Genomic DNA, 57,047 nt, shown 5'->3' on the forward strand with positions numbered 1-57,047 from the left:
GGTGCCCAAAGGTCTTCCTGTCAGCCATCGCACTCGCAGCGCTCGTCATTTACTGGCTATGAGTCCTGACCCTAGCGTCCAATTTCTTTCAGAATGATCCTTATGCCCTTTCTTGGAACTCTTTTCTGGTTTTGTGTCTTCTGCGTGATCTGGGTGCCGGTTGCCGGGGCGTATCGGCTTTTGCGGGGGCGGCGGTTGATCACATCCCACGATGCGGCGCGCCAAAGCCTGTGGCGGCAGCGAAAGACCCGGGCTTTTCGCAGAATGGACCGGATGCGCTGACGCAAGACACGCCCTTTGTCATTCATCCAGCTTGCAGCAAAATGGAAAAGACAATTGAAGATCCTTGGCCTCTCGGCATTTTATCACGACAGCGCTGCGGCCTTGCTTGTGGATGGCAAGATCATCGCGGCGGCCCAGGAAGAGCGGTTCACGCGGAAAAAGTTCGATCCAGGCTTTCCCAAACAGGCGATCCAGTTCTGTCTTGATCGGGCCGGGTGTGATCTCAGCGAAATCGACCACGTTGTCTTTCACGAAAAGCCGCTGGCGAAGTTTGAGCGGATGATGCGCAGCTTTGCCGATTTTGCACCGCGCGGGTTTTGGGCGTTTCGGCAGGCCATGCCGCTGTGGCTGGGCAGCAAGCTTTGGCAGAAGCGCCAGATCCTGGCTGAACTGGCGGCAATCGACCCGGCTGGCGTGCAGTCGGGGAAGCTGCTTTTTGCCGAGCACCACCAGAGCCATGCCGCATCGGCCTTTTATCCCTCCCCCTTTGAGGACGCGCTGGTGCTGACGCTGGACGGGGTGGGCGAATGGGCGACAGGATCGGTGTGCCTGGGGCGCGGCAGCGATCTTGTGCCCGAACTGGAGCTTGATTTCCCGAATTCTCTGGGCCTGCTCTATACCGCGATCACCCAGTATCTGGGTTTCAAGGTCCTGTCCGGCGAATACAAGGTCATGGGGCTGGCGCCCTATGGGGAGCCGCGGTTCCGTGATCTCTTCTTCGATCACCTGGTGGACCTCAAGGAGGACGGCAGCTTCTCGCTTGATCAGCGCTATTTCGACTATTGTGTCGGTCAATCCATGATCTCGGATGATCTTTCGGATCTGTTCGGTCAACCGGCGCGCCGAGGCGAGGCAGAGCCGCTGACCCAGTTTCACATGGATGTGGCCGCTTCGCTGCAGGTGGTGACGGAAGAGATCGTTCTGCGCATGGTGCGCAGCCTGATGCAGCGGTACGATCAACGCAACCTGTGCCTGGCCGGCGGGGTCGCGCTGAACTGCGTCGCAAATGGCAGGATCCTGAGGGAAACCGGCATCGACGGATTGTGGATCCAGCCCGCGGCCGGCGATGCCGGTTGCGCCCTGGGGGCGGCACTGGCGGCGCATCACCAGCATCTGGGGCAACCACGGGCACCGGCCACGGGCCGGGACGCCATGCAGGGGGCCTATTTGGGGCCGGATTATGCGCAGTCCGAGATCGAAGACCGGCTTACGGCTGTCGGCGCCTCTTTTGAAGCCCTGGACGACGAGGCGACCATCGCCCGCGTGGCCGAGGCGCTGGAGGCAGGCAAGGCGGTGGGCTGGTTCCAGGGGCGGATGGAGTTCGGCCCGCGCGCACTTGGGGCACGCTCGATCCTGGCCGATGCCCGGTCAGAGGCGATGCAGAAGGTCCTGAACCTGAAGGTCAAGAACCGGGAAAGCTTTCGCCCTTTTGCGCCGGTGGTTCTGGAGGAAGACGCCTCGGACTGGTTCGAGCACCAGGGAGAGAGCCCCTATATGCTGATCACCGCTCCGGTGCACCAGTCGCAACGCCGGGGGGCGCCCGGTGATGCCGGTGAAGACCTGATGACCCGGCTGAATCAAGTGCGGTCGACCATACCGGCGGTGACTCATGTGGATTATTCGGCACGGCTTCAGACCGTGAGCCTGCGCACCAACCCGGCCCTGCACCGGCTGTTGAGCGCCTTCAAGCACCGGACCGGCTGCCCGGTGCTGGTCAATACCAGCTTCAACGTGCGCGGAGAGCCGATCGTCTGCACACCGGAGGATGCGTTCCGATGTTTCATGGGCACCGAGATCGATGTGCTGGTCGCAGGAAACTGCATCCTGGAAAAGGAGGCGCAGGATCCGGCGTTGCGGCTGGATTACAAAAGCGCCCTGGAACCGGATTGAACGTGGAGCGTCCCTCATGAGCATCTCGACAAGAACCAAGGCGACGGTCGTCTCCCTGCTTTCGGCGATGGGCCTGGGCGGGCTGGTCGCACAGCGTGTCGCCCGTCGTCACGCGGCAGCGGATCACGACGATGTCACGGCCCTGGCGCCTGCCGTGACCGCCCGCGCGGGCCCGAAACCTGGGGCCAGCTTGCTGCCCTGCGACACCCGCTCGATGCTGCATGCGCCGGGGGAGATCAAGAAAAGCTATGGCAGCGACACAAGTGAAACCGTGGAATACCGCTTCAATTCGGCCGGCTACCGCAGTGAGGAATTGGATCCGGGCGCAAAGCTGCGCATCCTGATCGTGGGGGAGAGCCACGCCTTGGGCAATGGTGTGCCCTTCGAGTGCAGTCTCGGCCAGCGGTTCAAACACCACCTGGCCCAGGCGCTGAACTGGCCGGAGGCGGCGATCAACGTGATCAACCTCTCTGTCGGTGGGGCGTCGGCGGACTACTGTGCCCGAACATTGCTGCGCCAGATCGATGGTGTCGCCCCGGATCTGGTCCTGGGCCTGCTGCCGGTGGCTGACCGCATAGAAGACTACACCGCCAAACAGGCCAAGAACTACAAGGTCTCCGACATAGATATCGAGGAGATCGAGAACGCGCCAATCCCGGTGCAGGGGTTCATCGATCTCTACAACGTTCATTTCGGCCGGATGAACCTCGCCAAGAACGCGCTTCTGATGCAGTCGATCTGCCGCTTGCGCGGGATCGAGAGCATCCTCGTATCTGAAGTGCTGCGCCCGAAGAACTATCAGACGGCGATCCTGTCTCCGGTCTATGAGCAACTGGATCAAGGTCGGCTCTTGCTGCACAGGTTTTTTGAGAAGCGGGCCGATCTGGCCGCCGATGGCATGCATGCGGGCAAGCGCACCCATGAAGCCTTGGCGATCCGGATGCTGACACGCTATGCCGCATTGCTATCGGCCGATGGGCAGGAAGACTGGGGTGGCAGGCTGTCGGCCCATGTCGAACGGCTCAAGTCCGAAAGCCCGGATTGGGCTTTTGTGCGGCAGGCCCATCGACGGTGACGGGACCAGAGGGCGCAGGCCCGCAGCAGCCAGACCGGCACGCCACGGAGACACAGGGAAGCTGATCATGAATGAGCAGATCTTGGAAACCGAAACAGATACCGCCCGTCCGCTACACGAGGCTTTTGACTGGGAACGATGCTGGTACCCGGTGTCCTTTCTGGAGGATCTTCCCCGCGACAAGCCCAGCCGGGTATCGATTTATGATACCGGTCTGGTGCTGTTCTTTGACGGCGCCGGGCAGCTCAACTGTCTGCGCGATCTGTGCCCGCACCGGCTGGCGCGCCTGTCCGACGGGCAGATCGTCGATGGTCGGCTGGAGTGCCTTTATCATGGCTGGCAATTCGACGGCGCAGGCGATTGCCAGCTCATCCCGCAGATGATCGAGGGCAAGGACTATCCGATCCGCTCCTGCGTGCAGCGTTACCCGTTGGAGATCGTGGATGGCATCGTCTGGGTCTGGGCCGGCGACGCCGCGGAGGCGGACAAGACGCTGATCCCGGTCAGCCATGCGCCACAATCGCCAGAGATCAAGGCGGTCACCTTCCAGATGGATCTGCCCTATGATCAAAGCTACCTGGTCGAGAATGTCATCGACGTTGCCCATATCCACATTGCCCATGATGGCGTGCGCGGCGGCGGGCTGCGAGAGGCGGCCAGCCCGCTCAAGTTCGACATCGTGCACAGTGGCCTGGATGGTATCCGGGCTACCTTTCGCCATATCGGGTTGGAACGGGAAGAGGACGCCCCCGAAATGGGAGCGGCCCATGTGGAATTCGTCGCGCCGAACCTGATCCGCTATCGGTCGGAGTATGCCGACAACGATCTGATCGCCGGTCTTGAGCTGTTCTCCTTGCCGATGGGCAAGGGGCATTGTCGGCTCTTGTATCGGAAATACAGCAACTTCAACGGCCTGTTGGAGCGTCTCAAGCCGCGCTGGCTGGAACATCAATCGCAGGTGTTGATCCTGGAACAGGACATGGGCGTGGTGGTCGGGCAGCACCGCGAGATCGAGACCGCCGACCAACCGCTGAGCAAGGCCTGGCTGCCCATCAAGACCTCGGACCGGCTGGTGGTGGAATACCGCCGCTGGCTGGATCGCCACGGCGCTAACCTGCCGTTCTATCGCGGCTTCACCACGGCCAAGAACAGCGGTCTGGTGCCCGAGGAGGCCAATATACCGCATGATCGGCACCGGCTGCACACCGAGATCTGTTCCACCTGCCAGCGGGTGCTGCGCAGGATCAATCTTGGCATCAAGGCGCTGATCGGACTGGTCGCGGTGGCGACGGTCCTGGCCATTCTGAGTGACGGTGGCACCTGGCAGATCAGCCTGATCGCGCTGGCGCTCATGGGCCTGCTCGCCATCGCCGGGCTGCGCCGTGCGCGGACCTATCTATAAGAGGACGAGATGACTGACGCTTCTTCGGTTACCCATGCGGTTCGGGATTTTTATCGCGACATGCCGTTCAACTACTACTCGGATGCCGGGCTGGCAGCGGACAGCGTGGCCCGCAATCCGATCGCGGATTACCCGGATCTGGACGCGCTGCTGGAAGAGGATGAGATCGAAACCGTGCTGGAACTGGGCTGTGGCGCGGGCTGGGCCTCCAATTCGATGGCAAAACACTATGGGAAATCCGTGACGGCGGTGGATTTCACCGCTGCGGCCTTGGCGCGTGCGCGCGATGTCTCGGGGCGTCTTGGAACCACGGATCAGGTCCGGTTCGTCGAAAGCGACCTTTTCGAGTTCCAGTCCCCCGACAGCTTCGATCTGGTGGTCAGCGTCGGGGTGCTGCATCATACCCGCGATTGCCGCGCGGCCTTTGCCCATGCCGCGCAGTTCGTGGCGCCCGGCGGCTTCCTGTTTGTCGGCCTGTACCATCTCTTTGGCCGCCGCCCGTTTCTGGAGCTGTTTCAGGGCATTCATGCCCGTGAGGGGGAAGAGGCCGCCTTTGAGAGGTTTCGCAGCTGCGCCAGCACCTTGAGCGACGAGACGCATCAGCGCTCCTGGTTTCGCGATCAGGTGTTGCACCCGCATGAAACCCAGCACACCCTGGCAGAGGTATGGAACTGGCTGGATGAAGAGGGGCTGTCGCTGGTGTCGACCAGCATCAATCAATATCAGGACGTGGACGACAGGCCGGCGCTCGAAGAGCTGGAAAAGAGATGCGAAGCCATATCCTGGCAACGCAACCGCGATGAAAACAGCTATTATCCGGGGTTCTTCACCATTCTGGCCCAGCGGGACGAGGCGTGATCGCTCCGGGCCTTAGGGCCCGGCATGCGCGTCCAGGAGGGCGCGGGATGGTGCCTTGGCGCAAACACCCGTCGGCCAGGTCACCAGTATCATCGCACAGCCTTTGACCTGATTGCTGGACAGCAGGTGTTCCAGCGCCTCCAGGCGCCCGCTGAGAAGCCGTTGCCCCTGTTTCGAGACATCCACGGCAATGTTGACCGGCGCATCCGCGGGCAGGCCCCGCGCCAGCAGGGCATCGCGAATGCGTCCGGCCTGTGCCACGGACATGTAAAAGGCGGTCGTTGTGCCTGGTCCCGAAAACCGCGCGCTGTCAGGCAGCGCTGCGCCCGCCCGGCTCATGCCGGTGGTCAGGATCAGCGTATCGGCAATGCCGCGTTCGGTCAGGCTTTGTCCCAGTTCAGCCGCCGCCGCCGAGGCAGAGGTCACTCCGGGTACGATCTCCACCTCGATGTTCTCCTGGCGGGCGGCGTTCAATTCTTCGCCCGCCCGGCCAAAGATGCTGGGATCGCCCGATTTCAGCCGCACGACCCTCAACCCCTGTTTCGCGGTCGTGACGATGGCGGCATTGATCCGCTCCTGCGGCCAGCTGTGCGCTCCCACATGTTTGCCAACAAAGACCCGTTTTGCCTTGGGCGATGCCAGGGCAACGACCTCCGGCTCCACCAGCCGATCATAGAACACGACATCTGCGGCCTGAATGCGTTGCACCGCGCGCAGGGTCAGCAGGTCCCGCGCGCCGGGACCGGCACCGACCAGCGCGATATGGCCCTTGGCCCGGCCTTTCTCCTGCGGTGTTGCGGGGGTCATCGGACGCGCGGCGAGCCGATGCGCCGCTGTGCTCAGGCGGGCCAGCACCAGGGGAAGGATCCCAAGGCCGGGGCCGGTCGCAACAGAGGGCGCCTGTGCGGTGCCAAGCGGCGCGGCGGTGATGTGAAACAGCCTTTGCAGCAATGTCATGGGATGTCCTTTCAGGCTGTGAGGGAAAGCGCCGTCGGCGCCGGGCTGCCGTCGGGAAAGTGCAAGGGGCTGTGCGAACAGCCCAGGGTATCAAGGGCCAGTTGCGCGGTGCCGAGGATCACCTCGGTCTCAAAGCGCGGCAGGGCGGCAGAGCTGAGCGCCACCTTCAGCGAGTTGATATGGCCCGCGCTATCCGCCAGCCGCCGGGTTTGTGCCAGGCGCGCGGCCTCGGTGTCCTGCCATGGCGCTCCATTCCTCAGTCCAAAGGCTTCGATCGCCTTGGCCGGGTGGCGTTCGAACTCACCGCCGCCGCCCTTGATCACGGTCAGCGCATGCCAGCCCAGGCGCTGGGCGGCATCGGCCTGCAGCAGCCGGTAGGAGGGATGAAAGACGCCCTGAACGCTGGCGGCCGCCCGCGCGGGGTTCAGCATCCGGCACACCGTGTTGACGCAGGAGCGCAGGCCCAGAACCTCGCGCAGCGAGAGCAAGCGCAACAGAGGCGGGCAGAGATCCTCCAGCGGCATATAGACGATATTGCCCGCATTCAGGGCGGCCTCGGCTTCTGCAGCGGTCCGGGTCAGCGGGATGCCGAGGGTCGCCAGACCGTTTCGCACGGTCGGGTCCGCGCCGTTCCAGCCATGCAGCATCACTCGTTTGCCGCTTTGCGCCACCATCAGCGCCGAGACCAGAAACCAGGGCAGCCCGCGGGTGCGACCCGCCGCATAGGACGGCCAATCCAGATCCACCTGCGGCAGTGTCGGCACGTGGGCTTGCGCCGCGGCGGCAAAACCGGCGATCTCTTCCGCCGTCTCCCCCTTCATGCGCATGAGCATCAACAGGGCACCAATGGCCTCCGGCGCAGCATCACCTTGCAGCATCAGGGCCATGGCAGCCTGCGCTTCATCTTGGGTCAGGGAACGGGAGCGGCCCGGCCCCCGGCCCAGGGTGCGCACATGATCGGCCAGGCTCATTCCGCAGCCTCCCGCCTTTGGGTGCTGGCCAGGATCGCGGCCAGTTCCGGGCGGCAGGAGCCGCAATTCGTGCCCGCCTCAAGGGCGATGCCGATCGCCTCGACGCTCATCAAGTTGCGGGTTTCGATGGCGGTGACGATGGTGTTGACACCAACCCCGAAGCAGGAGCAGATCACCGGCCCCGGATCCGGCACATCCGCCGGGGGGCGGCCGGTCAGAACGGCGGTGCCTGCATCGCTGGGTACAGTGGCAAGATAGTCCCGCACCGCCGCCACCGGTTCGCGATCCACAAACAGGGCTGCAAGCAGGCGCCCCTGGTCAAACAGAGCAATGCGGGCTGTGCCGCGTGCGGGGTCGAGGATCGTGGCGGCTTCGGCGCGTGGCAGGTCGAACAGGCGGCGGGCTTCCTCTTCCCAATCGGAAGCGGGTGCATATCCGGCCAGCTCGGCGCGATAGCCCGCGCGGGTGGGCGCCAGCGCCCAGTAATCGGCGTGGGGGCGCATGGGGCTGGTGGAGACGGCGAAACCATACCATGCGGCCTGCATTTTTTCGACTGCAACGACGCTGGCCTTGCTTTCAGGCTGGCCCGACACCGGGTCCGTTTCCGCGGCGACCAGATCGTCGATCCGGCCTGAGGGCGCCGTTTCCCCGGTCCAGTGGATCGGCGCAAAGACCTGCCCGGGCTGCACCGCGTCGCTGATCCGCGCGCGCAGGATGCCGCTGCCCCTGGGGCTGCGCAGTTCCACCAGATCTGCCGGAGCGATGTTCAGGGCGGTGGCGTCCTCGGGGTGCAGCTCAAGGAAGGGTTCGGGCATATGGGCGCCAAGACGCGGTGAAAGCCCTGTGCGTGTCATCGTGTGCCACTGATCACGCAGCCGCCCGGTATTGAGCCGGAAGGGATATTTCGGCCCCGTCCTGGCCGCGGGCGGGCGATAGCGCAAAGGCAGCAGCCGCGCCTTTCCGTCCCCGTGATAGAACGCGCCATCGGCAAAGAAGCGGCCCCCGCTGCGCTGGGCGCTGACGGGCCAGCGGGTGGGGGCAAGGGTGTCGTAATCTGCCCTGTCGAGCCCGGCGAGGCCCGAGATATCGAAGTCGCGCCCGAACTGCCCCGCGATCCCGGAAAGGGCGGCATATTCACGGAAGATCTCGACCGGGGATTCATAGTCAAAGGCGGCGGCCCATCCCATGCGCTTACCCACCTCGCAGAGGATCTGCCAGTCGGGACGCGCCTGACCGGGGGCGGGCAGGGCGGCGCGCTGGCGGCTGATGGTGCGGTCGGAATTGGTGACGGTGCCGTCCTTTTCGCCCCAGGCGCTGGCAGGCAGCAGCACCCGCGCCAGCCGCGCGGTGTCGGTCTGTTCGGTGATGTCGCTGACCACGGTAAAGGGGCAGGCCTTGATCGCGGCGCGCACGGCGGCGGCGTCGGGCATGGATACGGCGGGGTTGGTGTGAATGACCCAGAGCGCCTTGATCCGCCCGTCGGCCACGGCACGGAACATGTCCACCGCCTTCAACCCCGGTGCCTCTGGCATTTGCGGCGCTTGCCAGAAGTCGCGTACCGCCTGGCGGTGATCGGGATTTTCCAGGTCCAGATGACAGGCCAGCATGTTCGCCAGCCCACCGACCTCGCGTCCGCCCATGGCATTGGGCTGGCCAGTCACCGACAGCGGCCCCATACCGGGCCTGCCGATGCGCCCGGTGGCCAGATGGCAGTTCAGGATGGCGTTCACCTTGTCGCTGCCGCTGGTCGATTGATTGACGCCCTGGCTGTAGATGGTGACGGTCTTTTCGGTGCCGATCCACATGTCGCAGAAGGCACTGACCTCTTGGTCACTCAGGCCGGTCGGGGACAGGCTGTCAAGCCGGGCCGCTTCGAGTGCTGCCTCGAACCCGTTGGTGTGGTTCAGGAAATCCGGGTCAATCGCGCCACGTGCGCTAATCTGCGTAAGCAGGTGGTTGAACAGGGCCACGTCGCTGCCCGGTTCAAGCGCCAGATGCAGGTCCGCCCCGTCGCAACTGGCGGTGCGGCGCGGATCCACCACCACGATTTTCGTTCCGCGTTCCTTTCTCGCCGCCAGCAGGCGCTGGTAGAGAACCGGATGACACCAGGCGAGGTTCGATCCCACCAGCACCACCAGATCGGCCTCGTCCAGATCCTCATAGGTGCCGGGCACGGTATCGCTGCCAAAGGCGCGCTTGTGCCCCGCCACGCTGGAGGCCATGCAGAGCCGCGAATTGGTGTCGATATTGGCCGAGCCGATGAAGCCCTTCATCAGCTTGTTGGCGACGTAGTAGTCCTCGGTCAGTAACTGGCCGGAGACATAGAAGGCGACGCTGTCCGGGCCGTGATCGCGGATCGTCTGGGAAAACCGGTCGGCGACCAGATCGAGCGCCGTGTCCCAATCGCTGTCCTGACCGTCCACCTTGGGCGCCAGAAGGCGATTGTCCAGTCCCAGGGTTTCACCCAGGGCCGAGCCTTTCGAACACAGCCGCCCGAAGTTGGCCGGGTGGTCCGGATCGCCGCGCACGGCAAGACCGCCCTCGCCATCCGGGGACAATAAAACCCCGCAGCCCACCCCGCAATAGGGGCAGGTGGAGCGGATCCCGCCGGGCGCGCTCATGCGGCGTTCTGCCCGGCAAGGGCGCTGGCGTCGATCAGCATGCGGCTGCCGTCCAGGCGCAAGGGGTAGGTCTCGATCCGCCCCTCATCGGCACCCTGCGCCTCTCCGGTGTTGAGATCAAAGACCCAGTTGTGCAGCGGGCAGGTCACCGATTGCCCATGCACGATGCCTTCGGACAGGGGGCCGCCCTTGTGCGGGCAGCTGTTGGAGGCGGCAAAGACCTCGGCCTCGGCGGTGCGAAAAACCGCGATACAGCCCATCGGGGTTTTCAAAAGCCGCGCGCCGCGCAGGGGCACCTCGTCAATATGTCCGATATCGATCCAGCTCATTCCGCGGCCTCCAGGGTGAGATCGGCAAGGGGGGCATAAGAGGCGGATTTCTCCTCCACTTCCTTGGCCCAAGGGTCCTTGCGGTAGATGGTTTGCGACAGTTCAAACGCGTCGACCAGGCGCTGGCGTTCGGTCAGGTCATCGACGACGCGGGCCTTCACCCAATCAAGGCCGACCTTGGCGACCCATTTGTAGGGGCGGTCCAGGTATTTGGCGTTCTCGCGATAAAGCTGCATGAAGGCGGTGGCGAGGTCGAGCGCCTCTTCCTCGGTTGCGACATCGGCCAGCCGTTCGGTTTCCTTCACATCCATGCCGGCAGCCCCCGCGACACCGATCTGGTAACCGCTGTCGACGCAGACAACGCCGATGTCCTTGCAGGTGGCCTCGGCGCAGTTGCGCGGACAGCCCGAGACGGCCAGCTTCACCTTATGCGGAGACCATGAGCCCCAAAGCCGTTTTTCCAGCTTGATTCCCAGACCTGTGCTGTCCTGGGTACCAAAGCGGCAGTGATCCTTGCCGACGCAGGTCTTCACCGTGCGCAACCCCTTGGCATAGGCGTGGCCCGACACCATGCCCGCCTTGTTGAGATCGGCCCAGATATGCGGCAGATCCTCGCCCCGCACGCCCAGAAGATCGATGCGCTGGCCGCCGGTCACATGCACGGTGGGGACGTTGTATTTTTCGGCTGCATCGGCGATGGCGCGCAGCTCGTCCGGGGTGGTCATGCCGCCCCACATGCGCGGCACCACCGAGAAGGTGCCGTCCTTCTGGATATTGGCGTGTTTGCGTTCGTTGACGAAACGGCTTTGCGGGTCGTCCTGATATTCCACCGGCCAATCGGCCAAGAGGTAGAAGTTCACCGCCGGGCGGCAGACATGGCAGCCATTGGGGGTCTTCCATCCCAGTTCCTGCCAGACGGCGGCCTGGGATTTCAGCTCTTGTGATTTGATCAGGCGGCGCACGTCCTCGTGGGTCAGATCACAGCAGCCGCAGATCGGTTGCGCCGTGGGGGCGGCGTAGTCATCGCCCAGGGTGACGGCCAGCACCTGTTCCACCAGTCCCGTGCAGGTCCCGCAGGAGGCAGACGCCTTGGTGCAGGCCCGCAATGCGCCCAGATCGGTGGCGCCATCGTGGATCGCCGAGACGATATCGCCCTTGCAAACGCCGTTGCAGCCGCAGATTTCCGCATCATCCGGCAAGGCTGCAACGGCTGACAAAGGGTCCGCAGAGGCGCCCCCCTGATAGGCCGGACCAAAGATCAGCGTATCGCGCATCTCGCTGACATCGCTGCCGTCCTTGATGTGGCTGTAGAACCAGGCACCATCGGCGGTATCGCCGTACATCACCGCGCCAATCAGCCGGTCGCCCTCCAGCACCAGCCGCTTGTAGACGCCGCGCGCGGGGTCGCGAAAGACGATGTCCTCGCGCCCTTCGCCATCGGCGAAATCTCCGGCGCTGAACAGGTCACATCCGGTGACCTTCAGCTTGGTCGAGACCTCTTTGTTCACAAACCGCGCCTCCTGCCTCAAGAGGGTCTGCGCCAGCACCTTGGCCTGATCGTAAAGCGGCGCCACAAGACCGAAGAGCGCGCCATCGTGTTCGACGCATTCGCCAAGCGCCAGGATATCGGGATCTGACGTCACCATGTGATCATCCACGATCACACCCCGGTTGCAGGTCAGCCCCGTTGCCTCTGCCAGTGCCATATTGGGGCGAATGCCCACCGCCATCACCAGAAGATCGCAGGGCAGTTCGGTGCCATCCTCCAGCCGCAGGGCCTTCACATGGCCAGTGCCGTCATCCAGGATCTCCTTGGAGTTCGCCTGGCACAGAACCTTGATCCCCTTCTCAACCAGAGATTTGCGCAAGAGGTATCCCGCGGCCTCGTCCAGCTGACGCTCCATCAGGTGACCCATGATATGGACGACGGTGACATCGACGCCACGCGCTGCCATGCCTGCGGCCGCTTCCAGCCCCAACAGGCCGCCGCCGATCACGACCGCCTTTGTGCCGGGGCGGTCGCCCAAGGCCATCATTGCCTCGGTGTCTTCCAGATCGCGGTAGGGGATCACGCCCGCCAGATCATGGCCCGGGAGCGGGATCATGAAGGGGTTCGACCCGGTGGCGATCACCAGCTTGTCGTAGGCAACATCGCCCTTTTCGCCGCGCACGACTTTCTGCGCGGGATCGATGGCGAGGACCTTTTCACCAAACCGGCAGGTGATGCCATGCTCGGCGTACCAGTCTTCGTCATGGGTGACGATCTCGGCGTAGGTCTTTTCCCCCGACAAGACCGGCGACAGCATCAGCCGGTTGTAGTTGCCGCGCGGCTCCGCATTGAACAGGGTGATCTCATAGGCTTTCGGATCCGCGTTCAGCAGGTGTTCCAGCATCCGTCCCGAGGCCATGCCTGCCCCGATAACAACGAGTTTCTGTGTCATGGTCCTTACTCCGCGGCGACGGCTTTGAGCGCCGGTTTCTTCGGTTTCGCGCCGTGCTCGTATTCCTCAAGGAAATCGAGCACCTCCTGCCGGTAGCTGTAGTAATCCGGGTGTTCGAGCAGCGCCTTGCGGGTGCGTGGGCGGGGCAGGTTCACCTCGGTGATCTTGCCGATGGTGGCCTGCGGGCCGTTGGTCATCATCACCACCCGGTCGGCCAGCAGGATCGCCTCGTCCACATCGTGGGTGACGCAGATGGCGGTGACCTTGGTGCGCGACCAGACCTCCATCAGAACCTCCTGCAGCTCCCAGCGGGTCAGGCTGTCGAGCATGCCGAAGGGTTCATCCAGCAGCAGCAGTTTCGGCGACAGGGCAAAGGCCCGCGCGATGCCGACCCGCTGCTGCATGCCATTGGACATGTCGCTGGCCGGGCGGTCCATGGCATCGGCCAGGCCGACGCGTTCCAGGTAGTATTCCACCACATCCTGCCGCTCGGCGCGGCTGGCGCCCGGGTAGACCTTATCGACCCCGATGGCGCAGTTTTCCCGCGCGGTCAGCCAGGGAAACAGGTTCGGCGACTGGAACACCACGGCCCGTTCGGGATCGGCACCCTCCACGTGGCGGCGGTCCAGCTTGATCGCGCCCTTGGAGATCGGGTTCAGACCGGCGGCCATGGTCAGAACCGTGGATTTGCCGCAGCCCGAGTGGCCGATCAGGGAGATGAATTCGCCCTTGTTGATCTTGAGGTTGAAATCCTCGACCACGGTGAGCGGCCCCTTGGGCGTGGGGTAGATCTTGTGCAGCTGCGAGAAGTCGAGGAAGCGTTCCTCGGTCGCGCTTTCCTGCGCCTTGGCCACCGCAGACGGAAGGCCATGGATCGGGGTCACATCAGGCAGCAGGCGGGTGCCTTCGACCTTGGCCTCGATGCCGACCTCCATCAGGTAGGAGGTGACCTGGCTGCGCAGGGATTTGAAGCCCTCGTGGTGGTTCATCTCCACCCGGTCGCGCGGACGGGGGATGGTGACGCGGAATTCCTCGCCGAGGGTGCCATCGGGATTGAGCGCAATGATGCGGTCGGCCAGAAGGATCGCCTCGTCCACGTCATTGGTGATCAGGACGCAGGTCTTCTTGTCCGCCTCCCAGATCGCCTCGATCTCATCCGCCAGGTTGGCGCGGGTCAGCGCATCCAGCGCCGAAAGCGGCTCATCCAACAGCAGGACCTCGGGCGACATGGCCAGCGCACGGGCCACGTTGACCCGCTGGCGCATGCCCCCCGACAGTTCCGCCGGGCGGCGGCTGGCCGCGTGGGACAGGCCGACCATCTGGATGTAATGGGCGACCTTGGCGTCCTTCTCGGCCTTGGGCATCTTCGGATAGACCGTATCGACGGCAAGGCGCACGTTGCCAGCCACCGTCAGCCAGGGCATCAGCGAATAGCTCTGGAAGATCACGCCGCGTTCGGGGCCGGGGCCGTCGATGGTCTTGCCGCGAAAGCTGACCTTGCCGCGGCTGGGCTTGTCCAGACCCGCCATCAGGTTGATCAGGGTGGTCTTGCCGGTGCCGGAAAAGCCGAGCAGCACCAGGAATTCGCCCTCTTCGACCTCAAGGTTGATGTTCTTCAGCACATGCGTTTCGCTGGTCCCGGTGCCAAAGCTTTTGGAGACGTTGTCGAATGTCAGGATAGCCATGTCGATCACCGGTTGTTCGTGAAGGTGAACAGGGACTGCAGCGCATACATCACCCGATCCAGAAGGAAGCCGATGATGCCGATGGTGAAGACGGCCACCATGATCTTCGCGAGCGAGCTGGAGGAGCCGTTCTGGAATTCATCCCAGACGAATTTGCCAAGGCCGGGGTTCTGCGCCAGCATTTCAGCGGCGATCAGCACCATCCAGCCCACACCCAGGGACAGGCGCAGCCCGGTAAAGATCAGCGGCAGCGCCGAGGGCAGCACCAGACGGGTGATCTTGGTCCAGGTGTTCATTTTCAGGACCTTGGAGACGTTCACCAGATCCTTGTCGATCGAGGCAACGCCCAGGGCGGTGTTGATCAGCGTCGGCCAGAGCGAACACAGCGTCACGGTGATCGCCGAGATCAGGAAGCTCTTGGAGAACAGCCCGTCATTGGTCGCATAGACGGCCGAGACGATCATGGTGACGATCGGCAGCCAGGCCAAGGGCGAGACGGGCTTGAATATCTGCACCAGCGGGTTGATGGCGGCATTGGCGGTCGGCGACAGGCCTGCGGCGATGCCCAGCGGCACAGCGACGACGGTGGCGATCAGGAAGCCGAAGAACACCGTGCGGATCGAGGTCCAGATCTGCTGATAATAGCTGGGCGCGCCGGTATAGGCGACGGTCTTGACCTCATCGGCGCGGCCTGCGGCGATCAGTTTCTCGTTGCGCTTGGCCACCATGGTTTCGAATTTTTCGCGCTTGGCGGCCTTGGCCTGCGCATCCTCGTGCAGGTTGACCACCTCGGTCCAGACCTGTGCCGGACCGGGAACAGCGCCAAGCGAGGTCTGCACCTTCGGCGCCAATGTGCCCCAAAGCAGCAGGAAGGCGGCGATTGCGATCAGCGGCACCGCCAGAAGGCGCCAGATTTCCTTGACCTGGGCCTGCGGGTTGTCACCGGCCACGGCTTTCAGGATCGGCGTCACCCAGGCAAGTCCCAGGACCTGGAACCATTTGTCGGCAGTGTTGATTTTTGTGAACAGCCGGGCGCGCCGGGCTTCCCGGGCCTCGGCGGCGGCAAAATCGGGGTCGGTCGTGGTCATCGGGGGAGCCTTTCGAAACCGGAACTATAACGGGGAGAGGAGAGGGGGAGCGCGCCGGTTGGCACGCTCCCGGATTGGGTCAGGTCAGCCTTCGACGCCGGCACCGACGACAACCTGTTCGCCCTTCAGGCCGATCGGCAGGCTTTCCAGGTAGGCGTTGGGCGTGCGGCCATCAAAGGCGATGCCGTCGATGATGTCCTCGGCCGGGGTTGCGGCCTTGTAGCCGTCGCTGTCCCAGGGGAAATCCGCCTTGTCGGCCAGGCCTTCGTCCACCAGCATCTTGGCCGCTTCCAGGTAGATGTCCGGGCGGTAGACCGATTTGGCGACCTCGTCATACCAGCTGTCGGATTTCGCCTCGGCGATCTGACCCCAGCGGCGCATCTGGGTCAGGTACCAGACCGCATCGGAATAGAAGGGGTAGGTGGCGTTGTAGCGGAAGAAGACGTTGAAATCCGGTACTTCGCGCTTGTCGCCCTTTTCGTATTCGAAGGTGCCGGTCATCGAGTTGGCGATGACGTCATAATCGGCGCCGACATATTCCGGGCGGCTCAGGATCTCGACCGCTTCGGGGCGGTTGGCGTTGTCGTTCTCATCCAGCCAAATGGCGGCGCGGATCAGCGCCTTGGTCACGGCGCGGGTGGTGTTGGGGTACTGTTCGGCGAACTCGGCGGTGATGCCAAAGACCTTTTCCGGGTTGTTCTTCCACAGTTCGTAATCGGTGATCACCGGAACGCCGATGCCCTTGAACACCGCCTGCTGGTTCCAGGGCTCGCCTACGCAGTAGCCGTTGATGGTCCCGGCTTCCAGCGTTGCGGGCATCTGCGGCGGCGGGGTCACCGACAGGAAGACATCGGCGCCGATCTGGCCCGAGACGTTCTCCGGGCTGTAATAGCCGGGGTGCAGCCCGCCGGCCGCCAGCCAGTAGCGCAGTTCGTAGTTATGCGTGGAGACCGGGAAGACCATGCCCATGTTGAAGGGCTTGCCTTCGGATTTGTACTGTTCGACCACCGGCGCCAGCGCCTCGGCCGAAATGGGGTGCTGCGGGCGGCCGTCATCCATGGTGGGAATATTCGGCTTCATCATCTCCCAGACTTCATTGGAGACGGTGATGCCGTTGCCGTTCAGATCCATCGAGAAGGGCGTGATGATATGCGCCTCGGTGCCAAAGCCGATGGTTGCAGCCAGCGGCTGACCCGCCAGCATATGGGCGCCATCCAGTTGGCCGCCGATCACGCCATCCAGCAGAACCTTCCAGTTGGCTTGTGCCTCCAGCGTGACGAACAGACCTTCGTCCAGGAAATACCCCTGTTCATAGGCCACGGCGAGCGGCGCCATATCCGTGAGCTTGATGAAGCCGAAGGTGAGTTCGTCCTTTTCCAGCGCAAGAGAATCCGCCAGCGCCGGGGAGACAAGCGCCGTGCTGGCAGCCAGGCTGAGGAGAAGCTTTTTCATCGATCTATCCTTTGTTTTCGCCCGCTGGAGACCCAGCTGGCCGCGCATGCCCGATGCGATCTGGGCAAAGAAAAAAGCCGCCGACACAATCGCCCTGAAGGAGGAGGGGGGCGAAGGGTCGAGCGGCTTTGCTCAGTGATGGCCCGGACTGTGGGCCGAATGTCGTTCGGTGGGCACCGTTGCCTACCTGAACCAAGTCTGCGGTGTTTCGGGGGCGTTGTCCTTGGCTAATATTTGGTTTCCGGTGATTTTGCTGCATTGCAGCAACTGTAGGGGTGTTTCTGCCCAAAAAAGCATCACTTCTCGTCAAGCGGCTCAAAAACCTGCCCGTCAAAAAACGTGTCCGGCTTCAGAATCAGCCCGCCTTTCAGCGAGGCAACGGCCGTGGGATGACGAATCGCGCCCTCCAGTTTCTGCGAGGCGCCGGGCAGATCTGCACCGGTGTTCTGCAGGGCGGCGCGGAACAGATCGCTGCGGAACACGCCCGCGGCGGTGGCCTGGGCCTGTCGCTGATCCAGGCCAAAGCGATGCGCCAGCCGTGATCCGATCCATTTTGCCTGGCTGCGCCATGGGAAATTCGCGGCCCCGTCGAAGAAATCCACATGGCCATCTGTGTTGCGTTGATCGCCGCGCCCGGAAATGATGAATTGCCCGGTCAGCGCCCGGTCGATCAATTCCGCAGGTACATCCAGATAGCCGGGGCGTGACAGCATCTCGGCGGCGGCGGTGCGGCTTTCGGGGCGGGCGGCCCAGCGTGCCGCGCGCCAGACGGCCCGCATCATGCGCATCAACAGCTCCGGTTCGGTTTCGGCCCAGCCGCTGCGCACCGCCAGGACCTTTTCCGGGGCAAAGGACCAGATCGCCTTGCCGGGTAACAGCAGCGCGCCGACTTCCTGCTCCACCGCGACCGAGCCCCAGGGCTCGCCGACGCAGAAGGCATCGATGCTGCCGTCCCGCAGGGCCTGGGCCATCAATGGCGGGGGGACGGTGCGGATTTCAATGCCCGGATCAGACAGGCCGGTGGAGTCGAGCCAGTAGTTCAGCAACTCCACATGCATGGAAAACGGGAAGGGAACGCCAATGGTCAGGGTTCCTTCGGTCGCCTTGGCCAGGGCCTGCGCCGCGGCCCGGGCATCGCCGAAGTCGAATCCATATCCCTGGTCGCGCAGCCTCTGTTCGACCGTGCGACTGACACCGATCATGTTGCCGTTGGCCGACAGGACCGAAACCGCCGCAAGCGGCGTGGTGACGCTGCCTAGGCCCAGGGCCATGGCCACCGGCATGGGAGACAGGAGATGCGCGGCATCGACCCGGCCAAAGCTGAGCATATCGCGCACCGATGACCAGGAGGGGGCCGCAACAAGGTCCAGCGCGATGCCCTCGGCCTCGGCAAAGCCCAGTTCCTGCGCCGCGATCAGCGGCAGGGCATCGACCAGCGGCATATAGGCCACAGAGATCGAGAGCGTCTTCATGACAACAGCCCCGAGGCCGTCACCAGGGCCTCGGCCACGTCAGCAACGCGGCGCCCCTGATCCATCGCCGTCTTGCGCAGCAACATATAGGCCTGTTCCTCGTTCACGCCCTTGGCCTTCATGACCAGCCCCTTGGCGCGGTCTATGACCTTGCGCTCTTCCAGGGCGCGGCGGGTTTCGGCCAGTTCGGTGCGCATCTGCCGGACCATCTGAAACCGCGCCACCGCGGTATCGATCACCGGTTTGATTCGCTCGGGCCGCAGCCCATCGACGACATAGGCCGAGACACCCGCCTCGACCGCGGCCTGCGCCAAGCCACCGGCCGCGCCGGAGACGAACATGGCGACCGGGCGTTCCAGCGGGCCAGAGGCAAGGGTCAGCTCCTCCAGCATGTCGCGGGTGGGGTTGTCATAGTCGATCAGCACGATATCCGGCGCATGGGCGGCGATCTTTCGGGCCAGTCCCGAGGTATCGACAATCACATGCACCTCGCAGTCGCCGCTGCTGCGCAGGGCGTCACCGATGGCGATCGCACGGTCTCGGTCTTCTTCAACAACCACGATGGAGAGGGGGGTGCTCATGCCCATAGCAAAGATGTGCTGCGGCCCGGCTGGCAAGAAGGCGCGGCAAAAACGGACCGGGGTCAGGGGGGGAAAGCGCCGCGTATCCGGTGGCTTCGCCCAGATTATGGGCGTGAAATCCCGTTGGGGTCACTTATTGGGCGGTATGTGAACTCATGATCGGCAGGCGATGGCGGTCGCGCTGGGCCGCCCATGCGCAGTGCTCTTCAGGTCCCGGGAGAGGCACCGGGTCCGGATCAGATCATACGGAGAATGTCGCCGGTTCTATTGCTTTGCCCTGCCATCACCGCTAGGCACATCGGGTGGGGAAGGCCGCGCAGCCGTGACCGTCCCATTTTTGCTGGTCCTATCTTTTGCAGATCCCTTTCTAGTGTCGTGTTTTCCCTCTGCCTCTTCTTGAAAAGGTGCTGAACTCTTGCTGGCAAAGAAAAACGTGATCCGCTCGCGCGTACCGCGCCAGACCTCGGGCGCCGGGCGTTGCGCAGGCGGTGCCTCATGAGCGGACAAAATCGTGCAATTGCGCTGATGATCGGCGCGATCTTCAGCTTCACGGTGATGGATGCGGCGGTCAAGGCGTTGACGCCCAGCATTGGCGTGCTGCCCTCGCTTTGGGCGCGCTATTCGGGGCAGATGCTGTTGGTCTTCTTCATCGTGCTGCCCAGGCTGAGGCAGGTGGTGCGCACCAAATATCCGGTTCTGCAGTTCCTGCGCTCCATATTGCTGATGAGCGCGACCGGGTTCTTCTTTACCGGGCTCAGCCTTATCCCGTTGACCGATGCGGCGGCCCTGATGTCGACCAATCCGGTTCTCATTACCCTTGGCGCGGCGCTGTTCCTTGGTGAATCCCTGGGGCTGCGCCGCATTGTAGGCATCGCGGTGGCATTGGTCGGGGCGATGATCATCATGCGGCCGGGCAGCGATGTGTTCAGCCCGGCGGCCATGTTCCCGCTGGCGGCGGCGGTATGCTATTCTGGCTATGCCCTGCTGACGCGGCGTGTCGGGTCGGATGAGGACGTCTGGACCTCATTGTTCTACACCGGTCTGGTCGGCACGGTCTTGTTGAGCCTTGCGGTCCCCTTTCAGTGGCAGACGCCGGATATGGGGGATGTCTACCTGATGGGGCTGATCGCGCTGGCCGGAACGGTGGGGCAAATGGCGCTGATCCAGGCGTTTTCGCAAGGCGAAGCATCAATGCTGGCACCCTTCTCCTATTCCGGGCTGGCGTTTGCAGCCATTTGGGGGCTGGTGTTCTTCGATGAGATACCGGATTTCTGGACCATCGTCGGCAGTGTGCTGATCACATGCGCGGGGCTCTATGTCTGGTATCGCGAGACTTTGCGAAACCGCTAGGACACGCACTGCCGCTCCCGAGCGACCGGCAGCGATCCTTGCCAGAAGGCTGTGTTGGCAAGACCGCCACTGTTGTGTCAGCTGGACAGCGTGAAGGGCGAGGCGACGGTGACCGCGCGCGGCATCGTGATCGGCAGCAAGACCAGGCCGGTGGCCATGGCTGCGGCCAGGGCAAGAATGACAAGGGAGGACATTTCTTTCATTGGCGTGTTCCTTCAGATGACCGGCCAGTGGTGTCTTGTGCTCTGGCGTTTCAGTGTGGGTGTCCGTCTTCTGTCGATAGGATTACAGCGATTTTACAGCCTGTGTATTGGCGCGTTCTGCCAAGCTTGTGTCCGTTTCTGCCAGCTTCCCGGTCCGTAGGATTAATGGGTCCTGAGCCTAAGGATCACATGTTTCCCATCTCCTGGCGGTATTGGGCCGGAGCCCGGCCGACCCAGCGCTTGAAGGCGCGGCTGAAGGCGCTTTGCTCGGCAAAACCGGTCAGGAAGGCGATCTCGGCAATCGGGCGATCACTGGAGGTGAGCAGCTCATGCGCAAGCTGCGTTTGCGCCTGCTGCAGGATCTCGCGATAGGTCAGCCCCTCTTCGGCAAGGCGGCGATAAAGGGTCCGTTCGCTCATCCCCATGGCGGCTGCGATCTCACTGGCCTGGGGCAACCCGTGGTGCAGAACCTTGGTCACCCTCTGCAGCAGCTCCTTCACCAGGGATGGGGTGCGCTGCAGTTGATCGATTTGTTCATCGAGATGCGTCACCAGAAACGAGCTGACCGCATTGTCGCCAAGCCGGATCGGCTGGTCCAGCGCCGCAAGCGGCATGACAAGGGCATCGCGCCCGGCGTCAAAGCGGACTTCGCAGCCGAATAGATCGGCATAGGCCGCGGGTTTGCCGTGGCAGGGGTGGCGGAAGGCGACATGATCGAACTGCAGCTCATCCTGGGTCAGGTTGCGCATGTTATGGGCAAAGCTGGCCAGGGCGCATTCGTTGCGAAACTGCAGCGCCGGATGAACGCCGATCTGTTCTTCGATGGATAGGCTGGCCTGGGTTTCGGTCTCTTCGAAACGGTAGGCCACGTTGTCGGTCACCAGGGCGAAGTATCTCTGGATCACCGAGAGCGCGGCGCGCAGATCCGGGGCGGTTTTGATGGCAAGGCCCAGCACACCCAGATCGTCCATCTTGATCAGGGCTGAATATGTACGCATGAGGGAGAGGTCATCGCCGTGAAAGCGGCGGATACTATCCAGGGCGTCGAAGTAATCCTGATCGAGTATCGCATCATCCGAGGTCTTGCGCAGCCGATGGATGATGGTATCGCCGTGAAGGAGGTTTCCCTCCTTTGACAGGGTCAATCCGGCAGCGCGTGTCATGACATTGACAAATGTAGCGGTCACCGTCGCCATGGCTGATCTCCTGCCGTCGGGAGGGCGCGAGCCGGGCCACCGGGAAGGTCGCCAGAGCGACCGCGGCCCGTTGATGGCGCTTGCAGGGGGGATGCTGTCCGGGCGGTGCGTGCAGACGGCGAAAGGGGATATTGGTTCGCCGGCAAACATCTGGCTTGGAAATGCAACATCGGTCTGACTTTCAATCAATCATTCCGCAGCGGAGTGCGGATCACCTATTTGTGTAATTGGTGTACTGACCGGTACTGATTATGTCAATGTCAATCTGGGTCCCGGTCGATAAGGGAGCAAGAGGTCTAAATTAAGTTATTTAAAAACATGTGGATGCCAGTCACTCCCCGGGGGTGAGAGTGAAATTGCCGCGTACAGATCGGTACACCATTTCATGTTTTTACGACCCGAATTGCGGGGGGTGGTGAAAATTATACCTCTGGTTGTGAGGTCGCAAAGCGTATAGATTGCCATGCTGCTGTGGGAAAGCGGCTGCGGATGGACTGTGCCCGTCGGCGGGAAAGGCGCTGGCCGGCCGTCTATTTGACGCCCAGACCCATCTGCATCAGGGTCTTGCGCACCGGCTCCATGGAATAGAGCGCGTTGAGCCCAAAGGCGCGCAGATCGCGCAGCGGGCGTGGCGCCAGCATGGAGGTGCGGTTGAGCAGATCGATGCCCTTGACGCGCAGCTGGATGTCGCGGTGGCGGGCCTTGTGATAGGCCTCCAGCATGGCGGCATCGCCCAATCCCTCGGGCCGTGCCTCGGCCAGCTCCAGCAGGCAGCGCAGATCGCTGAGCGACATGTTCAGCCCCTGCGCGCCGATCGGGGGCACCACATGGGCCGCCTCTGCCATCAGGGCCAGCCGTTCGCCACTCAGCCGCTCGGCGGATTGGCTGATGATCGGCCAGATGGTGCGGCGCGAGGCCAGGGTCAGATCGCCGAACAGCCCGCAGCTGCGCCGGGTCATTTCAGCCTCAAAGGCGGGCACATCCATCTGCAACAGTTCCGTCGCCCGTGGGCCGCGTTCCATCCAGACCACCGCAGAGGAGGGCATCCCCTGGTAATCGGGCAGCGGCACCAGGGTGAAGGGACCGCCCGAGCGGTGGATCTCGGTCGAGACGTTCTCGTGGGGCAGCGGATGGGTGACGGCAAAGGCCAGCGCCTTTTGCCCATAGCGAATGGTCTTGACTGGAATGCCCGCGGCCTCGCGCATGGGAGAGCTGCGACCATCGCAGGCAATCACCAGCCGGGTGCGCTCCTGGCTGCCATCGGTCAGGGTGACGCGCGCCTCGTTCAGGCGGGTGAACAGATGGGTGGTGCCGACGCCGGGACGGAAATCCACATTGGGCAGATCCGAAAGGGCGGCGAGCAACTCGCGCCGCAACAGCCAGTTGGGCAGGTTCCAGCCAAAGGGCCGGTCGGAAATATCGGCGGCGTTGAAATCCTTGACCACACGGGGTTCTGGTTGTTCTCCACCGGCATCGACAATGCGCATCACCTGCAGCGGAGCGGCGTGATCCGCAAGCCGCGCCCACAGCCCGGTGCGCTCCAACAGATCGCGGGCTGGCTGCAGGATGGCCGTGGTGCGCAGGTCCGATCCATCCACATCCCGTTCGGTAATGGGAGCGGCCGGATCGACACAGATGACCCGGAACCCGGCGGATCCAAAGGCGGCGGCTGCGGTCAGCCCGGCGATACCGCCGCCGGAAATCAGGATGTCGCTGGTGGTTTGGGTCATGGCTGCCGCCTTTCATCGTCGCTTGCTCCTGAGATATGCCTCAGGATGCGGGAATGACAAGCGGCATATGGTCCCTATCCGCAGCTGATCAGCACCAGCAGCAGGAACATCACCGGAACCAGGCACAGCGCGGGGATATAGAGCCCCGGAATGCCGAACAGAACCACCGAGCAGCCCCAGAGGCTGACGAAGGTCCCAAGAGCATAATAGATGTTGTCCTTGGCGCCATAGGCGACCTCTTTGCAGATGCGCCCCAACAACGGGATCGCAAACAGCAGGCGTTGCCAAAGAGAAAGGCGGGCGGGCAGTGTATAAGCAGTCATGTCGCGTTTCCTGAAGTGTCTACGCGGATGACTTAGGTAAGGATGGCTGACTATTGCAGGCGCGATTTCGTCGCAGGTGGCCGCGCCGTCCAGCCTGCGGTTGTAATGATCCCCCTGATCTACAAAAGCCGCGCCAGAAAGGCGGACAGATCGTCGGTGTGATGATGAATGTGGTCCTGATCATGGGGATCGGGCGCCACATGGACCGTCCGCATCCCCATGGCATGCGGGGCCGCAAGATTGCGCGGGTCATCCTCGAACATGGCTGCAATTTCGGGGTTGATATCGGCCTCTGCAAACACCGTATCAAAGGCCTGCCGTTCGGGTTTTGGTCTGTAGCCTGCGTGCTCGACCCCATAGATGCCATCGAACAGCCCGGACAGACCGCGCGCTTCCAGCACCCGCTCGGCATAGGGGGCGCTGCCATTCGTGTAGACGATCCGCTTGCCCGGCAGATCCCGGATCCTGGCGGCCAGTTCGGCGTCGGGCTCAAGCGGGGCAAAGGAGATGTCGTGGACCGCAACCAGATAGGGATCGGGATCGACGCCATGCTCCTGCATCAACCCGGCCAGGGTGGTGCCATGTTCGCGCCAGTAGTGTTTGCGCAGCCGGTCGGCTTCGGCCTGATCGACGCCAAGCGCATCCATGACGTAATGAGTCATCTTGACCTCGATCTGATCGAACAGCCGGGCCGAAGGCGGGTAAAGCGTGTTGTCCAGGTCAAAGACCCAATGGCGGACATGGGAAAACTGAGCTTTGGGCATGCCCTTGGATTACGTCCCTGCCGCCGGGTTTGCAATGCCGATCGCGGGAGCAGTCGCTGCGCCCTCGGGTGCGTGATTTCGTTGCAATTCGCGCAAGAGGCTTGATCGGTGGGGTCCGGGCTGTAGAAAAGAGCGGATGCACCATAGTGGAAAGACCATGAGCCAGACGCGCAGCAGCCAGAACGACGCCTATTCGCTGATCCTAGAAGCCATCGATAGCGGCATTTTCAAGCCCGGTGACCGCTTGGTGGAAAGCGACCTGGCCGAACGCTTTGGCGTGTCGCGCACCCCCATCCGCGAGGCGTTGCAGCGGCTAGAGACGCAATCGCTGCTGGAGCGGGACGGCAGGTCGCTGATCATCGCCTCCCTGGATCACAACCAGATGGCAGAGCTTTACGTGGTGCGGCGGGAATTGGAAGGCCTGGCAGCGGGGCTTGCGGCGCAGCATGCCACCGAAGAGGAAATCCGCGTGCTTCAGGAAATGGTGCGGTCGGACGATCAACTCGTCGATGCCCCGTCCGAACTGGCAAGAGCGAATCGGCGTTTTCACGAGCAGATCCACCTGGCCTCGCACAACCGCTATCTGGTGCAGCAGTTGGATCTGGTGCACCGGACGATGGCGCTGATGGCGACGACATCCCTGGCAGCAGAGGGGCGCGGCAGGATCGCCCAATCCGAGCACAAGGGCATCGTGGATGCGATCAGCAGGCGCGATGCCGAAGCCGCCTCCAAGGCGTTGAAGGATCACATCTCGGTCGCCTTCATGACCCGGCTGAAACAGGACGCAGGCGCCCGCAGCAAGAGCTGATCCAATTAGCCCCGCCTGACGGCGGTCAGGTTGGTTCGCGCCGATTTCGAGCACTTCTGGTGTCGGTTGCCGATGACCGGGTGCGGGCGGTTGGCCCGGTGGGGATAGGGTCCGGTGCATGGATGCCGTGATCGGTCTTCTCCCAGAAGAAGGGACGCGCCACCAGTTCATAGAGCGCCTTATAGGCGGCAATCGCCCCCATCGGATAGTAGAACAGAAGGGAGGGCGCCCATAGCGCAAGCCATCGCCGCCCTGTGATAAAGGCCGCAACCACGGCGGTGACCTGGTTCAGGAGTTCAAAGAACACCAGGCTGGCCGCCGCCAGCGACAGCCACAGGCCCGGCACGTTGCCTTCGCTGGGGTGGGGCAGGCCGAGGGCTAGCAGCCAGAAACTCCACAGAAACGGGGCAAGCAGAAACTGCCCGACGGAACAGAGAAAGAAGACCTGGAAGCCGCAGAATTGCCGCCAGCCCAGATCGCGGAGCAATTGCACGGGCGACCGCATGTGGACGAGATAGGTCACCATGAAGCCTTTGAGCCACCGAGAGCGCTGCTTGATCCAGGGCCAGGGTCGCGCATTTGCCTCCTCATAGGTGGTGGAGGCCAGCATTTGCGTTCGATACCCCGCCCGGCACAGGCGCACCCCCAGGTCCGCATCCTCGGTGACGTTATGCGCATCCCAGCCCCCGATCTGCTCCAGGATATCGCGGCGCACGAACATGGTTGTCCCGCCCAGCGGCACAACCAATCCCATGCGGGCGATGCCCTGCAGGATAATGCGGAACCAGCTGGCGTATTCCAGGGTGAAGCAGCGTGAGATCCAGGTGGCGCGCGGGTTGTAGTAATCCAGTACCCCCTGCAGACAGGCGATATCGGGCGTGGCCGTGGCAAAGCCATCTGCCACCCGATAGAGTTGATCGGGCACCGGGGCGTCCTCGGCATCCCAGACCCCGATGATGTCGCCCCGGCAGTGGTTCAGGGCATAGTTCAAGGCGCGCGGTTTCGTCTTCAGATCGCCGTATTCGGGGACTTTCACCGTCTTGATCCACTTGGGCAGCTCTGCCGCCTGTACCGCAGCCCAGGTCACGCTGTCGTCTTCTTCCAGAACCAGGAAGACTTCCAGAAGATGGTGCGGATAGCGCAGCTTCCTGAGACGCCGCAGCAGGTCGCAGCTGATTTCGGCCTCCTTGTAAAGCGGCACCAGGACCGAAATCGGCGGCAGATCCTTGTCTGTCCGCTGTTTCCGGCGGGGCAGAACGGGCTCAGGTTGCGGTCGCAGGGAACCTGCAATGCCCACCAGGCGAAAGCCCGTGAACAAGAGAAGGAGCACCAGGCTCAGGACGCAAAAGGCGGTAAATACCGTGAGCGGGAAAACCAGTGTCAGGCTGAATAGCAGCCCTGCAATGATCGCAAGACCTGTATGCCGGTCGGTCTTGGACAGGAAGCGGCTGCTCAGGGCGAAGGGCACGCTGATACTGGCGTGCCGCGCCATCCCGTTTTGCAGATGCCTGTCCAAGAGCTCGAGAATCTGACCTTCTCTGGCGTGCACTGGAATGACGGTGCCGAACTGGCTTCGCAGGGAGCCCTGGATCACCTGCGCTTTGCTGAGGTCCGCCATGGCGACGACAACCGCATCTCCCAGTTTCGCCAGGGGCAGCACGGCGTTTCGCAGCCAGAACCCCGGCGGCATCCGGTCTAGGAAACTCTTGTCTATCGTGGTCTGGTCGAGGTCGACATAGCGGAACCGGCCGTGATCTCCGGTCGTGGGTCTGGCCTCGCGGAGGGCAGGGCCGCCAGAAACACGGTTGCCGGGCGGCTGCGCCGCCGGGCCCTGTGGAAGGGTCTTGCCATGTCGGCGCAGGGTCAGTGCGCGCAGCGCCGTGTCTGGCTGCGCATGACTGCTCTTCGCCCGCAGAAGTGAAACCGGGTCCGCGGCACCCTGCGGCGGACGGGCTAGGAATATGTCCTGATGCGTGCGCCCGCTGGGCCGTTGCGCGGCGCCTTTGCGGGCCAAAAGAGGCCGAAAGGACGGCATGACGGGGGGGCGAAATCCCCGCGTGTACTTACCCATGTTGAAACAATCCTAGGTGGCAACTTGGGTAAGCGTTTCCCGTCAAAGGTTAACAGAAAGTTAACCGCTGGCGGGAGGGCGTTGTTGAAGATGTGTTTTTACGCTTCTTTTCGTGCGGCCATGGCGTCCGCAAAACGTTCGAAAAGGTAAAAGCTGTCCTGCGGTCCCGGGCTGGCCTCGGGGTGGTGCTGCACCGAATAGATCGGGCGGCCCTTGACGGCGATTCCACAGTTGGAGCCGTCAAACAGCGAGACGTGAGTCTCCTCCACGCCCTCGGGCAGGGACTGGGCATCCACCGCGAACCCGTGGTTCATCGAGGTGATCTCCACCTTGCCGGTGGCATGTTCCTTGACGGGGTGGTTGGCGCCATGGTGGCCGTGGTTCATCTTTACGGTCTTGCCGCCAAGCGCCAGTGCCAGCATCTGGTGGCCAAGGCAGATCCCGAACATCGGCAGATCGGTGGTGTCCAGGATCGTCTTGATCATCGGCACGGCATATGCGCCGGTGGCGGCCGGGTCGCCCGGACCGTTGGAGAGGAACACGCCATCGGGATTATGGGCCAGCACCTCTTCGGCCGTGGCGGTCGCGGGCAGCACGGTCACATCGCAGCCAGCGCTGGCTAGGCAGCGCAGGATGTTGCGCTTGGCACCATAATCGACGGCGACCACTTTGTGCTTGGGGGCCTCCTGACGGCTGTAACCATCGGGCCAGGCCCACCGCATCTCATCCCAGCGGTAGCTTTGCGCGCAGGTGACGTCCTTGGCCAGGTCCAGACCTTCAAGGCCGGACCATTCGCGCGCCGAGGCGACCAGCGCCTCCACGTCGAAATTGCCGTCCGGGTCATGGGCCAGTGCGGCGTGGGGCGCACCCTGCTGGCGGATCGCGCGGGTCAGGCGGCGGGTGTCGATACCGCCGATGGCGATGCGGCCGGTGCGGGTGAGCCAGGCTTTCAGCTCTTCGGTCGCGCGCCAGTTGGAGGCCAGCGTCGGATCCCATTTCACCACCATGCCGGCCGCGACGGGATCGCCGGTCTCGTCATCCTCGGGGGTGACGCCGGTATTGCCGATATGGGGGAAGGTGAAGGTCACGATCTGCCCCGCATAGGAGGGATCGGTCATGATCTCCTGATAGCCGGTCATCGCGGTGTTGAAACACAGCTCTGCCACGCATCGTCCGGTGGCGCCGAACCCAATTCCGTAAAAGACGGTTCCATCGGCAAGCGCCAGGCATGCGGTTGGCTTGGACGGTGCGGTATCGGCCATGACACGACTCTCCATGAGGTGAAATTCAAGGGCTTGTAGGGGCAGGGGCATGGCGGGTCAAGGGCGGCCTTCATGCCTGCGGCAATGCAGGCCGATCGGGCGGTTTTGAGCCCGCGCTTGAAATGCGCAATCCAATTGGGTAAAGCTCCGAATTCCGATGCCATGGGGATGGGTAGATACCAAATGGATACGCGTACACGGGTCAATCAAGCCTTGAAACAGGCGATGAAGGATAAGGCCGCCGCGCGGCTGGCCACGCTTCGTCTGATCAACGCCGCCATCAAGGACCGGGAAATCGCCGCACGCGGCGAGGGCGAGGATGCCAGCATCGATGATGCCGATATCCTTGGAATCCTCGGCAAGATGACCAAGCAGCGCAACGAAAGTGCGCGCGCCTACGAGGAAGGCGGCCGTCTTGATCTGGCAGAACGCGAGTTGGCGGAGATCGCCATCATCGAGGAATTCCTGCCCAAGCAGCTGGACGAGGAAGAGATCCGCCAGGCGGTCAAATCCGCCGTCGGCGAGGTCGGCGCCGACTCGATCCGCGATATGGGCAAGGTGATGGGGGTTCTGAAAGCCAAATACACAGGCCAGATGGATTTCGGCCGTGTTGGTCCCATGGTCAAGGACGAGCTGTGCTCCGAGGGGGGCTGCTGAGCCCCCTGTCAGTTTCAAGCCGTTTTCGACGAACGACTAAAAGGCCCGCCAGGTTGCGGGCTTTTTCGTGTCCGGCTTACGGATCTGCGGGTGGAACCAGCGCGCTGGCCCGGCGCAGGAACTCCTCGCGCACATGGGCCGCAAAAGGGTTCGCCTCTGCAATGGCCGAGAAGACGCCCGGCGGATCGCCCTGAACCATCTGGGCGGCTTCTACCAGGAGATCGAAACTGGCGGTTGTCATGCGGGCGGGCAAGGGCCCCATGTCGGCAAGGGTGCGGGCGATCAGATGGGTCAACCCCTGCACCGTCGCCGCCTCGCGGTCATGATCTTCTGGCGAGGTCAGGATGACGTGCAGCCCCAGGCTGCGGCGCAGGAAGGCGGCCAGGGCCAGATGGGACCGCCCGCGAATGTTGCACAGGGCGATCTTGTGCCCGGCAATGCCACGGGCCGCGCTCTGCGGGCCGAACAGCGGATGGGTGCCGACCAGCTCCACATGGTCCGGCAGTTCGCGGCGCATGATCCGGCAGGGCTCCAGCTTGACCGAGCCGACATCCGCAACGATTGCACCGGGAGAAAGATACGGCCGGATCTCCTGGCAGAGGGCGTGCATGGCCTGCACCGGCACCGCGAGGATCACCAGCGGGCAGCGCGCGGCCTCTGCCAGGCTGCCACGGCGCAGGGGCGGTGCCAGGTCGGGGCCGCCGCTCAGGGCCGGATCACAGACGATCAGTGGCACATGGCTGGCCAGATGCCGGGCGATCAGTCGGCCAAAGGCGCCAAAGCCAAAGAGACCGACGGAAGGAATATGCGAAGGTGGGGTCATGGGAACTCCGGCTTGCCACGATGCCGGAGGGGTGTCTGTTCTGGTTTTGACCGCCGGATCGCGGCGGTTGAACATCAGGAAAGGGAAATGCGACCGCCGTTATGGAAACGGGCGGTAATAAACGGTGCTGAAAAGAGGCGTCGTTTTACACATGGCATCGGCTTAGCCCGTGTGACAGGCAAAGTCAAAACCGGGTTTCATGCCGGGGTCACGGGCGCAGCGCCCTTTGCAGATCGTCAAACAGGGCCTTGCGCTCATCCTCGGACAGGAAGGCGCCGATCTCCACCTCGCGCCCACCGCCGCGCAGGGTGACGTAGTTCGGGACGGGGCCTTCATGGGGATGCAGCTGCACGGTGGTCCAATAGCGGTTGCAGTGCCAGCTTTGGTGACCGCCACGGGGGCCTGTGCGCTCCAGCCGGGCCTCTTCGGGGCCGATGGTCAGCACCTCCAGGATCTGACGGTCGCGGCGGCTGCGGTCCAGTGCCCATTTCATGCCGAACAGGGCCACCAGCAGGAAGGGCAAGATCCCCCAAAGCACAAAGGAGCCAAGCAGGGGAAACAGCGGGATCACGATCAGCACCGCGGTGACGGCGAGGAACTTCACATAGCCTTCGGGCGGCAGCGACTGGTACGGCCACAGATGCAGCTCACGCGGGGCGGTGCTGTCCGGGGAAGCGGTGTCTGACGTCCAGTTGTAGGGCATGGGGGTGTGATCGGTGGCTTCGGACTATGCCTTGAACTATGGGGTGGAGGCGGGCGTTTTCAAGGCGCGCTTTGTCGCAAAGAAAAGGCCCCGCAGCGGTGCAACGGGGCCGATCCGATTTGAATGTCAAACCCCAAACGGGCGATCAGAACAGGAAGTCGTCAGCTCCCAGATCCGCCAGGTCCACGCCGCGAAGGATCAGCGTGTTGTCACTCAGGTCGTCGATCAGAACGCTGTTGCCACGCTGGCTCAGGTGTCCGCCGGTTGTCAGGTCGCCAAAATCACTGATGCCTGCGATGGCAGACAGGTCGATCTGGTCGGCGTCGTCTCTGGCATCAAAATCGCGGATCACGGCGTCACCGCCTTCAAAGACGAAGAGGTCGGCGTCATCGCCGCCAAACACGGTGTCCGCACCTGCAATGGTCAGCTCATCCGAGCCGCTGCCGCCGCGCATCCAGTCTGCGCCCTTGTCGCCGGACAGCGTGTCATCGCCAAAGCCGCCGCGCAGGCTGTCGGCTCCGAAACCGCCAGAGAGCGCGTCATTGCCATGGCCGCCGCGCAACCGGTCATCGCCCTGGGCGCCGGAGAGGATGTCATCCCCCTCACCGCCGCGGATCAGGTCATCGCCGCCACGCCCGTTCAATTGGTCATCGCCCGCGCGCCCCCGGATCAGATCATCGCCAAAGCCGCCCGCGAGCGTATCGTCATCCTCGGTTCCGATGATTTCGGCTCCCAGCGCCAGATCGAACAGGGCGGTGGTGCCCGAGATCTCATAGGACACCGCGATCTGCGGACGACCGGTTTCGCTGTCGGCGGCCTCGATGAAGGTGATCACCTCAGGCGAGACATTGCCGTCGCCTTGGCCTTCGATGTAGTCGAGGAACCGGGCTTCGGCGGGATCGGTGATATCGTAGATCATGATGCCGCTGTCGCGTTCCAGCCCGATGAAGGCCAGGGTGCGCCCGTCGATTTCGCCAACGGTGATGGCTTCCGGTTCGGGGCCCTTGTTGTCCGAACGGTTCTCATCGATCACATCGTCCTCATCGGAGGGGTAGTCATCGTTGTTAAAGGCGTTGGCCGGGCGCAGCTGCGAGATCAGGGTTTCGAACTCATTGCCGCTGTCGAAGACCACATTGCCCTCTGCATCGAAGATGGTGAAGGAACGCGACCCGTAGGAGTGCAGCACGTCGATATCGCCGTCGCCATCGGTGTCGCCATCGATGATCGAGACATTCAGACGCTCCAGCCCGTCGGTGTCCACGGAGGCGTCGATCGAAACCCCATCCACCTCGCCATCAAGGATATCGCCGACGCGGGCCGCTTCGCCGCCCTCGTCGAAATCGCCGCGGTCGTCGCCTTCATTGGCGGTCAGGAAATAGGTCTGGCCGCCGATTTCCGCCGTGGCAATCGCATCGGGCATGCGCAGGCCCTGGACGGTCCAGGTCTGGATGTTGATGGCGTTGTCCTCGTCAGATGCATCCAGGCCAAACCCGTCAACGGAATGGTCCGAGGTGCCGAGTGGCAGGATTTCACTCCAGGACATGGTCTCAAGGCTGAAGACGGCAACCGCGTTGGCTTCCTGAAGGGTCACGTAGAGGTTCCCGTCCGCGCCCTGGGCTATGTATTCGGGTTCGAAATCGGTGGAGGGCAGGGTATCGGGGAAGATCCGCACACCTGCGTCACGCAAATCGTCAACCTGGGAATCAAAGGCCTCAAAGCCGAAGGTTTCGACGTCACCGGTGGCGACATTGATGATCGAGATCGAGCCCGCCGGATCGCCATCTTCGGTCCGTTCGCCTTCGTTGGCGACAAAGATATAGGCGCCATCATCCGAGAAGGTGACCATGTCAGGAAGGTTGCCCGCCTCATGGACCGTGGGGGCCGCGTCGAGATCGTCCAGATCATAGAGAACGACAAAGCCGTTTTCATCCGCGTCGTCATTTTCGATCGCAACGGCAATGCCCGCCTCGGACACGCTGACGGAATTCATGCCGCCGTAGCCGGTGATCTCGGTGAGGTCGAGGGATCGGACCAGGGCATTGTCCACAAGATCGAAGATGTCGATGCGGTCCTGTTCGCCATTGGTCACATAAAGGCGGTCGCCGTGATGCGAAACAACTTCGGAGCCGCCTTCGCCAATGCCGCTGTCAAAGCGGGTCACCAGTTGGGCGTTGATGTTGGGATAGGTTGCGGTGGTCATGAATTCCCCTTTCGGCAACACGAAATCAGTCCGGTTGCCCGCGACCTGGCGGCGCGGGCGAGATGCCAGCGGGGTAGGGGGTGAATGTAAAACCCAAAAGACAGTTTCGCTACGGTTTCATGGCAGGCGGTGGCGGCATGAAACCAATAGGAAAGGCCCCGGAGAGGTATCTCCGGGGCCTTTTTGATCGTGATGGCGAACCACCTTTTAGTGAGAGTGGGATTTGTCCCAGTCTTCCTGCTTGGGCAGGATTTCAAAGGTGTGCTCGGGCGGCGGAGAGGGCAGGGTCCACTCCAGCGTATCCGCATATTCGTTCCAGTAGTTGTTCTGGGTGACACGTGCGCCGCGCAGCAGCGAGTAGATCACCACACCGAAGAAGAACACGAAGGATGCGAAGGAAATGAACGCGCCATAGGACGAGATCTTGTTCCAGTAGGCAAAGCCTTCGGGATAGTCGATGTAACGGCGCGGCATACCCTGACGACCCAGGAAGTGCTGGGGGAAGAAGGTGATGTTTGCACCGATGAAGAACAGCCAGAAGTGAATCTGTGCGCCCAGTTCGGAGTACTGACGACCGGTCATCTTGCCGAAGTAGAAGTAGATACCGGCGAAGATCGCGAAGACGGCGCCCAGGCTCATCACATAGTGGAAGTGAGCAACCACATAGTAGGTGTCGTGATAGGCACGGTCCACGGCCGCCTGGGACAGAACCACACCGGTCACACCACCGACGGTGAACAGGAACAGGAAGCCGAAGGCGAACATCATCGGCGCCTTGAACTCGATCGAGCCGCCCCACATGGTGGCGATCCACGAGAAGACCTTAACGCCGGTCGGAACCGCGATCACCATGGTGGCCAGCATGAAGTAGGCCTGCTGGTTCAGCGACATGCCGACGGTGTACATGTGGTGCGCCCAGACGACGAAGCCCAGAACACCGATCGCGATGATGGCCCAGACCATCGGCAGGTAGCCGAAGACCGGCTTGCGCGCGAAGGTGGCGATCACGTGAGAGATGATGCCGAAACCGGGCAGGATCACGATGTAGACTTCCGGGTGGCCGAAGAACCACAGGATGTGCTGATACAGGATCGGGTCACCACCGCCTGCGGGATCGAAGAAGGTGAAGCCGAAGTTGCGGTCCATCAGCAGCATGGTGATGGCGCCCGCCAGAACCGGCAGGGACAGCAGGATCAGCCAGGAGGTGACGAAGATCGACCAGGAGAACAGCGGCACCTTGAACAGGGTCATGCCGGGGGCACGCATGTTCAGGAAGGTGGTGATCATGTTGATCGCGCCGAGGATCGACGAGGCACCCGAGACGTGGACGGCGAAGATCGCCAGGTCCATCGAGAAGCCGCCCTCATTGGTGGACAGCGGCGGGTAGAGAACCCAGCCCACGCCCGAGCCCATCTGGTCGTTGCCGCCCGGTGCCAGCACCGAGGCAACCGCCAGCGAGGTACCGGCCACATAGAGCCAGAAGCTGAGGTTGTTCATCCGCGGGAACGCCATGTCCGGCGCGCCGATCTGCAGCGGCATGAAGTAGTTGCCGAAACCGCCGAACAGTGCCGGAATCACCACGAAGAACATCATCAGGATGCCGTGGGCGGTGATCATCACGTTCCAGAGGTGACCGTTCGGGGTACATTCACCCGGAACCGATGCCGCCATCGAGCTCAGGAACCCGCTGATGAAGCCTTTGTCCAGGTGCTCCATGCACATGTACTGAACGCCGGGGTCCATCAGCTCCATCCGCATGAATACGGTGAACGCGACGGAAATGAAACCTGCAAGCGCCGAAACGATCAGGTAGAGAATGCCGATATCCTTATGGTTCGTGCTCATGAACCAGCGGGTAAAGAACCCCCGCTCGTCCTCATGGCCGTGACCATGAATGGCTGCGTCTGCCATTTAAGGTGCCTCCTGTTGCATAACGAAAGGCCACAGGAAATGTGTCCGGGCGGCCTAAGACTCATCAGTGGTTTTAGATTGCCCTGCGGGGGCCTTCAATGGCGGAGTTTGATCTGGATCAAGAATAATTGTCGCGGGGGGTGACATTTCACGGCTCTCTTCCTAAGGCCTGCCTTCCCGAGGGCTTTGGTGGTGCTTGACCTTGGCCCGGACGCCAAGCACAACCGGATAGGAGCCAAACACGGAGACGCCCCCATGCCCGCCTACGATCCGGAAAACATCTTTGCCAAAATCCTGCGCGGTGAGATCCCCTCGATGCCGGTCTATGAAGACGCTGAGACGCTGGCCTTCATGGACATCATGCCGCGCGCGGATGGCCATTTGCTGGTGATCCCGAAAACCCCCTGCCGCAATGTGCTGGATGCCAGCCCGGCGCAGCTTGCCGCGGTGATGGCGACCGTCCAGAAGATGGGCCATGCGGTGATGGCCGCCTTTGGCGCCGACGGTGTGACGATCCAGCAGTTCAACGAGGCGGCCGGTGGCCAGGAAGTCTTCCATCTGCATTTCCATGTTCTGCCCCGCAAGGAAGGGGATCGCCTGCGCCCGCCGGGCAAGATGGGGGATATGGAGGTCCTTCAAGGCCACGCCAAGAAGATCCGCGATGCAATTCCAGGCTGAGCCGGAATTGTTGCTAAAGTAAAACGCTGCCCGTAGCGATCTTTGAATTTAGTTGAATTTTGAGACTAAATTTGTAAATCATTCACGCAGCCTTGTTGCGACCGCTGGCGACCATTGCAGCCTTGGATTGTGCGCTGCCGCCTCCGGTCACGGCGACTGTTGGGCTTGCCGGGGGTGATGGGCGCCATTTCTGCGCCCGTGCCGTTTCTGGTTTTATTGGGTCGGTGTCGGCAGGTCCCTTCGCGTGGCCGCCGCCGTGACCGGTCTTGGGGATTGTGGAAAGGTATTGGGCACTTCGATGCCTGTGTCGTGATGGGGATGGGTCATGGGATTTGAAGGGTGTCCGAATACGGCGTCTCGCTCGTATGTGCCCTCCAAGGAGCAGATCATCGATGCAATCTATGAAACCGTTGTAAGCCCGCAGCTTTTCGACCGATTCTCGCAAAGCGAAACCCGCCTTAAAGCCTCGCCCGACACCGGCAGTCCGGCACTGGTGAAATCGGGGGCGGCAAAACCGGAACTGGCAAAACCGGCGGCGGTTGCACCTGAGTTCGCATCCCATTTCGCCCGTGCCAATGAGCTGCTGCGCGATCAATGGATCCGGAAAAACCGCCCGGATCCGGCCTATATCTATGCAGACGGCGGCGGGACCTGGGTGATCGCCACCTGCGATGGACGCGCGTTGCGCTGTTCTCGTCGCGCGCGACAGCAGATCGGCTTCCTGCCGCATGACGTCTTGCAGGCATTCGAGGTGGAAACCCTGCCGGAACGCAGGGCATGGGCGGAGTTCTCCAGGCGCCTCGCCGCGGGAGAGCTTTCCCATGATGACTTTCTTGTTCTGAAAACTGCGCGTCCCGATCTCTGCCTCCTGTGTCGGCCTGTCAGCGCCGGAGCGATCACCTCGGAGTCGGCTGTGGCGATGATCGAGGCATTGGAAGCCCCCTTGATCCCGCAGACCCTGGAGTTCCTGCGCAATGGATTCGGGTTGGACGGGGGGCAGATCAAGGTTCTTGGCGATCTCCTGCGGGGGGTGCCGCTTGCGGATTTGCCAAGGGATACCCTGGCGCAGGTCATTGCCAAGGCAGGCGCGCCGGGAGGGGCAGAGCTGGTTCGGCTTGCGGCCTTCCTGCTGAAGGAACACGCCTCGGATCTGGCGATCGCCGACGGCAGCAAACTGCCTCCGTCGGGCTCCCTGTCCTGCTGCGATGGCGGGCGGATGCAATATATCCGTCTTGGTGCAGACACCGGCCAACCGGTGATTTTCATTCACGGGCTGCTGGATTGCGTGGCGGGTATCCTGCGGTTGCAGCCGCAACTCCGGCAATTGGGATTCAAGGTCTATGTTCCGCTGCGAAACGGATATGGCGCCTCCGGTCCGGTGCCGCCCCGGCGTCGGCATCTTGAGGTGTTCTGCGAACAGTTCGACGCCCTGCTGCAGCAGGAAAACCTGCAGCGGCCGATCCTCCTGGCGCATCGGGGCGGGATGGTCTTTGCCCAGGCGGTTGCCGTGCGCTGGCGGGATCGTATTGCCGGGATCGTCGCGGTGCCTGCGTCCGGCCCTCTGAAAACAATCAGGGACTTTGCCACCCTGCGGGGCTACCAGAAGGTCTTTGCCATTTGTTCGGTCTGTGCGCGTCCGCTGTTGCCGTTGTTGATGCGGGGCTGGTCGCGCAGCGTCCGCAAGGCAGGGGTCGAGGTGTTGATCTCAAGGCAGTCCACTCCGGGCAGTCTTGAGGCCGAGCGGGTTGCAAACATGAACCTCGCGCCGCTGCTGCGTCACAGCCATGATTTTGCGATGCAACAGGGAGGTGCTGGCTTCATTGCCGATATCGACCTGGTCCTGCGCGACTGGCGACCGCTGGTGACGGGGCGGGCAGGGGGCGGTCCTTTGGTCTATCTCTACGGCAGCCAGGATCCAGCCGTTCAATCCGGGGCACGGGGCGGCGCCACCCATAGCGGGCAAGATGTCCAATACCGCCTGTGCGAAGGCGCCGACGGAACCCTGCTCTATACAAGGCCTGAACTGATCCTGGCGGCGCTCAGCGACATCGCGCAGAGCCGAAGAGGCACCAAGTCTCAGGCGTCCTCGGGGGCGGCCAACGGGCCAAAGACCTGATCAAAGCTGCGCCGCAGTGCCAGGTCCACATCCGCCATCGTGACCGGCAGCCCCATATCGACAAGGCTGGTGACGCCATAGTCGGTGATGCCGCAGGGCACGATGCCGCCGAAGTGCTCCAGATCCGGTTCCACGTTGATCGAGATGCCGTGGAAGCTGACCCATTTGCGCAAGCGGATACCGATGGCAGCGATCTTGTCCTCGGCGAGGCCGCCGCTGGCGGTCCGGGGTTTCTCCGGGCGCTCGATCCAGACGCCGACCCGGCCGCAGCGGATGTGGCCGGTCAGGTTGAACTCGGCCAGGGCGCGGATCACCCAGTCCTCCAGCTGTTGCACGAAGCGGCGCACATCATGGCCGCGCTTTCCCACATCCAGCATCACATAGACCACGCGTTGACCGGGGCCGTGGTAGGTGTATTGGCCGCCCCGTTTGGAGGGGTAGACCGGAAACCGGTCCGGATCGGTCAGGTCTTCGGGCTTTGCCGAAGTGCCAGCCGTATATAGCGGCGGATGCTCCAGCAGCCAGATGCATTCTTCGGCCGTGCCCGCCGCGATCGAGGCCGCACGGGTTTCCATGAACGCCGTGGCGGTGTCGTAGTCCACCAGACCGTCCGAGGTGATCCATTCAACCATTGCATCCAAGCCTTTGTCGAAGTTTGCGAAAATGCAGTTCCAATACAGCGGTGATTTTTCTGCCTTGAAACGCCGGATCCGGGTTACCCTACCTGCAATGATTCTTTTTTTGTTTCAATAGAGGACCCGTTTCAATGGTACGAAATACGATTAAGCCCGCCCTTGTGGCCTCCCTGTTGCTGACCAGTGCCGCCGGCCCGAGTGCCGCAGACAACCTGGGCGCCGCCCTGCTGGGCGGAATCGTCGGTGGTGCGATCATCAATGAGGTGAACAGGAACAAGAAGCGCAGCACCGGTTCGGGGTATTCTGTTGCCCGCAGCCAGAATCGCGAGACGCAGGCGGCGCTGAATTACTTCGGTTTTCCTGCCGGCACACCGGATGGTGTCATGGGGCGCAAGTCCCGTGCGGCGATTGCGAACTATCAGGTCCACATGGGCTTTCCGGCAACCGGGCAGCTGACCACATATGAGCGGGACTTCCTGGTGTCCTCCTACAATCGTGCGCAGGTGGGCGGGCCGCAGGTCATCAAGGCCATGCAGGGCCCCAACGGCGTGCGGGGGCTGTTGCACACTTGGCGTGACGAAGCCGCCGGTGTGCGCAGTGCGGGCAGCGGCGGCTATCCGGGGCTGCCGATCGAGGTCAGCGACGCGGTGGATGAAATCGCCGCCTCTGCCGAGCCGAGTGCAGAGCAGCTGTTGCAGCGCTCGGGCTTCATGCAACTGGCCGATCTCAACGGGGACGGCAAGAACGACTATGTGATCGACACCTCGGTGTCGGGCAGCTCCTTCTGGTGTGGCGCCTCCCATTGTTCGGTGATGGTCTTTGCCTCCACCCCGCAGGGCTATCAGCGCAACGATTTCATGGCCCGCGGCGTGACACCGGCCAGCTTCTCCTGCCATCAGGGCGTTTGCAGACATAATGAACCGGTTCAGGCCGCGGCGACCGCCCCGACCCCCGTTGCCCCCGTGACCCCGGTGGCGCCTCCGGCCGGAGCGCAGCAGGGCGGGACCGTCATGGCCTCGGCAGGTGGGCAGATCGCGGCGGCGATCCCGACCTTCAGCGCGCCGCAACCGGCTGCGCCCACGGCTTCGCTTGCCAGCCATTGCAGCAAGGTCAGCCTGCTCACCAACTCGAATGGTGGCTATATGACGGTGTCCACCATGACCGACCCGGAGCTGGCCCTGGGAGAGCAATTCTGCATTGCGCGCTCCTATGCCATGAATGCCGGGGAGGCCGTGGTGGCGACACTGGCCAATGTGACCCCGGCGCAGGTCGATGGCCAATGCGACGGATTCGGCCCCGCAATTCAGCCCTTCCTGGGGCGTCTTGGCACGGATAGCAGTCAGGCGGTGCTGGCGGATGTGCAGAAGTTCGTGCTTCAGACAAATATGTCGCTGGACCAACTGGCCAATACGGCGACCGTCTGCATGTTCTCGGGCTACCGTCGCGACAAGCTGGATATTGCAATGGGATCGGCCCTGATCATGGCCGCCATCGGCAAGCGGCCCTACGCAGAGCTGATCGGGCACCACCTGTCCCAGGGCTTTGGGGCGCCCAAGACCGTTTCTGCCGCGCAGGACTGGTACGCAGTGGCGATTTCAGCCTTGGAGAACGGTGCCGAAGCGGCCTTTTCGCCCGGCCAGCCGGAACGTGCGGCCCTGATCAAGGCAGCCTCCGCGCAACTGGGTGCAGCGGGCGCGGCGCAGCCGGTTCCGGCCTCGGGGACGGCATTGTCCCTGCCCAGCTTTTCGACGGATTGATGGCGAAAAACAGCGGTATTCCCCGGGTTTGACCGGGCTGGCTATGCCGCTGTTTTGACGCTGTCCGCCGTGTGACGAATTTCCGAAGAGGCAAGGCTCGAAAATGGGCATTTTGCCTCTTCACATCCATTCGCGGCTCGTCTATACGCCCCTACACCAAGCCTAGACAGTGCGGTCGTGGCGGAATTGGTAGACGCGCAGCGTTGAGGTCGCTGTGGGGTAACTCCCGTGGAAGTTCGAGTCTTCTCGACCGCACCATCATCTTGCCTTTGGCAATCCCCCCCCCGAAAGCCCCCGAAATACCACGACTTATTCGTAGATCAGGCCTTTTCGCAGGCCGGTGATCGGCAGTTCTGCCATCCCCCTGTAGGGCTATGCCCGGCGCGACAGGGTGGTGGAGTGTAACCGGTGGCGCCCGTCTTCGTGCCCCATTGCCGGTCCGCCAAAGGACACGGAGATCGGGTCGGGGATCTGACACAGGCAGACCGCCTTGTTCCTGCGGAGTGCCCGCTGAGTGGGCATGTCGGCGCTCTGCTTGTGCCTTTACCAAATCTTATCCGGACAGGGTGAATATGGAGAAGAGTGGCATTTTCTTCAAATAAGGGAAAAACAAGAATTGCTTGAAAATCAGATGTCTGAGGCCTCGCAGCAGGGCAGCCTCGAAGATGTGCAAGATGCAGGAACACTTCTGGAGCTGGCAAAAACCGCACCCTTGACCGATGGCGGGCTGCGCACAGCGCAGATTCTGACGCAGGCGCTTGCAATTGATCCTCACAATCACGAAGCACAGGTGTTGCAGGACCGGTTGCATCAGATGTTTGTCCCGCGTTGGCATTTCCCGATGCTGGCGGACACGGCGCGCAATCAGGCCTATGCCAAGGCGATCGCAGCGAAAGTGAAGCCCGGCGATGTGGTGCTGGATATCGGCTGCGGAGCGGGTTTGACGGCGATGCTGGCGGCGCGGGCCGGGGCCAAACACGTCTATACCTGCGAACAGCAACCGATGATCGCCGAGGCCGCGACCCGGGTGATTGCGGACAATGGTCTCAGCGACCGGATCACGGTGATCCCGAAATGGTCGCATGATGTGGTGGTGGGCGTGGATATTCCCGAACCGGCGGATGTGGTGATTTCCGAAATCGTCGATACGGTTCTCCTGGGCGAGGGCGCGCTGGCAACGCTCACCCATGCCATGGCCGCACTGGCCAAGCCGGACGCCCGCGCCGTGCCCGAGCGCGGAACGCTGATGGCGCAACTGGTGGAAAGCGACAAGCTGGTTGATCTCTGGCGCCCGCAACAGGCCGAGGGCTTTGATCTGAGCGCGTTTCACCACTTCGCGCGGATCGCGCAGATCACCCCCAACGATTTTGCCGCCTGCGGGATGAAACCGCTGGGGCCAACGACAGAGCTGTTCCAGTTTGACTTCACCCGGCCGAACCTCAACCCGGCGCGGGCCACCGAAGATCTGTTCTGTACCGCTGCCGGTACCGTTCATGCGGTCTTTGTCAGCTTTGAGATGGAGCTGGCCGCAGGCATTCGGGTGACCAATGACCTGACGTCGGAGGGGCATTGGGGGCGTACGGCCTTCTTGCTGGACAGTCCGATGATCGCCAGGGCTGGCGACTTCATGCGGGTAACTGCCCAGCATGACTCCTCGCAGCTGAGCCTTTCGGTGCATGATCTGCCGTCCTCACAGGAGGATGCCGATCTGGCTGCCGTCTGGATGGAGCGCGCACAGCAGGCCCGCGCGCACCTGCAGGGCAACGGGCATCCGGCGGCAATCGCACAACCCGCCTGGCGCGGTGCCGACGCGGTCGGCATGTAAGGCCCCCCTTGCTTGCAGCCCGGGCGCGCGAACCGGTACCGGGCTGCAGGCTACACAAAGGCGTGATCTCTCGCCTGGGTGAGTGAGGCGGTGTATTTTTGCAACACACCTTAAGCGAGACTGTAACTCGGCCTTAACGGCAGATTCGAAATCCGACAAAAGAACTCGGATACCGCGAACCACAAGACAATGCCTGAGCCAACGATGGGTAGCCGGGGCTAACACCCGGAGACCCAAATGCACGTTTCTCGCCTCGCCCTGCTTGCAGGGCTCACCTCTGTTGCAGCCCTGTCGGCAGCCCATGCCCAGAACATTGATGCCGTCGATCTCGGCACGCTGATCCTTGAATCGGAAAGCGACGAAACCCTGGTGCAAAACGGATATGTCGCCGAAAGCGGTCGTCAGACGACCCGCGTTGATACGGCGATCCGCGATATCCCGCAGGCGATCAGCACGGTCGGTCAGGACCAGATCGAGGATCAGCAGCCTCGTACCCTGTTGGAGGCCTTGAGCTACACATCCGGCGCCAGCGTCAACAATTTCGGTTATGACAGCCGCTACGATGCGATCTACCTGCGCGGTTTTGCATCTTATTACAATGGCTTGTTCCGGGACGATCTGCGTCAGGTGAACGGACCCTCGGCATGGTATCAGAACCACCCCTACAGTTTCGAGGCAGTGTCGCTGCTCAAGGGGGCGTCCTCCTCCCTGTATGGCGTCAGCGGCGCAGGCGGTATTGTCAACGTGGTCTCCAAGCGTCCCAAGGACGAGGCCTTCAACGAGCTGCAGCTGACATTTGGTACCGACAACCACAAGGAACTGGCGTTTGACTTCACCGGACCGGTGGGCGATGGGCGCCTCAGCTATCGCCTGACAGGGGTGGCGCGGGACGCCGATACCCCGCTGCCCGGCTATAGCGACGATCTTGCCATGCTCGCACCGGCATTCACCTATCAGCTGACCGACCGCACCAAAATCACCTTCCTCGGTGAATACTCGTCCTCCAAACGCGGCGGCACCGCGTCCTATTACAACTCATCCTATGGGGTGGCCTCGGAAACCTACGTTGGCGATCCGGAGTATAACGACTTTGTCAACGACCAGTGGCGCATCGGGTACGAGGTCGAGCACGAACTCACCGGCGCCATCACCCTGCGGCACAATCTGCGATATTCAAAGGTGGATGCCGATCTTGAATTCAGCGGCATCTATGCCTCGGGTGCAGGCTTTGGCCGCTACTGGGGGCACTATCTTGAGGACGCCGAGAACCTGATGATGGATGCCACGCTGGAGGCGAATTTCGCCACTGGCACCGTCGACCATACTCTGGTGGCAGGCGTCGATTTCGGCAAATCCTCCTATGATGCCTTCTACGGGGGTGTCGGCTATGTCTCTGCTGCGGCAGTGGATGCGGCGGCGCAGCCCTATTCCGGCGGGCAGGAGATCGACCAATATGGCGTGTTCCTGCACGATCAGCTGATCAGCGGACGCTGGACCACCTTCCTGAGCGGCCGCTACGATTGGGTCGACATCACCACCTTTGACGCCGCACGGCTGGGCAGCGATACATCGCATGACAGCTTCTCTGGCCGGATCGGCCTGAGCTATGCGGTCAATGCCGACCTGTCGGTCTATGGCAATCTCTCCAGCAGCTTCGTGCCGACCACGGGGCTTGTCTATGACGATCCGACCAACCCGGCCAGCAGCCGCGCGGCGGATCCCACCGTGGCCTTCCAGAAGGAAATCGGCCTGAAGTACCAGTTACCTGGCACCGAAAGCCTGATCACCACATCGCTGTTTGATATTCGGCAAAAGGACGGCGTGGTGTTCCAGACGGTGGATCCGGCGGTCTTTGGGGGGCTCTATCAGGTGCAGGTTCCCTACGATCTGCGCTCGCGCGGGGTCGAGGTCGAGAGCCAGTTCAACTTTGCCAACGATCTGCGGCTGACGAGCTCATATACCTATGTCGATATGGAGATCGAACGCGGGGCAGCGGGCACCATTGGCAAGCAGCTGTCGGCAACGCCGGAGCATACGGCGGCGATCTGGGGCTTTTACGAACCCAAATCCGGCCCGCTCAAGGGCTGGGGCTTCGGTGCCGGCGTGCGCTATGTCGGCAAAAGCTGGGGGGACGATCAGAACACCTTCCGAAACGATGCGCAAACCTACACAGATCTGGCCGTCTCCTATGACCTGGGGCAGGTCGGCTTTGACGGCCTGAGCCTGCAGATGAATGTAAGGAACGCCTTTGACAACACCGACCAGACCTGCAGCGCGGGCTACTGCTACCGCTCCGACGGTCGTACGGGCACCTTCAACATCTCCTATCGCTTCTGAGTGATACGGTATCTGCCCTCAACTTCGCCAAGAGGTTGAGGTCTCATCCCCCAGGGCAGCATTGTCCTGGGGGTCTTCGTTCGGGGACTGGCCCATGGGAGCCAAGCCCGGAGCGAACCAGGGCCCATCGATATCCGGCCACCGGATTTGCCCCTTGAAGCGATTGGTGGATGGCGACACGTTTCGCTGTGATCTGGACGCGCGGTGGCGACTATCTTGCCAACAGGTACTCCGCCACTGCTTGATAGGCGGGCAGCGATGTCGGATCGATAAAGCCGTTCTGTGCCTTGGGGAAGGACGCCAGTCGCACCAGCACCATTTCGGCAGTCGGATCGACATATATCGTCTGACCATGGACCCCTCGGGCCGCATAGGCACCGTGGTCATTGTGAAGAACCCACCATTGGCTCGTGTAGCTGCCCGCTCCAAAGGTGGGGAAACCATCGCCGAACTTGGAACGGTCTCCTCCGGCGCTGATCCTCTCGACAACTTCGGCCGGGAACAGACGTTGCCCATTGAGTGCGCCTTCGTTCAGCATCAGTTGCCCCAAACGCGCAAGATCGCGAAGGCCTGCGGTGATGCCTCCCCCCGCGAACGGCACTCCCTTGCCGTCGACCGTTTGGTATGCATCCTGTTCCGCCCCCATGCGGCGCCACAGGCGATCGGAGGCAAGCTCGGTCACCGACTTCCCCGACACACGGCTGATGATCCACCCGAGCATGTCTGAATTGATGGTCTTGTAGTGGAACGCCTCGCCGTGGATACCCTCTGGCTTGACTTGCTGAAGATACTCCCAATACCCGTTCGGGCCCTGGTAGTCGGCAGGCTTGGGCAGGGGGCTGGCGGCGGCGGAATAGAGCCAGATATCGGCGTTGGGATCAGAGTAGTTCTCGGAGTATTTCACGCCCGTGGTCATGTCCATGACCTGCCGAACGGTGGCCGTCGCAAAGGCGCTATCGCCGATTTCGGGAATGATGTCGCGCACCAAAGCGGTGTCGTCGAGCGTTCCTTCGACCACCATGATCTCTGCCAAGAGGCCCGTGAAAGACTTGGTCATCGACATGATCGCATGCTTGCCGTCCTCCTTGAGACAGCCGAAGTAGCGTTCGTAAACGACCTTGCCCCTGTGTAGAATCAACATGCCGTCAGTGTAGTTGGCATAAAGCGACTCTTCCCAGGTCATCTTGGCGTCGCTGTTTTGTGGAGTGAAGGTAATCGCGTCAATCTGCTCCCTGAGCTCGGCGAAACTGGACGGGGACGGATAGTCCAGGGGGGCAGGTGCCCCGATGCCGCGGCTAATCTCTTCGGTGGGCAGAAATTCCCGCAAATGGCAAACCGACCAGCGCAGCCGCGGGAAACTGAAATAGACGCTATCAGGCTGGGTGATCACTTTCTCGGCGGGCGGTGGGAAGCCTTGCATCCACCCCATCACATTTGGGTCTGTCTCCTGTGCTGAAAGCGGCGCGGATTGTGCCTGCGCGCCTGTTGCCATTCCAAGGACGATGGCTCCCCGTGTAACCGCTGCCAAGAGTTTAGAAATTGACGACGACATTGATAAAACCTCCTGTCCATGGGCCTGCGCTGGCGCCGATGACCTTGTCGATCCCTGCGCCGGGGAATGAGACCGATACCCCTGCTGTTAAAAACGTGTTGCGGTTGATGATGCGGCTGTATTCGACAAACAGGTCATCGGCGAGGTGACTGTCAGTGACACCGGACACAACGTTTCCGTTTACATCCACTCGCGTGGCTTGCCCAAACTGGATGGGGCTATTCAACTCATTTGCCCGAATATGCGCATATCGAAACGTCCAGGTATCCTGCTGCCTCGGCTTGACCTGAAACGTTACTGTGACAGCATTCACGTTCGAATTGATAAAGGTTGATGCAGACTTCGATCCCGTTGCCCAGGCGCTTGGGCTGCCTTGATAGTAGAGCGGATCGAACCGCTCGAGTTTTGTCGTGTTCGGATCGTCGCCAGAAAAACTCTGGTAGCCCAAGGTAAGGGAGGGTGACCATGGCAGGTTTTTAAAACTATATCCGGCCGTTACGCGTCCTGCCCAGGCGTTCAGGTCTATCCTTTCGTTCCATTGGTATGCGACGTCACCGGTGAAATTCCAGTTTTCAAAACCGCCGGTGAATGGATTCGTTTTCCCGTAGAAGCCGAGGGTTCGGGTTCCCTCGCGAGCACCGGGTGTCACGCTCGGTGGCCCTATGCCACCCGGGGCGGCCTGCGGGTATGGGGAGTTGGAGCGCAGCACATCAACATATGTCGCGCCGATAAAGCCGCCCGCCGGATCATCGTAGCGCAGGTCGAAACCCGCCAGTGCGTTGTCCCCATCTGTCGACGGAAGTTCGTTCGGATCGAGAAAGAACAGTATCCCGGTCATGCGGCCATTGGAGAGCCGTCCGATTGCGGCCCTTTCCCAGGCCTTGCGTGGACCGAACTTCAGCGCCCCCCGTTCAAATCCGCTCGTCGCGCCATTTGCGATCAACATCCCCGTGCCAAGGGTCAGCTCACGTGCTCCAAGAGACAGATCATAGCTTCCCCCCGTCCCGAAGCTTCCTCGAAAGGCGAGGTATGCTTCCTCAAGTGTCGTGGCACCGATGTTGCCCCTGTCAAAGGCATCGGTTCCCCAAGTGTAAGACGCCACCGCCGACAGCTTGCCGTAGAAAACCGCGCCACTGTCGGTTTGGTACGCGAAGCTGAGACCGGGCTTGATGTAGCCTTCAAGCCAGTCAGTGTCGGGGTTGAAGCCACTGCCCGGAGCGGTGGTCGCAGCGAGATCCCAAAACAGGTTGTTTTCGGCGACTGCGTTGAGACCGAATTGCATGTGCCCGCGCGCCTTGAGAGTTCCGTTATCGTAGAGCAGCAGTGGATCACGTTCTTCCGCTGATGCCGCCATCGCAACGCAGAAAGTGGCAGTAGTGATGCAAACCTTGCAATAGGATCTCATAAGCCCCCCCCTTGAGAAGAAATCCCCTAGGCAAACGATAGTGCGGAATACGTCCATGGCCAGCATTTATGATCGACCCTCGAATGCTTCGTGAAACGCCTCTGCCGCGGTCGGTATCGAGATCAGTTTAGGTCTCAAACATTCAAAACCGCTATCGCTGCACGTTCAGAGATTGAACAGGATGTCCATTGACTTCGAATCCGCAACGCAAGGAGGGAAGGTTGGGCATCGGATGCTGCTCGAACCAAGAACTGTGTGTCCGCCTTGGGCTGGGGAGTGGCCTTCTGCTGACCGATTGGGTCTCGCATTTCAACGATCTCAAAATTGGTGATTTGGCCGTGCCTGAAAACACTGTCGCTCAGAACACATGCCATGGACGCAGGGGGGGATCATGCTGTCCCGGGTCTGGAAACTCCTTTGGGAAACCGAATCCGGGGTATGTGATACGCTTGGGGGACACATTGGGGGGACAGAGAATACTCAGATTTATTCGATCGTTGTTTTCATTGGGAAATCGGTCGATAGTTGGTGCGGGCGGTGGGACTCGAACCCACACGGGCATAGGCCCTTCAGATTTTAAGTCTGATATGTCTACCATTCCATCACGCCCGCATCCGGCGTTGTCGCGCAGCCGCATTTCCGTCAAACTGGAAGTTGCGGCGGGTTGCAACACATTGAGTGGTAGAAAGAATTTCGCGCAGACACAAGGGCATTGGCGGGCAAAGAGCAGCCAATCAGCGGCTCTTTGTTGAGGTAAAAGGGATTGGAGCCAGAGGTGAACCGCCTGCGCTCGCTCAAAGGGGGGCTAACGCGCGGGGCGTCGCAGGATGTAGATGTCCATGATCCAGCCATGAGCGGCACGGGCCTTGGCGCGGGTCTCGATGATCTGCCCGGCGATTTCCTCCAGTTCACCCGACATGGAGATTTCATTCTCCATGCCGACATAGGCGGACCACCAGATGTGTACGCCCTTGGGGTCGATGCTCTGGAAGCTGCAGTCTCCGTCCAGCATGATCACCAGCGTATCGGCGCTGTCCGGCCAGCCTGTGGCGCGCAGTTGTCGTCCGGTGGTGATGCTGACCGGGGCGCCGATCTGGTTCAGCGGAATGCCATGGGCCGCGGTCAGCGCCTGGATCGAGGTGATGCCTGGAATGATACGCAGGGCAACCTGGGTGCGGGCTTGCAATCGGCCCGCGATGCGCATGGTGCTGTCGTAAAGCGAGGGATCGCCCCAGACCAGGAAGCCGGCCTTTCCGCCCCGTGGCAGCTGGCTGCGAATACTCTCTTCCCAGACCCGGGCTATGGCATCGTGCCAGTCCTCCACACCCTGTCGATAATCTGGATTCTGCGCGTCGCGACGGGGCAGGTCGAATTCGGCAAGGCGTGGTCCCGGTTGGCGGATCACCTGATCGCAGATCGCATGGCGCAGCGCGGCCAGATCGTCCTTTCCCGCCCCCTTGTTGGGGATCAGGATCAGGTCCAGCCCATTCAGCGCCTCGATCGCCTCAAGGGTCAGGTGCTTGGGATTGCCGGTGCCGATGCCGACAAGGGTCAGATCAATCATTCTGGGACCTCGGCAGATGTGATCCCCGCGCCGACGGGGAGGCAGGCGGTTGTCATCGGGGTAGATCCTCATCCGCAAGCGGCCCGTAGAGGATCAGAACGGGGGCTTTCGTGTCCATCTTGCGCAGGGCTTCGGGCAGTTTACCCAAGGTATGACAGGCCAGGGATTGCTCGGGCGTGGAGACGCCAAGCGCCACCAATGCATGGGTGTCCGGCGGCAGCCCGGCCTCCAGCAGGCGTTCGGCCAGGGCGGCGAAGGTGCGTTTGCCCATATAGACCACCGTGGTCGCTTCGGGATCGGCGAGGGCAGCCATGTTCAGGTCTTCGGGCAGGCCGCCTGTCACGTCATGGCCGGTGATGAACTGCAGGCGCCGCGCGGTCAGACGCCGGGTCAGGGGGATGCTGGCAGCGGCTGCCGCAGCCGAGGCAGCGGTCACGCCGGGGACGATCTCAAAGCCGATACCGGCTTGCCGCAGGGCGGTGATCTCCTCCTCCAGCCGTCCAAAGATGCCGCAATCTCCGGATTTCAGCCGCACCACATGGGCACCGGTGGAGGCATAGTCCACCAGAAGCTGGCTCACATGGTCCTGCCGCGGGGAGGGGCGCCCGGCGCGCTTGCCGACGCCCACCAGATCGGCGTCCTTGCGGGCATGGCTCAGGATCGGCCCCGAGGAGAGATCGTCGAACAGCACCGCATCCGCCGCCTGCAAGCGGTTCACCGCCTTGACGGTCAGCAGCTCGGGGTCGCCGGGGCCGGAGGAGACGAAACTGACAAATCCGCTCATGGCTGTTCTCCGGTGATCAGGTGGAAGAAGGTGCCGGTCACATGACCGCGCACCGATCCGGTTTCCGCCACCGCATTGCCATCGGCATCCATCACATTGGCCAGCGGCGCGTCGGGATCCTCAAGGATGGTGGAGTAATGGAACTCGTGCCCGCGCAGGGCGGTTCCGGTCGCAAACCCCGGCATCGGCGCCTGAAGAATGGCGCGGCGATAGCCGAGATGGAACTTGCGCGTCTCGTAAGATGTCACCAGCCCCAACAGCCCCGCCATCTGGTGATGGGTGCCGTCCTTGTCGATCAGCGCCTCACCCAGGGCCATGTAGCCGCCGCACTCCCCATGCACGGGGCGGGTCTCGGCGTGTTTGCGCAGGGCCGCACGGAAAGTCTCAGCCGCGGCCAGTGTGCTGCCGTGCAGCTCGGGGTAGCCACCCGGCAACCAGACCAGATCGGCATCCGCCGCAGGGGCTTCATCGGCGAGCGGCGAAAACGGCAGGATCTCGGCCCCCGCCCTGCGCCAGCCTTCCAGAAGATGCGGGTAGGCAAAGGAGAACGCCGCATCCCGTGCGAGCGCAATGCGCTGGGCCGGCGGCTTCGGCAGGTTCGCCGGGGCGGGCGCAGCCCCCGCGCGGGCGGCGGCTTTGATCGCCTCAAGATCGACGTTTTCGCGCAGGAAGGCGGCATAGCCTGCAATCGCGGTTTCAAGGTCAGGATGTTCCACCGCCTGAATGAGACCCAGATGGCGCTCCGGCAGGGTCAGGTCGCCACGCCGGGGCAGGCAGCCGAGAACCGGTATTCCTGCGCGCTCCATCCCCAGCCGGGTCAGCCTTTCGTGGCGCGGGCTGGCAACGCGGTTCAGGATCACACCGGCAAAGGGCAGATCGGGATCATAGGCGCGAAACCCCAGCGCGGTGGCCGCTGCCGACTGCGCCTGACCGCCCACGTCTACGACCAGCACCACCGGCCAGCCCATGCGTTTTGCGGTTTCGGCGGAGGAGCCAAAGCCGCTTTGCCCGCCTGTCGCCACGCCATCGTAAAGCCCCATGGACCCTTCACCGATGCAGATCTGCTCATCGCTTGCCTGCCCGGCCACGGCATCCAAAAGGCCGCCATCCATGGCCCAAGTATCGAGGTTGAAAGAGGCGCGCCCGGCGGCGGCCCGATGAAAGGCGGGATCGATGTAGTCCGGGCCGCTCTTGAAGGGTTGAACCGCAAGGCCATCCTCGGCCAATGCGCGCAACAGGCCCAGCATCACAGTGGTCTTGCCCGTGCCCGAGGCAGGCGCCGAGATCATCAGGCCCGGCGGATAGGAAGCATTCTGCGCTGTCTCAGTCATCGCCTTCGCTCCATCCGGCCCATTGGCTGTCGGCACTTTGGGGGCGGTAACGCCGATCATAATCCTGCGCGTAAAGGCAGCTTTCGTCGAAGTCCTCGGCGCCAAGCGCATGGCCAACCAGGATCAGTGCGGTGCGTCCGCGCGCACCATCTGTGGCGTCGATCAATGTGCCAAGGGTCGCCTTGATGATCTTCTGATCCGGCCATGACGCGCGCCAGACCACGGCCACCGGGCAGTCTGCGCCGTAGGCGGGGGTCAGCCGGGCCACCACGTCGTCGAGCACATGCACCGACAGGTGAATGGCCAGGGTTGCCCCGGTACGGGCGAAATTCTCCAGCGTTTCCCCCTCGGGCATCGAAGACGCCCGCCCCGAGGTGCGCGTCAGCACCAGCGATTGCGCAACCCCCGGCAGGGTCAGCTCGGCGCCAAGGGCGGCGGCGCTGGCGGCAAAGGCGGGCACGCCCGGAGTCACATCATAGGGAATGCCCATATCGCGCAGGCGGCGCAGCTGCTCCCCCATGGCGGACCAGACCGACAGGTCGCCGGAATGGAGCCGCGCCACATCGTGACCGGCCGCATGGGCGGCTTTGATCTCGGCCATTATCTCGTCCAGCGACAGGGAGGCGGTGTTGACGATCCTGGCGCCCTCCGGGCAGTGCTGCAGCAGCGCCTCGGGCACCAGCGAGCCGGCATAAAGGCAGACGGGACAGGCGGCGATCAGGTCGCGCCCGCGCAGGGTAATGAGATCGGCGGCACCGGGGCCTGCGCCAATGAAGTGAACGGTCATGGGGTCAGTCTTTCAGCTATGGCCGCAGTGGCGATCCCATCTGCGGTGACAACACGGGGGGCCAATAGGCGCGCGGTAGCACTTTCGCTGCCGTGGCATGCGCCCTGAAGGGCGGCGGCTTCGGCCAGCGATCCGGTGCCAAAAAGGGCCAGGATGCGGGGGGAGTGGGTGAGGGTCGGGGTGCCGTGCAGGGCCACTTCGGGCAGGGCGATCACGGGCAGGTTCATCTCGGCAGCCAGGGTGCGCAGGGCAGGCGCATTGGCCTTGGCGGTGATCGAGGCGAGCGCATCGGGGCGCTGGCCGGTCAATGCCAGCGCAGCACGCAGGTTTGCGACGGTGGCCTCTTGGCAAAATCCGAAGCCGACCACCTTCATCGCGTCACGCTCCACTGGATGACCGGGCGGGCGCGCTCCCAGCCGCGCATGGAGCCAAGCGGTGCGGCCTCGGCGATTTCGACCTTCAGGAGATGGCCGCCGCGTGTGGCATGGGCTTGCATCAACAACGCCTCGGTTTCCAGCGTCACGCCATTGGCGACGATGCGCGTGCCCTGCGGCAGCAAGGCCCAGAGATGATCCAGCAGTGCTTGCGACCCGCCGCCGCCAATGAAGACGCAATCGGGTATCTCGAATCCATCCAGTACCTCGGGTGCGCGGCCCAGGACTGGTTTCATCCGATGCTCGATCCCGAAACACTCCGCATTGGCGCGGATATTGGCGATCCGGTCCGCGCGGGGCTCAAAGGTGATCGCCCGGGTGCCGGGCGCGGCAAGGCACCATTCGACAGAGACGGAGCCGGAGCCGCCGCCGATGTCCCAGAGCAGCTCCCCCGCACGCGGGGCCAGAGCCGACAGGGTCAGGGCACGGATGGGGCGTTTGGTGATCTGCCCGTCGCTGTGGAACAGATCGTCAGGCAAGCCGCTGGCGCGGGGCAGTCCCGTGGCACCTGTAACCGTCAGTGCGGCAACCACCGGAGCCGTGATGTCACTCAGATCAAAGGCCTCGGCGCGCTGACTGCGGATGCGTTGGCGTGGGCCGCCCAGGGCCTCCATCACCGTGATCTCTGGTGCGCCGAAGCCTTGGCCTGTGAGCCATTCGGCCAGGGCAGCCGGGGACGCGCCATCGCGCAGGGTGCAGATGATACGGACGTCTTTGGTCAGAACCGGGGTCAGCCGTTCGAACGGCGCCGCATGCAGGCCAAGGCAAAGCGTCTCTTCCAGCTTCCAGCCAAGGACATTGGCGGCAAGGGCAAAGCACGAAGGCGCGGGGTGAGAGACCCATTCACCGGGGCGCAGATGCGAGACCAGCGATCCGCCCGCGCCATGCCAGAAAGGATCGCCCGAGGCGAGAACCACCACGCGCCGCCCGCGCGCCGCCAGCACAGGTTCAACCGAAAACGGCACCGGCCAGGGCGCTCCGCGTGCCCGCGCCTGAACCAGTTCCAGATGGCGGGGACCGCCAAAGATCACCTCCGCCTCTGCCAGGGCTTTCCGGCTTGCATCCCTCAGCCCGGCCGGGCCATCTTCGCCAAGGCCGACAAGCGTCAGCCAGGGGATCATTTGGGGATCAGACATGATGCGCATCCTGCTTTTGGGCGGCACAACCGAAGCCTCGCGCCTTGCCACGGCTCTTGCCGAGGCCGACCTCGAGGCGGTGTTTTCCTACGCGGGGCGCACGGCGCGGCCCATTGCCCAGCCACTGCCCCTGCGCGTTGGCGGCTTCGGCGGGGCGGAGGGTCTGGCGGGCTATCTTCAGTCCGAGGGGATCACCCATGTGATCGATGCAACCCATCCCTTTGCCGCGCAGATGAGCGCCAATGCGGTCTATGCCTGTGATCTGGCCGGGGTGGAGCTCTGTGCGCTGGAACGCCCCGCCTGGCAGGCGCAGGCGGGCGATGACTGGCGCCATGTGGACAGCCTGGCCGAGGCCGCCGCGGCGCTGCCGGATGCGGGCGCGCGGGTGTTCCTGGCGATCGGCAAGCAGAACCTGGCAGCCTTTGCCGGGAAACCCGAAAACCACTATTTGCTGCGGCTGGTGGACCCGCCCGAGGCTGCGCTGCCCCTGCCGGATACAAGCGTGGAGATCGCGCGCGGACCTTTTGATGCGGCGGGCGACAGGGCGCTGATGCGGGCCCATGGCATCACCCATGTGGTGTCCAAGAACGCCGGCGGCAGCGGCGCGGCCGCCAAGGTGGAGGCGGCCCGCGACCTTGGCCTGCCGGTGATCATGATCGCACGCCCCGAGGTGCCGCAGCGCCGGGTGCTGGCCACGGTGGCAGAGGTCATGAGCTGGCTTCGGGGCGGCGCTCATCACGAGGTGGCCCCTGCTGCGGAACGGGGTGTGTAGACAAACCGCCCGATGGCGCGTGTGTCGCGATTGCCGACGATCACCATGGTGCGCATATCCGCCATCTCGGGCGTTGCCTCCTTCAGGGCCACGGTGGTGATCTCCTGCGTCGGCTTGGTCACGTCGCGGGCAAAGCTGATCAGCGTGTCGCCGCCGCAGGCCTCGCGCAGGATGTCCAGCGCGCGGGCGAACTGATGCGGGCGCGATTTGGAGCGCGGATTGTAGAACGCCATGGCAAAGCCCGCTTCACCTGCCGCGCGCAGGCGGGTTTCGATCAGCGACCAGGGTTTGAGGTTGTCGGAAAGGTTGATCGCCGCGAAATCATGCCCCAGGGGCGCGCCGATCTGGGCCGCTGCGGCCAGCATGGCGGTGATGCCGGGCAGGACGCGGATATCCAGATCCAGGTAATCCTTGGGTCCGGCTTCCAGCGCCTCGAACACGGCCGAGGCCATGGCAAAGACGCCGGGATCGCCTGAGGAGACCACGACAACGCGCCGCCCCGCAGCGGCCATCTCCAGCGCATGGGTGGCGCGGTCCAATTCCACCCGGTTGTCGGAGGCATGAAGGGTCAAACCGTCGCGCGGTGCGATGCGTTTCACGTAAGGGATGTAGCCGACGATATCAGTCGCGGCGTTGATGGCGTCCCGCACTTCCTGCGTGACCAGAGCCTCGTCACCGGGGCCAAGGCCTGCAATCACCACCCATCCGGTCTTCGCTTGATCGGTCATGGGCGGCGCCCCTGTCCGTGCACCAGAACAATGGAGAAATAGGGCACATCACCGGTCACATCCGTCAGCTTCTGCACGCTTTGGCCGGCCATGGTGCCGCGTTCCACCAGCCAGGCGGCGTCGAGCTTGCCCGCCGCTGCCAGCGCGCGGCGCAGTTTCGGCAGGTTGCGGCCGATCTTCATCACCACCAGCGCATCGGTTCCGCGGGCGCGTTCCGTCAGCTCTTCTTCGCTGAGGGTGGCCATGGCGACGGTCAGCACGTCATCACCCCAGGTGATCGGCTGATCGGTGGCGGTCCAGCAGCCGGACATGCCGGTGATGCCGGGAATGATCTCCACCTCGGCGCGGGTCTGAAGGCGGCTGTGCAGGTGCATGAAAGAGCCGTATAGGAAGGGGTCGCCCTCGCAGAGCACGACCACGTCATCGCTGCGGGTGATCTCTTCCAGCCGGTCGGCCCAGTCATCGTAGAAAGCGGAGAGGATGCGGTTGTATTCGGGGTCGGAGAAATGGATTTCAGTCGTGACCGGATATTCCATCGCGTGTTCCTGCACACCATCGGGCAGCAGGTCATCGACGATGGCGCGAGCCTGGCCCCTGCGGCCAGCCTTGCGGAAATAGGCGATGTGGCGGGCGCCTGAGATGGCCCGGAGCGATTTCACGCTCATCAGATCGGGGTCGCCGGGGCCCAGCCCTGCGCAGATAACCTTGCCCATGATCACTCTTTCCAGCTGGCAAGCGCGTTGACCGCGGCCACGGTAATGGCGGAGCCGCCAAGACGCCCCCGCACGATCATCGATGGCACCGGCGGGTCCTGCATCAGCGCCTCCTTCGATTCCATGGCCCCGACAAACCCCACCGGGCAGCCGATGATGGCGGCAGGGCGGGGGCAGGCGGGATCCTTCAGCATGTTGAGAAGGTGAAACAGCGCGGTCGGGGCATTGCCGATGGCGACCAGCGCGCCGTCAAGGCTCGGCCGCCACAGTTCCAGCGCGGCGGCGGAGCGGGTGTTGCCCATCTCCCTGGCCATGTCCGGCACCTTGGGGTCGCGCAGGGTGCAGATCACCGCGTTCCCCGCGGGCAGGCGCGGGCGGGTGATGCCCTCGCTGACCATATAGGCATCACAGAGGATCGGTGCCCCTGCCGCCAGTGCTGCACGGGCGGTTTCGGCCATGCCGGGGGAAAAGCGGATATGCTCTTCGAGGCCGACCATACCTGCGGCATGGATCATGCGCACGGCGACGCTTTCCTCATCGCGGGTGAACCGGTCGAGATCGGCCTCGGCGCGGATGGTGGCAAAGCTTTCGGCATAGATCTTGGCGCCGTCGGTTTCGTAAGCGTGGAGCATGTCAGCTGCCCTCTGTCAGACGTTCGGGAGCGGCACGCAGGCTGCGGGCGCTCAGTGGGGGTTCTAGCGGTTGATCCGCGGCGGTGGCGTTGCGGATCAGGGTGAATGTGTCATGGCCGGTTGCGGTGAGGGTGAGGGGCGCAGGGCCGGGATGGGCGCAGCCCTTGGCACAACCCGAGACATGGAGGTGTGCGCCTTCCGGCACATGCGGCGCCAGATCGCGGGCCAGATCGCGGGTGGCGGAAAGCGCCTGCAGGCAGCCGGGCGCCCCGGTGCAGGCGGAGACCCGCAGGCGCGGATCCGTGGCCTCCAGGATCAGGCCGGGCAGGGGCGCCATCTGAGAGGCGCCTTCCACCAGCAGCATACGCCAGGGGGTGAGACGCAGGGCGCCCTGGTCGGCCAGGTGTTTCAAGCTGGATGCCGAGATCTGACCGAACTCAAAGGCGACCATATATCCTCGGGACGTTGCTCCGGGGGCTGGGTGAGGCCCGGTGCCCAGGGGGCTTTCCCGGTAGCTCTGTGGCAGTGCTGTGCCCTTGGCCAGATGCGCCTTCATGCGCCCGCGCCCATTCGGGGCGCCGCCCGTCTCCAGGAACCAGTGCGCCAGTTTCAGGGCTTCGGTTGCGGCTGTCTCCTGGCACACCGGCAGGCCGGATGCGGCACCGTCCGGGCGCAGGAACAGTCCGGACGGCCCTCGTTCGATGCGGATGTCGGCGGCAGCGTCACGCAGGACCGGAGTGGGGCCGCAGTCCACGG

General features: G+C 63.0%; 47 protein-coding genes and 2 tRNA genes (1 of these 49 running past the window's edge). 14 read left to right on the top strand and 35 right to left on the bottom strand.

What is annotated here, in order from left to right; genetic code table 11:
- The first annotated feature begins 336 nt into the window (after positions 1-336).
- From PXK07_RS11705 to PXK07_RS11720, 4 genes are all read left to right on the top strand, one after another.
- Positions 337-2,172: a carbamoyltransferase family protein gene (locus PXK07_RS11705; protein WP_274848477.1), complete on the top strand. Its 1,836-nt coding sequence runs from the start codon at positions 337-339 to the stop codon at positions 2,170-2,172.
- A gap of 16 nt (positions 2,173-2,188) precedes the next feature.
- Positions 2,189-3,247 carry a hypothetical protein gene (locus tag PXK07_RS11710; RefSeq protein ID WP_274848478.1) on the top strand — a complete coding sequence of 353 codons (1,059 nt, stop codon included), beginning with the start codon at positions 2,189-2,191 and terminating at the stop codon, positions 3,245-3,247.
- 67 nt (positions 3,248-3,314) lie between these two features.
- On the top strand, positions 3,315-4,649 hold the full coding sequence (locus PXK07_RS11715) for an aromatic ring-hydroxylating dioxygenase subunit alpha (RefSeq protein WP_274848479.1): 1,335 nt from the start codon (positions 3,315-3,317) through the stop codon (positions 4,647-4,649).
- Positions 4,650-4,658: 9 nt separating this feature from the next.
- A complete protein-coding gene (locus PXK07_RS11720) occupies positions 4,659-5,507 on the top strand; it encodes an SAM-dependent methyltransferase (protein ID WP_274848480.1) in 849 nt (282 codons plus the stop codon).
- A gap of 12 nt (positions 5,508-5,519) precedes the next feature.
- On the opposite strand, the gene cobA (PXK07_RS11725) is transcribed toward PXK07_RS11720, so the two are convergent.
- The 10 genes from cobA (PXK07_RS11725) to PXK07_RS11770 form a co-directional block, all read right to left on the bottom strand.
- On the bottom strand, positions 5,520-6,464 hold the full coding sequence (gene cobA, locus PXK07_RS11725; RefSeq protein ID WP_274848481.1) for a uroporphyrinogen-III C-methyltransferase: 945 nt from the start codon (positions 6,462-6,464) through the stop codon (positions 5,520-5,522).
- Between the two features lie 11 nt (positions 6,465-6,475).
- Positions 6,476-7,435 carry a glycosyl transferase family protein gene (locus tag PXK07_RS11730; protein WP_274848483.1) on the bottom strand — a complete coding sequence of 320 codons (960 nt, stop codon included), beginning with the start codon at positions 7,433-7,435 and terminating at the stop codon, positions 6,476-6,478.
- Entirely contained in the window at positions 7,432-10,056 is a 2,625-nt protein-coding gene (locus PXK07_RS11735; RefSeq protein WP_274848484.1) for a nitrate reductase, read from the bottom strand. Before PXK07_RS11735 ends, PXK07_RS11730 begins: the two co-directional genes overlap by 4 nt.
- The gene (gene nirD, locus PXK07_RS11740; RefSeq protein WP_274848485.1) at positions 10,053-10,385 is read right to left on the bottom strand and encodes a nitrite reductase small subunit NirD; all 333 of its coding nucleotides are present in this window, start codon (positions 10,383-10,385) and stop codon (positions 10,053-10,055) included. Before nirD ends, PXK07_RS11735 begins: the two co-directional genes overlap by 4 nt.
- A complete protein-coding gene (gene nirB / locus PXK07_RS11745) occupies positions 10,382-12,826 on the bottom strand; it encodes a nitrite reductase large subunit NirB (protein ID WP_274848486.1) in 2,445 nt (814 codons plus the stop codon). Before nirB ends, nirD begins: the two co-directional genes overlap by 4 nt.
- Before the next feature lie 5 nt (positions 12,827-12,831).
- A complete protein-coding gene (locus PXK07_RS11750; RefSeq protein WP_274848487.1) occupies positions 12,832-14,511 on the bottom strand; it encodes an ABC transporter ATP-binding protein in 1,680 nt (559 codons plus the stop codon).
- 5 nt (positions 14,512-14,516) lie between these two features.
- Positions 14,517-15,599 carry an ABC transporter permease gene (locus PXK07_RS11755; RefSeq protein WP_274848488.1) on the bottom strand — a complete coding sequence of 361 codons (1,083 nt, stop codon included), beginning with the start codon at positions 15,597-15,599 and terminating at the stop codon, positions 14,517-14,519.
- 84 nt (positions 15,600-15,683) lie between these two features.
- A complete protein-coding gene (locus tag PXK07_RS11760) occupies positions 15,684-17,051 on the bottom strand; it encodes a CmpA/NrtA family ABC transporter substrate-binding protein (RefSeq protein ID WP_274848489.1) in 1,368 nt (455 codons plus the stop codon).
- A 296-nt stretch (positions 17,052-17,347) separates the two neighbouring features.
- Positions 17,348-18,523 (bottom strand): ABC transporter substrate-binding protein, encoded by a 1,176-nt coding sequence (locus PXK07_RS11765; RefSeq protein WP_274848490.1) that lies wholly within the window; start codon positions 18,521-18,523, stop codon positions 17,348-17,350.
- Positions 18,520-19,104, bottom strand: coding sequence for an ANTAR domain-containing response regulator (locus tag PXK07_RS11770; RefSeq protein WP_274848491.1), 585 nt, complete (start codon positions 19,102-19,104; stop codon positions 18,520-18,522). Before PXK07_RS11770 ends, PXK07_RS11765 begins: the two co-directional genes overlap by 4 nt.
- 495 nt (positions 19,105-19,599) lie before the next feature.
- On the opposite strand from PXK07_RS11770, the gene PXK07_RS11775 reads away from it, so the two are divergent.
- Positions 19,600-20,454, top strand: a complete 855-nt coding sequence (locus tag PXK07_RS11775) for a DMT family transporter (RefSeq protein WP_274848492.1) — start codon at positions 19,600-19,602, stop codon at positions 20,452-20,454.
- Positions 20,455-20,531: 77 nt separating this feature from the next.
- Here the strand turns inward: PXK07_RS11775 and PXK07_RS11780 are convergent, their stop codons facing one another.
- The 5 genes from PXK07_RS11780 to PXK07_RS11800 form a co-directional block, all read right to left on the bottom strand.
- On the bottom strand, positions 20,532-20,657 hold the full coding sequence (locus tag PXK07_RS11780; protein ID WP_274848493.1) for a hypothetical protein: 126 nt from the start codon (positions 20,655-20,657) through the stop codon (positions 20,532-20,534).
- A 185-nt stretch (positions 20,658-20,842) separates the two neighbouring features.
- A complete protein-coding gene (locus tag PXK07_RS11785; protein ID WP_274848494.1) occupies positions 20,843-21,853 on the bottom strand; it encodes an AraC family transcriptional regulator in 1,011 nt (336 codons plus the stop codon).
- Between the two features lie 530 nt (positions 21,854-22,383).
- Positions 22,384-23,583, bottom strand: coding sequence for a UbiH/UbiF family hydroxylase (locus tag PXK07_RS11790; protein ID WP_274848495.1), 1,200 nt, complete (start codon positions 23,581-23,583; stop codon positions 22,384-22,386).
- Between the two features lie 74 nt (positions 23,584-23,657).
- On the bottom strand, positions 23,658-23,906 hold the full coding sequence (locus tag PXK07_RS11795; protein ID WP_274848496.1) for a hypothetical protein: 249 nt from the start codon (positions 23,904-23,906) through the stop codon (positions 23,658-23,660).
- A gap of 119 nt (positions 23,907-24,025) precedes the next feature.
- Positions 24,026-24,670, bottom strand: a complete 645-nt coding sequence (locus PXK07_RS11800; RefSeq protein ID WP_274848497.1) for a pyrimidine 5'-nucleotidase — start codon at positions 24,668-24,670, stop codon at positions 24,026-24,028.
- Between the two features lie 157 nt (positions 24,671-24,827).
- On the opposite strand from PXK07_RS11800, the gene PXK07_RS11805 reads away from it, so the two are divergent.
- The gene (locus PXK07_RS11805; protein WP_274848499.1) at positions 24,828-25,478 is read left to right on the top strand and encodes a GntR family transcriptional regulator; all 651 of its coding nucleotides are present in this window, start codon (positions 24,828-24,830) and stop codon (positions 25,476-25,478) included.
- A gap of 25 nt (positions 25,479-25,503) precedes the next feature.
- Here PXK07_RS11805 and PXK07_RS11810 read toward each other — a convergent pair whose 3' ends face one another.
- The gene (locus PXK07_RS11810; protein ID WP_274848500.1) at positions 25,504-27,549 is read right to left on the bottom strand and encodes a glycosyltransferase; all 2,046 of its coding nucleotides are present in this window, start codon (positions 27,547-27,549) and stop codon (positions 25,504-25,506) included.
- A 98-nt stretch (positions 27,550-27,647) separates the two neighbouring features.
- Positions 27,648-28,811: a glutamine-hydrolyzing carbamoyl-phosphate synthase small subunit gene (gene carA / locus PXK07_RS11815; protein ID WP_274848501.1), complete on the bottom strand. Its 1,164-nt coding sequence runs from the start codon at positions 28,809-28,811 to the stop codon at positions 27,648-27,650.
- 183 nt (positions 28,812-28,994) lie between these two features.
- Between carA and PXK07_RS11820 the strand changes: the two genes are divergently transcribed.
- Positions 28,995-29,468 carry a GatB/YqeY domain-containing protein gene (locus PXK07_RS11820; RefSeq protein ID WP_274848502.1) on the top strand — a complete coding sequence of 158 codons (474 nt, stop codon included), beginning with the start codon at positions 28,995-28,997 and terminating at the stop codon, positions 29,466-29,468.
- A gap of 76 nt (positions 29,469-29,544) precedes the next feature.
- On the opposite strand, the gene PXK07_RS11825 is transcribed toward PXK07_RS11820, so the two are convergent.
- The 4 genes from PXK07_RS11825 to ctaD all read right to left on the bottom strand — a co-directional run bounded on the left by PXK07_RS11825 (position 29,545) and on the right by ctaD (position 35,105).
- Positions 29,545-30,291: a prephenate dehydrogenase gene (locus PXK07_RS11825; protein WP_274848503.1), complete on the bottom strand. Its 747-nt coding sequence runs from the start codon at positions 30,289-30,291 to the stop codon at positions 29,545-29,547.
- A gap of 208 nt (positions 30,292-30,499) precedes the next feature.
- Positions 30,500-30,994: a DUF2244 domain-containing protein gene (locus PXK07_RS11830; RefSeq protein WP_274848505.1), complete on the bottom strand. Its 495-nt coding sequence runs from the start codon at positions 30,992-30,994 to the stop codon at positions 30,500-30,502.
- A 145-nt stretch (positions 30,995-31,139) separates the two neighbouring features.
- Entirely contained in the window at positions 31,140-33,194 is a 2,055-nt protein-coding gene (locus tag PXK07_RS11835) for a choice-of-anchor I family protein (protein WP_274848506.1), read from the bottom strand.
- A gap of 207 nt (positions 33,195-33,401) precedes the next feature.
- Positions 33,402-35,105, bottom strand: a complete 1,704-nt coding sequence (ctaD, locus tag PXK07_RS11840) for a cytochrome c oxidase subunit I (RefSeq protein WP_274848507.1) — start codon at positions 35,103-35,105, stop codon at positions 33,402-33,404.
- A 255-nt stretch (positions 35,106-35,360) separates the two neighbouring features.
- Between ctaD and PXK07_RS11845 the strand changes: the two genes are divergently transcribed.
- Positions 35,361-35,783, top strand: coding sequence for an HIT family protein (locus PXK07_RS11845; protein ID WP_274848508.1), 423 nt, complete (start codon positions 35,361-35,363; stop codon positions 35,781-35,783).
- A gap of 325 nt (positions 35,784-36,108) precedes the next feature.
- Positions 36,109-37,899: an alpha/beta hydrolase gene (locus PXK07_RS11850; protein WP_274848509.1), complete on the top strand. Its 1,791-nt coding sequence runs from the start codon at positions 36,109-36,111 to the stop codon at positions 37,897-37,899.
- On the opposite strand, the gene lipB is transcribed toward PXK07_RS11850, so the two are convergent.
- Positions 37,860-38,531 (bottom strand): lipoyl(octanoyl) transferase LipB, encoded by a 672-nt coding sequence (lipB, locus tag PXK07_RS11855; protein ID WP_274848511.1) that lies wholly within the window; start codon positions 38,529-38,531, stop codon positions 37,860-37,862. The two genes, PXK07_RS11850 and lipB, sit on opposite strands and share 40 nt — an antisense overlap.
- Before the next feature lie 134 nt (positions 38,532-38,665).
- Between lipB and PXK07_RS11860 the strand changes: the two genes are divergently transcribed.
- From PXK07_RS11860 to PXK07_RS11875, 4 genes are all read left to right on the top strand, one after another.
- A complete protein-coding gene (locus PXK07_RS11860) occupies positions 38,666-40,291 on the top strand; it encodes a peptidoglycan-binding domain-containing protein (RefSeq protein ID WP_274848512.1) in 1,626 nt (541 codons plus the stop codon).
- Positions 40,292-40,462: 171 nt separating this feature from the next.
- Positions 40,463-40,549 (top strand) — tRNA-Leu (locus tag PXK07_RS11865).
- 373 nt (positions 40,550-40,922) lie between these two features.
- Positions 40,923-42,116: a 50S ribosomal protein L11 methyltransferase gene (locus tag PXK07_RS11870; RefSeq protein WP_274848513.1), complete on the top strand. Its 1,194-nt coding sequence runs from the start codon at positions 40,923-40,925 to the stop codon at positions 42,114-42,116.
- Between the two features lie 237 nt (positions 42,117-42,353).
- Entirely contained in the window at positions 42,354-44,453 is a 2,100-nt protein-coding gene (locus tag PXK07_RS11875; RefSeq protein WP_274848514.1) for a TonB-dependent siderophore receptor, read from the top strand.
- Positions 44,454-44,664: 211 nt separating this feature from the next.
- On the opposite strand, the gene PXK07_RS11880 is transcribed toward PXK07_RS11875, so the two are convergent.
- From PXK07_RS11880 to cbiE, 9 genes are all read right to left on the bottom strand, one after another.
- Positions 44,665-46,005: a serine hydrolase domain-containing protein gene (locus PXK07_RS11880; protein ID WP_274848515.1), complete on the bottom strand. Its 1,341-nt coding sequence runs from the start codon at positions 46,003-46,005 to the stop codon at positions 44,665-44,667.
- Entirely contained in the window at positions 45,986-47,476 is a 1,491-nt protein-coding gene (locus PXK07_RS11885; RefSeq protein WP_274848517.1) for an alginate export family protein, read from the bottom strand. Before PXK07_RS11885 ends, PXK07_RS11880 begins: the two co-directional genes overlap by 20 nt.
- Positions 47,477-47,936: 460 nt before the next feature.
- A tRNA-Leu gene (locus PXK07_RS11890) sits at positions 47,937-48,022 on the bottom strand.
- Between the two features lie 193 nt (positions 48,023-48,215).
- A complete protein-coding gene (cobF, locus tag PXK07_RS11895; RefSeq protein ID WP_274848518.1) occupies positions 48,216-48,974 on the bottom strand; it encodes a precorrin-6A synthase (deacetylating) in 759 nt (252 codons plus the stop codon).
- Positions 48,975-49,026: 52 nt separating this feature from the next.
- Complete coding sequence (gene cobA, locus PXK07_RS11900) at positions 49,027-49,758, bottom strand: uroporphyrinogen-III C-methyltransferase (protein WP_274848520.1); 732 nt, start codon at positions 49,756-49,758, stop codon at positions 49,027-49,029.
- Positions 49,755-51,089, bottom strand: a complete 1,335-nt coding sequence (locus PXK07_RS11905) for a cobyrinate a,c-diamide synthase (protein ID WP_274848521.1) — start codon at positions 51,087-51,089, stop codon at positions 49,755-49,757. Before PXK07_RS11905 ends, cobA (PXK07_RS11900) begins: the two co-directional genes overlap by 4 nt.
- Positions 51,082-51,876: a precorrin-4 C(11)-methyltransferase gene (gene cobM, locus PXK07_RS11910; protein ID WP_274848522.1), complete on the bottom strand. Its 795-nt coding sequence runs from the start codon at positions 51,874-51,876 to the stop codon at positions 51,082-51,084. Before cobM ends, PXK07_RS11905 begins: the two co-directional genes overlap by 8 nt.
- The gene (locus PXK07_RS11915; protein WP_274848523.1) at positions 51,873-52,250 is read right to left on the bottom strand and encodes a cobalamin biosynthesis protein; all 378 of its coding nucleotides are present in this window, start codon (positions 52,248-52,250) and stop codon (positions 51,873-51,875) included. Before PXK07_RS11915 ends, cobM begins: the two co-directional genes overlap by 4 nt.
- Positions 52,247-53,446, bottom strand: a complete 1,200-nt coding sequence (gene cbiE, locus PXK07_RS11920; RefSeq protein WP_274848524.1) for a precorrin-6y C5,15-methyltransferase (decarboxylating) subunit CbiE — start codon at positions 53,444-53,446, stop codon at positions 52,247-52,249. Before cbiE ends, PXK07_RS11915 begins: the two co-directional genes overlap by 4 nt.
- Here cbiE and PXK07_RS11925 point away from each other — a divergent pair.
- On the top strand, positions 53,445-54,218 hold the full coding sequence (locus PXK07_RS11925) for a cobalt-precorrin-6A reductase (protein ID WP_274848525.1): 774 nt from the start codon (positions 53,445-53,447) through the stop codon (positions 54,216-54,218). The genes cbiE and PXK07_RS11925 overlap by 2 nt on opposite strands.
- On the opposite strand, the gene cobJ is transcribed toward PXK07_RS11925, so the two are convergent.
- The 4 genes in view from cobJ to cobG are tightly spaced (at most 2 nt apart) and all read right to left on the bottom strand, a layout consistent with a single transcriptional unit that may run on beyond the window.
- Entirely contained in the window at positions 54,182-54,946 is a 765-nt protein-coding gene (gene cobJ / locus PXK07_RS11930; protein ID WP_274848526.1) for a precorrin-3B C(17)-methyltransferase, read from the bottom strand. The genes PXK07_RS11925 and cobJ overlap by 37 nt on opposite strands.
- The gene (gene cobI, locus PXK07_RS11935; RefSeq protein ID WP_274848527.1) at positions 54,943-55,659 is read right to left on the bottom strand and encodes a precorrin-2 C(20)-methyltransferase; all 717 of its coding nucleotides are present in this window, start codon (positions 55,657-55,659) and stop codon (positions 54,943-54,945) included. Before cobI ends, cobJ begins: the two co-directional genes overlap by 4 nt.
- Before the next feature lie 2 nt (positions 55,660-55,661).
- Positions 55,662-56,291, bottom strand: a complete 630-nt coding sequence (locus PXK07_RS11940; protein ID WP_274848528.1) for a precorrin-8X methylmutase — start codon at positions 56,289-56,291, stop codon at positions 55,662-55,664.
- 1 nt (position 56,292) lies between these two features.
- Positions 56,293-57,047 carry the 3' portion of a precorrin-3B synthase gene (cobG, locus tag PXK07_RS11945; protein WP_274848529.1) on the bottom strand. It continues 406 nt past the right edge of the window, so the window shows 755 of its 1,161 coding nt (coding positions 407-1,161); its start codon lies beyond the right edge, outside the window; it ends in the stop codon at positions 56,293-56,295.

This window comes from Phaeobacter sp. QD34_24 (assembly GCF_028890115.1).
GTDB lineage: Bacteria > Pseudomonadota > Alphaproteobacteria > Rhodobacterales > Rhodobacteraceae > Phycobacter.

What these genes read in the sequence shown, in the direction of transcription:
- PXK07_RS11820 (WP_274848502.1), top strand. Translation starts at nt 28,995, where the DNA reads ATGGATACGCGTACACGGGTCAATCAAGCCTTGAAACAGGCGATGAAG.
- PXK07_RS11710 (WP_274848478.1), top strand. Translation starts at nt 2,189, where the DNA reads ATGAGCATCTCGACAAGAACCAAGGCGACGGTCGTCTCCCTGCTTTCG.
- PXK07_RS11790 (WP_274848495.1), bottom strand. Translation starts at nt 23,583, where the DNA reads ATGACCCAAACCACCAGCGACATCCTGATTTCCGGCGGCGGTATCGCC.
- cobM (WP_274848522.1), bottom strand. Translation starts at nt 51,876, where the DNA reads ATGACCGTTCACTTCATTGGCGCAGGCCCCGGTGCCGCCGATCTCATT.
- PXK07_RS11750 (WP_274848487.1), bottom strand. Translation starts at nt 14,511, where the DNA reads ATGGCTATCCTGACATTCGACAACGTCTCCAAAAGCTTTGGCACCGGG.
- PXK07_RS11885 (WP_274848517.1), bottom strand. Translation starts at nt 47,476, where the DNA reads ATGCTGGCCATGGACGTATTCCGCACTATCGTTTGCCTAGGGGATTTC.
- PXK07_RS11755 (WP_274848488.1), bottom strand. Translation starts at nt 15,599, where the DNA reads ATGACCACGACCGACCCCGATTTTGCCGCCGCCGAGGCCCGGGAAGCC.
- cobJ (WP_274848526.1), bottom strand. Translation starts at nt 54,946, where the DNA reads ATGACCGATCAAGCGAAGACCGGATGGGTGGTGATTGCAGGCCTTGGC.
- PXK07_RS11720 (WP_274848480.1), top strand. Translation starts at nt 4,659, where the DNA reads ATGACTGACGCTTCTTCGGTTACCCATGCGGTTCGGGATTTTTATCGC.
- PXK07_RS11805 (WP_274848499.1), top strand. Translation starts at nt 24,828, where the DNA reads ATGAGCCAGACGCGCAGCAGCCAGAACGACGCCTATTCGCTGATCCTA.
- PXK07_RS11830 (WP_274848505.1), bottom strand. Translation starts at nt 30,994, where the DNA reads ATGCCCTACAACTGGACGTCAGACACCGCTTCCCCGGACAGCACCGCC.
- PXK07_RS11860 (WP_274848512.1), top strand. Translation starts at nt 38,666, where the DNA reads ATGGTACGAAATACGATTAAGCCCGCCCTTGTGGCCTCCCTGTTGCTG.
- PXK07_RS11775 (WP_274848492.1), top strand. Translation starts at nt 19,600, where the DNA reads ATGAGCGGACAAAATCGTGCAATTGCGCTGATGATCGGCGCGATCTTC.
- PXK07_RS11845 (WP_274848508.1), top strand. Translation starts at nt 35,361, where the DNA reads ATGCCCGCCTACGATCCGGAAAACATCTTTGCCAAAATCCTGCGCGGT.
- PXK07_RS11810 (WP_274848500.1), bottom strand. Translation starts at nt 27,549, where the DNA reads ATGGGTAAGTACACGCGGGGATTTCGCCCCCCCGTCATGCCGTCCTTT.
- nirD (WP_274848485.1), bottom strand. Translation starts at nt 10,385, where the DNA reads ATGAGCTGGATCGATATCGGACATATTGACGAGGTGCCCCTGCGCGGC.
- cbiE (WP_274848524.1), bottom strand. Translation starts at nt 53,446, where the DNA reads ATGTCTGATCCCCAAATGATCCCCTGGCTGACGCTTGTCGGCCTTGGC.
- PXK07_RS11915 (WP_274848523.1), bottom strand. Translation starts at nt 52,250, where the DNA reads ATGAAGGTGGTCGGCTTCGGATTTTGCCAAGAGGCCACCGTCGCAAAC.
- cobA (WP_274848481.1), bottom strand. Translation starts at nt 6,464, where the DNA reads ATGACATTGCTGCAAAGGCTGTTTCACATCACCGCCGCGCCGCTTGGC.
- PXK07_RS11835 (WP_274848506.1), bottom strand. Translation starts at nt 33,194, where the DNA reads ATGACCACCGCAACCTATCCCAACATCAACGCCCAACTGGTGACCCGC.
- PXK07_RS11765 (WP_274848490.1), bottom strand. Translation starts at nt 18,523, where the DNA reads ATGAAGACGCTCTCGATCTCTGTGGCCTATATGCCGCTGGTCGATGCC.
- PXK07_RS11875 (WP_274848514.1), top strand. Translation starts at nt 42,354, where the DNA reads ATGCACGTTTCTCGCCTCGCCCTGCTTGCAGGGCTCACCTCTGTTGCA.
- PXK07_RS11905 (WP_274848521.1), bottom strand. Translation starts at nt 51,089, where the DNA reads ATGACTGAGACAGCGCAGAATGCTTCCTATCCGCCGGGCCTGATGATC.
- PXK07_RS11925 (WP_274848525.1), top strand. Translation starts at nt 53,445, where the DNA reads ATGATGCGCATCCTGCTTTTGGGCGGCACAACCGAAGCCTCGCGCCTT.
- PXK07_RS11850 (WP_274848509.1), top strand. Translation starts at nt 36,109, where the DNA reads ATGGGATTTGAAGGGTGTCCGAATACGGCGTCTCGCTCGTATGTGCCC.
- PXK07_RS11870 (WP_274848513.1), top strand. Translation starts at nt 40,923, where the DNA reads ATGTCTGAGGCCTCGCAGCAGGGCAGCCTCGAAGATGTGCAAGATGCA.
- PXK07_RS11940 (WP_274848528.1), bottom strand. Translation starts at nt 56,291, where the DNA reads ATGCTCCACGCTTACGAAACCGACGGCGCCAAGATCTATGCCGAAAGC.
- ctaD (WP_274848507.1), bottom strand. Translation starts at nt 35,105, where the DNA reads ATGGCAGACGCAGCCATTCATGGTCACGGCCATGAGGACGAGCGGGGG.
- cobA (WP_274848520.1), bottom strand. Translation starts at nt 49,758, where the DNA reads ATGAGCGGATTTGTCAGTTTCGTCTCCTCCGGCCCCGGCGACCCCGAG.
- cobF (WP_274848518.1), bottom strand. Translation starts at nt 48,974, where the DNA reads ATGATTGATCTGACCCTTGTCGGCATCGGCACCGGCAATCCCAAGCAC.
- PXK07_RS11730 (WP_274848483.1), bottom strand. Translation starts at nt 7,435, where the DNA reads ATGAGCCTGGCCGATCATGTGCGCACCCTGGGCCGGGGGCCGGGCCGC.
- PXK07_RS11785 (WP_274848494.1), bottom strand. Translation starts at nt 21,853, where the DNA reads ATGGCGACGGTGACCGCTACATTTGTCAATGTCATGACACGCGCTGCC.
- PXK07_RS11715 (WP_274848479.1), top strand. Translation starts at nt 3,315, where the DNA reads ATGAATGAGCAGATCTTGGAAACCGAAACAGATACCGCCCGTCCGCTA.
- PXK07_RS11760 (WP_274848489.1), bottom strand. Translation starts at nt 17,051, where the DNA reads ATGAAAAAGCTTCTCCTCAGCCTGGCTGCCAGCACGGCGCTTGTCTCC.
- cobI (WP_274848527.1), bottom strand. Translation starts at nt 55,659, where the DNA reads ATGGGCAAGGTTATCTGCGCAGGGCTGGGCCCCGGCGACCCCGATCTG.
- carA (WP_274848501.1), bottom strand. Translation starts at nt 28,811, where the DNA reads ATGGCCGATACCGCACCGTCCAAGCCAACCGCATGCCTGGCGCTTGCC.
- PXK07_RS11825 (WP_274848503.1), bottom strand. Translation starts at nt 30,291, where the DNA reads ATGACCCCACCTTCGCATATTCCTTCCGTCGGTCTCTTTGGCTTTGGC.
- PXK07_RS11800 (WP_274848497.1), bottom strand. Translation starts at nt 24,670, where the DNA reads ATGCCCAAAGCTCAGTTTTCCCATGTCCGCCATTGGGTCTTTGACCTG.
- nirB (WP_274848486.1), bottom strand. Translation starts at nt 12,826, where the DNA reads ATGACACAGAAACTCGTTGTTATCGGGGCAGGCATGGCCTCGGGACGG.
- PXK07_RS11795 (WP_274848496.1), bottom strand. Translation starts at nt 23,906, where the DNA reads ATGACTGCTTATACACTGCCCGCCCGCCTTTCTCTTTGGCAACGCCTG.
- PXK07_RS11770 (WP_274848491.1), bottom strand. Translation starts at nt 19,104, where the DNA reads ATGAGCACCCCCCTCTCCATCGTGGTTGTTGAAGAAGACCGAGACCGT.
- PXK07_RS11735 (WP_274848484.1), bottom strand. Translation starts at nt 10,056, where the DNA reads ATGAGCGCGCCCGGCGGGATCCGCTCCACCTGCCCCTATTGCGGGGTG.
- PXK07_RS11880 (WP_274848515.1), bottom strand. Translation starts at nt 46,005, where the DNA reads ATGTCGTCGTCAATTTCTAAACTCTTGGCAGCGGTTACACGGGGAGCC.
- PXK07_RS11780 (WP_274848493.1), bottom strand. Translation starts at nt 20,657, where the DNA reads ATGAAAGAAATGTCCTCCCTTGTCATTCTTGCCCTGGCCGCAGCCATG.
- lipB (WP_274848511.1), bottom strand. Translation starts at nt 38,531, where the DNA reads ATGGTTGAATGGATCACCTCGGACGGTCTGGTGGACTACGACACCGCC.